The organism is Streptomyces sp. NPDC055140 (genome assembly GCF_053607285.1).
In genome coordinates, this window is sequence record NZ_JBSGTG010000009.1 from 1 (window position 1) to 56396 (window position 56396).

Here is a 56396-nt window from a genome sequence, read left to right on the forward strand (position 1 = left end):
TGGCATTCGTCGCCGCCGGAGGCGTAGTCGCCGAAGTAGTCGACCACGTCCTCGGGCCACTGGTTGGCCTCGGCCAGCAGCACCGTGTCCGGGTAGTGCGTGTCGACCTCGGCCCGTACGCGCTTGAGGAAGGCGTGGGAAGCGGGGAGGTTCTCGCAGTTGGTGCCTTCCTCGGCGTAGAGATAGGGCACCGCGTCGAGCCGGAAGCCGTCGATTCCCAAATCCAGCCAGAAGCGCAGCGCGGCGAGGATCTCCTCCTGGACGCGCGGGTTCTCGTAGTTGAGGTCCGGCTGGTGGGAGAAGAAGCGGTGCCAGTAGTACTGCTGGCGCACCGGGTCGAAGGTCCAGTTGGAGGACTCGGTGTCGACGAAGATGATCCGCGCGTCCTCGTACTGCTTGTCGTCGTCGGCCCAGACGTAGTAGTCGCCGTAGGGGCCGGTGGGGTCCTTTCGGGACTCCTGGAACCACGGGTGCTGGTCGCTGGTGTGGTTCATGACGAAGTCGATGATCAGGCGCATCCCGCGCTGGTGCGCGGCGTCGACGAACTCCACGAAGTCCGCGAGATTGCCGAACTCGGGCAGGACCGCGGTGTAGTCGGAGACGTCGTAACCACCGTCCCGCAGCGGGGACTTGAAGAACGGTGGCAGCCAGAGGCAGTCCACGCCCAGCCACTGGAGATAGTCCAGCCTGGAGGTGATGCCCTTGAGGTCGCCGACCCCGTCGCCGTTGCTGTCCTGGAAGGAGCGGACGAGGACCTCGTAGAAGACGGCACGTTTGAACCAGTCGGGATCCCGGTCCTTTGCGGGTGTGTCCTCGAAGGTGTCCGGGACGGGCTTGTTGACGATCATGTGGTGGGTGACCCTCCGGTGGGCGGTGAGGACGGTCGCAGGACGGTGAGGATGTGCGCGGGCGCGCGGCCCGGTTCCAGGCGCACATAGTTCGTCCTGCCCCATTGGAATGTGTCGCCGGTCAGCTCGTCGCGGACCGGCACGCTCGCGTGCGCGTCGAGTCCGAGCTGAGGCATGTCCAGAGAGACCGTCGCCTCCTGGGTGTGGTGGGGGTCGAGGTTGACGACCACCAGAACCGTGTCGGGGCCCGAGCGCTTGCTGTACGCGATCAATGCGTCGTTGTCGGTGTGATGGAAGTGGAGGTTCCTGAGCAGACGCAGGGCGCCGTGGTTCCGCCTGACGCGGTTCAGGGTGGTGATGAGCGGGGCGATGGAACGACCCGTCCGCTCGGCCGACTCCCAGTCACGCGGCCGAAGTTCGTACTTCTCCGAGTGCAGATACTCCTCGCTGCCCTCGCGGACCGGCGTGTTCTCGCACAGCTCGTACCCGGCGTACACCCCCCAGGTCGGGGAGAGCGTGGCCGCGAGCACGGCACGCACCTCGAAGGCGCGGCGGCCGCCCTTCCGGAGGTAGCCGGGCAGGATGTCGGGCGTGTTCACGAACAGGTTGGGACGCATGTAGGCGGCCGTGTCCCGGGAGAGCTCCGTGAGGTACTCGGTGAGCTCCTGCTTCGTGTCGCGCCACGTGAAATACGTGTACGACTGCTGGAAACCGGCCTTGGCGAGCGCCCGCATGATGGGGGGCCGGGTGAAGGCCTCGGCGAGGAACACCACGTCCGGGTCGCTGCGGTTGATGTCGGAGATCACCCGCTCCCAGAACACGACGGGCTTGGTGTGCGGGTTGTCGACGCGGAAGACGCGGACCCCGTGACGCATCCAGAAGCGCAGGACCCGGGTCGTCTCCTCGATCAGCCCCAGCATGTCCTGGTCGAAGGCGATCGGGTAGATGTCCTGGTACTTCTTCGGCGGGTTCTCCGCGTACGCGATGGTGCCGTCCGGCCGGTGGTGGAACCACTCGGGGTGCTTCTCCACCCATGGGTGGTCGGGCGAACACTGGAGCGCGAAGTCGAGGGCGATCTCCAGATCGAGTTCCGCGGCCCGGCGCACGAATGCGTCGAAGTCGTCGAGGGTGCCGAGGTCGGGGTGGATCGCGTCGTGACCGCCCTCGGGTGAGCCGACCGCCCACGGCACTCCGACATCCCACCGGTCGGCCGACAGACTGTTGTTCGGCCCCTTGCGGAAGGTGGTGCCGATGGGGTGGATCGGCGGCAGGTAGACCACGTCGAAGCCCATGGCGGCGACGGCGGGAAGGCGCTCGGCCGCCGTGCGGAAGGTGCCGCTCACCGGCCGCTCCCCGTCGCGGACCACGGCGCCCTCGGAGCGCGGGAACATCTCGTACCAGGCTCCGTACAGCGCCCGCTCGCGCTCCACGAGCAGGGGCATGGGCGCCGAGCGCGACACGTGTTCGCGCAGCGGGTGCTCCGCCAGGGCGGCGGTCACGTCCGGCGCGAGGGCCGCGGCGTGCCGGGCGGCGGGCGGCCTGCTCTCGTCGCGGAGCGCGTCCACGGCCGCGAGAACCGCGTACCGCCCAGCCTGTTCCGGGACGCCGGCGGCGGCCCGCTCGTGCAGCACGGCGCCTTCCTCCAGGATCAGCTCCGTGTCGATCCCGGCCGGGACCTTGATGCCGGCGGACCGGCGCCACGAGGACACGGGATCGCCCCACGCCTCCACCGTGTACGTCCAGTTGCCCACGCCGGTCGGGGTGACGTCGGCGCCCCAGCGGTCGCTGCCCGGGGACAGTTCGCGCATCGGGGTCCACCGGCCCGGCCGGCCGTCGGGGCCGCGCAGCACGACATTGGCGGCGACCGCGGCATGGCCCTCGCCGAAGAGCGTGGCGGAGACCTCGAACGTCTCGCCCGGGACCGCCTTCGCCGGACGCCTGCCGCAGTCGACGGCCGGGAGTACGTCCACGATCGGGACGCGGCCCGTCACCGTGCCTGGGTTCATCGGTTGCACCTCCGCCGCGCTCGAGGCAGGCCCGCTCTCGGTCGGGGGCCCGCCGGGTTCATATGCGCCACGGGACGCGCCGTCACTCGCACACCGGTTGGCCCGGCACGCGGCCGGGCACAGCAGGCTGTCATCGACGGGCTGCGTCCCTCCGGCGACACGCTACGGGAGCCGACCGGGCTCGGCCTGTCAGGAAATGTCCTGGTTCAGGCGTGTCGGCCGGCGTCCCGCTTCTGCCGGACGGTCCGGCCTCACCGCCCGCTGAGGGCGGCGACCGCGACCGCGGGTGCCGCGAGCGGCGGTGCGGCCATCGTCGGATGCTCCACGCTGGGACGGAGATAGCGCTCGGCCGCGTCGGCGGCCTCCCGCCCGCAGCGCTTCCCCATCAGCACGCACAGCGTGTAGGCCGTGTCCTCGAAGTGGGTCCGCACCTGGCGGTCGGCGGGTGCCGCGAGCCGCAGGCGTTCCCATGCGCGGTACTGCGCCAGATGACTGGCGACTTCGGTTTTGGTAGGCAGCAACATGTCGCTGTTCACTTCCCACTCTTGGAGCGCACGGTGCACCGGGTCGGTGCGCGGGGGCCGTGCACGGAGAGGTACCGAACCGTTACGCCGATCGGTACCCCGTCCCATGGTGCATTTGGCGGCACTTCCCGTCCTGTTGGAGCTTCAACGAGACCGGAAGCGGCTCCTCGTGTTGCACGAATGGAGTAGCGCTCTCATCCTGGGGCTGACTCAGGAGCGATCACTGCTCACGCTACGTGTTCGGGGTACGGCCCGTTGGGGGCGAACAACGAGCGGGAGCTTCGCCGGTGAGGAGCCGAAGACGATGAATACCGCAGTGCCCTGCTACTACCACCTCGACGTCGAGGTCAGCTCGGAGCGTGTCTCGCAGGTCAGGCGCATTCTGGCCGCCCACCTCCGGTACTGGAAGCTGGACATTCTCGTCGAGCCCGTCTGCCGCGGCGTCGAGGTGCTGCTTCACACGATCGACGAGCACGCCACGGACAAGAACACCACCGTTGAGATGTGGTGGAACGGCCAGCACCTGATCACCGCGGTGTCAGATCACGAGCGTGACCTGCCGGGCCCCCACTACGCCCCCCAGGGATGCCTCGCGGAGATCGCCGCGTTGAGCGACGGCTGGGGCGGCTGCGCCACGGCCACGGGAAAGATCATCTGGTTCTCCCGCCGTGCCCGTCTCGGCGAGCGCGCCCCGCTGGTCCCCGTCGGCCCCGCGCCACGCATCAGCGAGGCGCTCGAGATGCCGCGCGAGGTGCCGGTCCCGGCGTTCGCGGGCTCAGCGGTCACGGATCCGCTCGTGGTCGCAGCCCCGGCGGCCCGTGCACGCGGGCCCGAACTGTCCGTCCCACGCAGGGTGGTACGCCCGACGCCGGTGATGTGACATCAGCACCGCGCTCCGTCCGGAGCGCGTCGCACCGGGCCGCGGTCTGCTTCGGCAGCTGCGGCCCGGCGGCGTGTCAGGACGGCGGCACACGAGGGCCGGGCGCGCGGCAGACGAGGTGTGGGCGGCGCGGTGACGACATCGACTCCAAGATCATCCGTACGGTGGCCGGATGCTCACCTGGACCGGACGCCCCTATCCCCTCGGCGCGGCATTCGACGGCGACGGAACGAACTTCGCCCTGTTCACGGAGGTCGCCGAGCGCGTCGACCTCGTCCTCCTCCACGACGACGGCACCCACGACACGGTCACCATGACCGAGGTCGACGGCTTCGTATGGCACTGCTATCTGCCCGCCGTCGGCCCCGGCCAGCGCTACGGCTACCGGGTGCACGGCCCGTGGGACCCGGCGGCGGGCCACCGCTGCAACCCCGCGAAGCTGCTCCTCGACCCGTACGCCACCGCCGTCGACGGGCAGATGGACAACGACCCCTCACTCTTCGAGCGGACGGCCGGCGGACCGTCCCCGGCCGACAGCGCGCCGCACACCCTCGTCGCCGTGGTGACCGACAGCGCCTTCGACTGGGGCAACGACCGTCCGCCCCTGCGCCCGTACGCCGACACCGTCATCTACGAGGCCCACGTACGCGGCCTTACCCGCACCCATCCCAAGGTCCCCGCGAAACTGCGCGGCAGCTACGCGGGCCTCGCGCACCCGGCGGTCATCGAGCACCTGACCTCGCTGGGCGTGACCGCGGTGGAGCTGATGCCGGTGCACCAGTTCGCGCAGGACGGATTCCTGCGCGACCAGGGTCTGTCGAACTACTGGGGCTACAGCACGATCGGCTTCTTCGCCCCGCACAACGCGTACGCCGCCCAGGGCAGCCGCGGCGGGCAGGTCACCGAGTTCAAGTCGATGGTGAAGGCGCTGCACGCGGCCGGCCTCGAAGTGATCCTCGACGTCGTCTACAACCACACGGCGGAAGGCAACGAGAACGGCCCGACGCTCTCCTTCCGCGGCATCGACAACGCGTCCTACTACCGGCTCGTCGACGGCGATCCGGCGCACTACTACGACACCACCGGCACCGGGAACAGCCTGCTGATGCGGCACCCCAGCGTGCTCCAGCTCATCATGGACTCCCTGCGGTACTGGGTCACCGAGATGCACGTCGACGGGTTCCGGTTCGACCTCGCGGCCACACTCGCCCGGCAGTTCCACGAGGTGGACCGGCTCTCCGCCTTCTTCGACCTCATCCAGCAGGACCCGGTGATCGGCCGCGTCAAGCTCATCGCAGAGCCGTGGGACGTCGGCGAGGGCGGCTACCAGGTCGGCAAGTTCCCGCCCCAGTGGTCGGAGTGGAACGGCAAGTACCGCGACTCCGTACGGGACTTCTGGCGCTCCGGCGAGAACACCCTCGCCGAGTTCGCCTCCCGGCTCACCGGCTCCTCCGACCTCTACCAGCACGACAGCCGCCGCCCGCGCGCCAGCGTCAACTTCGTCACCGCCCACGACGGGTTCACCCTGCGCGACCTGGTCTCGTACGACGACAAGCACAACGAGGCCAACGGCGAGAACAACCGGGACGGCGAGAGCGCCAACCGGTCCTGGAACTGCGGCGACGAGGGCCCCACCGACGACGAAGGCGTGCTCGAACTGCGCGGCCGGCAGCAGCGCAACTTCCTCGCCACGCTGCTGCTCTCCCAGGGCATCCCCATGCTCGCCCACGGCGACGAACTGGGCCGCACCCAGCAGGGCAACAACAACGCCTACTGCCAGGACAACGAGATCTCCTGGACCGACTGGCGCCTGAACGAGGACCAGCGCGAGCTGATGGAGTTCACCCGGCGCACCATCGCCCTGCGAGCCGCCCACCCGGTGCTGCGCCGTCGCCGCTTCTTCCGCGGTGACACGCACACCCACGAGGGCCAGCCCCTGCCCGACCTCGTGTGGCTGCGCCCGGACGCGCGTGAGATGACGGACGAGGACTGGCAGCGCGGCGACGCCCACTCGGTGGCCGTGTTCCTCAACGGAGACGCCATCGCCGAGCCGAATCCGTACGGGCGGCCGGTGGTCGACGACTCCTTCCTGCTGCTCCTCAACAGCTACTGGAAGCCGGTCCGCTTCCGCCTCCCTGACGCCTCCTACGGCGAGCGGTGGACGACCCGGATCGACACCGCCGACCCGCAGGGCGTCGCGGACGAGACGGAACACAAGCCGGGCACCGACCTACTGGTCGAGGCGCGCAGCCTGGTCCTGCTGTCCCGGGAAGCCAGGACGGCACCCGACGTGGCGGGCTGAACGCGCCGTCCGGTGGGCCCGTTCCGTGACCGGCCCACCGGACGACACCCGCTCAGGCCCGCTTCAGACGCAGCGTCACCAGCTCGAAGGGGCGCAGCGTCAGCGTGATCCGGTCGCCGTCGCGCTCCGGGTCCGCCGTGTCGGCGAGCGGACGCTCAAGGAGGTCCGTCGCCGCCGCGGCAGCGATCTCGAAGCCCGCCGTGAGCGTGGCGCGCACCCGTCCGCCGCGGGACTCGTGGAAGCGGACCACCACATCGCCGCTGCCGTCGTCGGCCAGCTTGACCGCCGTCACCACCACCGCGTCATGGTCGACGCCCACCAGCGGAGCGACCTCGCCGGAGCCGGTCACGTGCCGCTGCGGCAGGTTGATCCGGTAGCCCTCGCGGACCGCGTCGCCGATGGCCGCGCCCGGCACCAGCGCGTGCCGGAAACGGTGCACACCCTGATCGGTCTCGGGGTCGGGGAAGCGCGGCGCGCGCAGCAGCGAGACGCGGACGGTGGTCGTCGTGCCCGAGTCGCTGTCCCGTACGGCCCGCGTCACGTCGTGGCCGTACGTCGAGTCGTTCACGAGCGAGACACCCCAGCCTGGCTCCTCGATGTGCACGAACCGGTGGTTGCACGCCTCGAACTTCGCCGCCTCCCAACTGGTGTTGGTGTGCGTGGGCCGGTAGAAGTGCCCGAACTGCGTCTCGGACGCGTACCGCTCGGCGTGGATGTCCAGCGGGAACGCCAGCTTCAGGAACTTCTCCGTCTCGTGCCAGTCGACCTCCGTGTCGATCCCGAGCCGCCGCTCACCGGCCGCCAGCGAGAGGACCTGGGTGACGCGCGAGTCGCCGAAGGTGCGCACGATCCGCACCGAGACGCCGTCGCCGGGGGCCACCTCGTCGGCGTCCACCAGATCGGTGACCGTGTTGCGGTAGAACTCGTCGACGTCCCACGCGTCCCACATGTTCGGGAAGTCCGGGTGGATCTGCAGCAGGTTCGCGGCCCGGCCCGGCGCCACGGTCTCGCGGCCCGCGACGAGGTCGTACGCGGACACGACCAGGCCCCGGGCGTCGACCTCCACCCTCAACAGCCCGTTGTCCAGGACGAATCCGCCCGCCGCGCGCGAAGCGATCGCTGCCTCGCCCTCGACGACCGGGGTGCGGGCGCCGCCCGCGGACACGCCGTCGCGGGTGTGCGGCGCCGAGTTGAAGACGAGCGTCCCCGAGCCCTCACCGGCCAGCGCGCGCTGGGCCGCGCCGATGATGCCGTTCAGCTCCTCCGCGACCCGCTCGTACGTCCTGCGCGCCTCGCGGTGCACCCAGGCGATCGACGAGCCGGGCAGGATGTCGTGGAACTGGTGCAGCAGCACCGTCTTCCAGATCCGGTCCAACTCCGCGTAGGGGTACGGGAATTCGGCCCGCACCGCCGCTGTCGCCGCCCACAGTTCGGCCTCGCGCAGGAGGTGCTCGCTGCGCCGGTTGCCCTGCTTCGTCCTGGCCTGGCTGGTGAGTGTGGCGCGGTGGAGTTCGAGGTAGAGCTCGCCGACCCAGACGGGCGGGTTCGGGTACTCCGCCTCCGCCTTCTTGAAGAACTCCTCCGGCGTCTCCCACACCACCTGCGCGGACCCTTCGAGGTCACGAAGGCGGGCCGCCTTGGCGACCATCTCGCGGGTCGTGCCGCCGCCCCCGTCACCCCAGCCGGTCGGTGCGAGCGAGTGCCGGGCGACCCCCTTGTCCTTGAAGTTCTTCGCCGCGTGGGCGATCTCGCCGCCCTTCATGGAGCAGTTGTACGTGTCCACGGGCGGGAAGTGCGTGAAGATCCGGGTGCCGTCGATGCCCTCCCACTGGAACGTGTGGTGGGGGAACTTGTTGGTCTGCGACCACGAAATCTTCTGCGTGAGCAGCCACTTGGAGCCGGCGGCCTTGATGATCTGCGGCAGCCCCGCGGCGAACCCGAAGGTGTCGGGCAGCCACGCCTCGTCGTTCTCGATGCCGAACTCGTCGAGGAAGAACCGCTTGCCGTGCACGAACTGACGGGCCATCGCCTCCGAGCCCGGCATGTTGGTGTCCGACTCCACCCACATGCCGCCTGCCGGCACGAACCGGCCGTCGGCGACCGCCTTCTTCACCCACGCCCACACCTCGGGCCGGTGTTCCTTGACCCAAGCCCACTGCTGGGCCTGCGACATCGCGAAGACGAAGTCGGGCTCGTCCTCCAGCAGCGCCGTCATGTTGGACGTGGTCCGCGCCACCTTGCGTACCGTCTCGCGCAGCGGCCACAGCCACGCCGAGTCGATGTGCGCGTGGCCGACGGCGCTGATGCGGTGCGCCGACGGGACAGCGGGCGCGGACAGGACGTCCGTCAGCTGTTCGCGGGCGGCGGCCGCCGTGCCGTTCACGTCCTGGAGGTCGACCGCGTCGAGGGCGCGTTCGACGGCGCGCAGGATGTCGTAGCGCCGCGCGGACTCCACCGACAGCTCGGCCATCAGCTCGCCGAGCACCTCGAGGTCCATGACGAGCTGCCACACGGTCTCGTCCAGGACCGCGAGATCCATCCGCGCCAGCGTGTACTGCGGCTCGCTGCCCGCGGTCTCCTTGTCGCCCAACTGCGTGGGCAGGAAGGGGTGGTAGTCGAGAATGACCGGGTTGGACGCCGCCTCGATGTGCAGGCGGACCTCCTCGCCGCCCTCCACGGGGGCGCCGATGCGCACCCACTGGTTGCGCGGGTTGAGCCCCTTCACCGGGGTGCCGTCCGGGCGGTAGACCAGGCCCTCGCACTGGAAGCCGGGCATGTTCTCGTCGAAGCCGAGGTCGAGGATCGCCTCGACGGTCCGGCCCGCCCAGGCCTCGGGCACGGTCCCGGTGACGCGGAACCAGCACGTGGCCCATGGAGCGCCCCAGCGCGCGCCCACCGCGATCGGCTCAGGCGTCGCCGCAAGCCCCTCGGTGACCGGCACCGGCTCACCCGGCGCGTTCCACACCGCGACCTCCAGCGGCACGGACTCGGGATACACGGCGGGTCGGATGCGCTCGTCGAGGACGCGCTTGAGACGAGCTTCGACCAGGGTGCGGTCGTCATGCATGAGGGGTACTCCGTAAGGTCCGAGGTGCGGGTGGTTACCAGGCGGGGGCGGTGGACGGGACGCTGTACAACTCCCCGACGCGGCGCACCTCGAATCGTGCGGTCCGCATCGGGGACGATCCATTACGGCGTCGTGCCGACGGTCCGCGTGACATCGTCCGGTGTGACCACTTCGGTGATGCCGCGCGCCGCCAGATGTTCCTTGTCGTCCGCGCGGCTCGCAAGGACCGTAGTGGGCCGGGCCCCGTCGGCGGTGAGCCGGGCGAAGGCCTCGAAGACGGCGCCGCCGGGGGCACATACCGAGCGGCGCGGGGCGGCCTCGTCGTCACCGGCGTCGACGACGAGCGCGGTGGTGCGAGGCGCGGGCGTACGGGGATGGGCGCGCCGGTCCGCGACGATGCGGGCGAGTTCCTTCGCGGCGGGTTTCGGCTGCCGCTCGCTCGTCAACAGGCCCAGGCTGTACTCGAGTTCGGGGAAGTCGGCGAGGTCACGGCTGACGTCGTGCGAGCACCACCAGGTCACGCCCCACAGGTCCGGACAGTCAAGGGCGTTCTCGACGGTCGCCTCGGTGAAGTGCGCCGCGTGCTCGGCCGGGACGAGGGGCGCGGGCGCGCCGACCTCCTGGAGCCAGACGGGCCGGTGCGGATCGCCGGCCCAGGCCTTGGACAGCTCGACGAGGTACGCGGCATGGTGCTCGGTCGCCGTCCCGGTGCGGCCGTGGCGCTGCGCCGTACCGTTGAACACCCACGAATGCACCGCGGTCAGAGCGCCGAGCCGTGCGGAGTGCGCGGGCGTGAACGGCTGGTCGTCCTGGTACCAGGCGGCGTCGTACGAGGCGTGCAGATGGATTCGCCCCGGTGCTCCCTCCTCGCACGCGGCGAGCACCCGACGCAGCCAACTCTGCGCCTGTTCCTGCGTGATGCGGTCCGGGTCGGGGTGCGGGCCCGCCGCGAACTGGTTGACCTCGTTGCCGATCGTCATGCCGATGAAATTGGGCCGGTCGGCGAGTGCCCCCGCGAGGGTGCGCAGATACGCCTCCTGGCCCTCGACCACATCAGGGTCGGTGAAGAGGTTCCGCCGGTGCCACGTCTGCGTCCATGCGGGCAGGAAGTCGAAGCTCGACAGATGCCCCTGCAGACCGTCCACGTTCACGTCGAGCCCGCGTTCGGCCGCCGCGTCGGCGAGCTGGACGAGCTGCTCGACGGCGCGCGGACGGATCAGGGTGCGGTTGGGCTGGAAGTAGGGCCACATCGGGAACACCCGGATGTGGTCGAGGCCCAGCGCGGCGATCGAGTCGAGATCGGCGCGCACGGCGTCGAGGTCGAAGTCGAGCCAGTGGTGGAACCACCCCTGGCTGGGGGTGTAGTTGACGCCGAAGCGCACGGCAGAAGTCATGCGGAGTCCTGGTTCTGTGGTACGTGGGGCCTCGGTGACGAGATGTCCGCGGTATGGGCGTCAGCCCTTGACGGCTCCTTCGCCGACCCCGCGGAAGAAGTACCGCTGGAGGCAGGCGAAGAGGATGATCAGCGGCGCGACGGCGATGATCGTGCCGGCCGCGACGATCCGCTCGTCGTTGGCGAAGGTGCCGTGCAGATAGTTCAGGCCGATGGTCAGGGTGAACTTCGCCGGGTCGCTGAGCACGATGAGAGGCCACAGGAAGTCGTCCCAGGCGCCCATGAACGCGAAGATCGCGACGACCGCCAGGGTGCCCTTCACGGACGGCAGCGCGATCCGCAGGAACCGCTGCCAGGCGTTCGCCCCGTCGACGTAGGCCGCCTCCTCGATCTCATAGGGCAGGTTGAGGAACGCGTTGCGCATCAACAGGACGTTCATGGCGGCGATGCAGCCCGGCAGGACCACGCCGACGAGCGTGTTGTTGAGGCCGAGTTCGCGCATCGTCGTGAACTGCGCGATGACGATGCTCTCGACGGGCACCAGCATCGCGAGGATGAACACGAGGGTCGCGATCTTGCGGCCGCGGTAGCGCAGCCGGGCGAGCGCGTAGCCCGCGAGCGCGGAGCCGACGCAGTTGGTGACCACGTTGGCGGTGGCGACCTTCAGGGAGTTGAACGCGTAGTCCCAGACGGGGATGGTGTCGGCGACGCGTTCGTAGTTGTGGAGCGTGGGGTCGGTCGGCAGGAACGTGGGCGGGGAGCTGAAGATGTCCTCGTGCGTCCCCTTGAGCGAGGTGGACAGTTGCCAGAGGAAGGGACCGACGGTGATCGCGAGCACGGCGAGCAGCAGCGCGTAGCGCAGCACGAGCTCCCAGACACGGATGCGCCGGCCGCTCTCGTCGGTGATGTGCGGCGCACGGCGGCGCCGAACCGGTTTGCGCGCCAGGGCTGTTGTGGCGCGGACGTCCTCGGTGACGCTCACGCGTCCTCCTTCCGGTCGGCGCGGAGCACGAGCAGCATCAGCGCGACGGTGACGACGAAGACGACGACGGAGATCGCCGAGGCGTAGCCGACGCGGCCGGTCAGGCCCGTGCCGGTGCGCTGCACGAGCATCACGAGCGTGGTGTCCTCGCCCGCGGGGCCACCGTTCGGCCCTGCCATCAGATAGACCTCGGAGAACACCTTGAAGGCGGCGACCGAGGAGAGCGCGGCGACCAGGACCATGGTGGAGCGCACGGCGGGCACGGTGACGGTGAAGAAGCGGCGCACCGCGCCCGCACCGTCCACCGAGGCGGCCTCGTGCAGCTCGCGCGGCACGTTGGCCAGTGCCGCCAGGTAAATGATCATGTAGTAGCCGAGGCCCTTCCAGACCGTGACGGCCATGGCGCTCAACAGGAGCAGCCACTGGTCGCTGAGGAAGCCGACCCTGCCGATGCCCACGGCTTCGAGCAGCGAGTTCACCAGACCGCGCTCGTCCAGCATCCACACCCAGATGAGGCCGACCACGACGATGGACGCGACCACCGGCGTGTAGAAGGCCGACCGGAAGAAGGTGATGCCCGGGATGTTCTTCTGGACGAGGAGGGCGAGCAGCAGCGGAAGGAGTACGAGGGCGGGGACGACCCCGACCATGTACAGGACGCTGTTGCGCAGCCCCGTCCAGAACATGTCGTCGTGCAGCAGCTCCCGGAAGTTGGCCAGGCCCACGAACTCGCCGGGGATCAGGGTCCGCCGGTCGGTGAAGGAGTTGACCAAGGTGGAGACGAACGGATACAGGATGAAGACGGCGACGACCAGCAGCCCGGGAGCGGCGAACAGCCAGGGGCTGGTGGGCAGATGGCGCCTGACGCGGGAGGAGGGCCGCTCGCCCGAGGCCTTCGCGGGTCGCGTCACCTCCGTGTTCGCCGAGGTATCGGCGGTGGTCTTCACGGTCGGAAGGGGACTCGTCATGATGTACGGCTCCGGGGCTCAGCCCTGCTGCTGGAGCAGCCGGTCGCAGGCCTTGACAGCGTTGTCAAGAGCGGTCTTGGGACTCTCCTTGCCCTGCAGGGCCTTGGCGACGGAGTTCCGCAGCTCGGTCTTCATCTGCTCGCTGAACAGGACCGGCGTGTAGTTGACCGCGGACTTCAGGGAGTCGGCCGCGGCGATCCGCACCCGCGTCTCGTCCGAGCCGTCCTGCTTCGTGAAGTACGGGTCGTCCAGGGAGCCGGCGGTGCTCGGGAAGATGGCGACCTGCTTGGCGAACTCCATCTGGTGCTGCGCGTCGGTGACGTAGTGCGCGAAGGCCACGGCCGCGGGCTTCTGCTTGGAGCGCGAGTTCACCATCACGCCCATCACGTACATGTTCACCTTGCCGGTGCTGGTGATCTGGTCCGTGATCCCGATGTTCTTGTAGAGGCTCGGCGCCTCCTTCTTGAACTTCGACAGGTCGAGCGCGCTGCCCGGGTTCATCGCCACGGCCCCGGTCAGGAACTTCTTGCCGGTCGACTCGGGCGTCGCGGTCAGGGCCTGCGGGTCGAGCGCCTTCGCGTCGTACAACTCCTTGTATTTCGTGAGGAGTTCGACACCCTTGGCGTCGTTGAACGCGAAGCCGGTGCCCTCCTTGTTCATGAGCGGGGCGCCGTAGCGGCCGAAGTCCTCGATGGTGGGCACGTTGGCGAGCGTGGCCACCTTGCCCTTGCTCTTCTTCGCGAGCTGGAGCGCGTCGTCGAACAGCGCGTCGTACGTCTTCGGGGGCTCGGACGCGTCGAGTCCGGCCTTCTTGAACAGGCCCTTGTTGTAGAAAAGCGGCCCGGTGTTGAGGTACCAGGGGAAGGCGTACGTGCCGTCCATGCCCGGTATCTGGTGGCTCGCCCAGGCGCCCGGCAGGTACTCCTTCTGGTACTTCGGCGCCGCCTTGTCGAGGTCGAGCGCGAGGCCGGCCTTGGCGAGCGGGGCCACGAGGTCGGGGGAGACGTTGACGACGTCGGGCAGTGTGCCGCCGGCGGCGTCCGCGCTGATCTTGTCGGCGTAGCCCTCGCCGGGCTGGTCGATCCACTTCACATGGGTGCCGGGGTACTTCTTCTCGAAGTCCTTGACCAGGCCGTCGAAGTACGGCTTGAAGTTGGCCCTGAGATTCCACGTCTGGAACGTGATGCTGCCTTGGATCTTGCCCGAGGCGTCCGTCGAGCCGCTGTCGTCACCCCCGGAGCCGCACGCGCTCAGCGGCAGGACGACAGCGATGGCGGCGGCAGCGGCTAGTGCTCTGCGAGAGATGGGCACGGTGACACGGCTCCTTTGCGGCGGCGTCGAATGTTGCCGTGCAGACCCTGCATTGCGATCACGGAAAAAGTCAATGCATTCTCGGAAACTTCTGTGAGTCGCAGAGAATAATGCCAGGTCAGGGCAGTGGAGTAGACCTTTTACAGTCCAAGACTAATGCGCTTTAGGGTCTTGAACTCAAGCGCATTAGTGCGCGGTGACATGCGCTACGCTGGTCGCGGAACCCGCCGGGGTTCCACGGGGAAAGGGGCAGCTGTGCCAGCCAAGCGGTCTCCCGCGCGTCGACCGACCATGAAGGACATCGCGCTCAGGGCGGGTGTCTCGGAGAGCGCCGTGTCCTTCGCGCTCAACGACCGGCCAGGGGTCTCCGAGGTCACCCGCGACCGGGTGCGGCGGGTTGCCGAACAGCTCGGCTGGCGGCCCAGCACGGCGGCCCGCGCCCTGTCCGGCGAAGGCGCGGCCACGGTCGGTCTGGTCGTGGCCCGCCCCGCGGACACGCTGGGCGTGGACTCGTTCTTCCTCCAGCTCATCTCGGGCATCCAGGAGGTCCTGGCTGAGCGTCACCTCGGCCTGCTGTTCCAGGTGGTGGAGGACGTCGAGGCGGAGTGTGCCGTCTACCGGCGCTGGTGGGCCGAACACCGGGTGGACGGCGTGCTCGTCGTCGACCCCCGCACCGCCGACCCGCGCCCCGCCCTCCTCGACGAACTCGGGTTGCCCGCCGTGGTGATCGGCGGAGTGCCCGACGCGGAGCACCACGGCATGTCGACGGTGTGGGCGGACGACGCCGGCGCGATGGCGTCGGTCGTCGACGAGCTGTACGCGCTCGGGCACCGCCGCATCGTCCACATCGCCGGTCTGCCGGGCCTCGCGCACACCGAGCGGCGCATCCGCACCCTGCGCGCCGAGGCCGAGCGGCGCGGACTGACCGAGGTGCGCTCCGTGACCACGGACTATTCGGACGCCGAGGGCGCCGCGGTCACGCGCCGCGTCATGGAGGGCGACACGCCCCCGACCGCGCTCGTCTACGACAACGACGTGATGGCCGTCGCCGGGGTCGCCGCCGCCGGTGAGCTGGGCTTCTCGGTCCCCGGCGACGTCTCGGTGGTGGCCTGGGAGGACTCCCCGCTGTGCCGCATGGTCAAGCCCTGGCTGTCGGCACTCTCCCGCGACACGGTCGAGTTCGGCCGCACCGCGGCCCAGGAACTGACGGCACTCCTGGACGGCGGCCCGTCGCGGACGGTGCAGGTGCCGCTGCCGGGCCTGATCGAGCGCGACAGCACGGGGGCGGCGCGGGGCGCCGAGATGGGCGCGAGCGCGGGCAACTGACCTGTGGCCGATGCCAGTTGCAGAGTTCTCGTCACGGACTCCCGCTCGCGTACCCCGCTCCCGTCAGTGGCCGTGCGGCAGCATCCGGCCGACGGCCTTCCACGCGTCGTGAACGCGGCCGTGATGAGCGGACGCTGCCACCGGCCCGGCCGCGCGCGGCGAAGGCATCGCCGGCGGCTCCCAGTCGCAGGGCGGAGCCGTACGGGCGGTGCGCGGTCCGCCGCACTCCTCCTCAGGCCCCCTGACCGCGTCGTGTTCCTTGAGCGCCACGCTGATGAGTGTCAGCAGGAGTGCCACGTCGTCGTCGCAGTCGAGCAGCACGGTGATCCACGAGGCGCCGGGGCGCACCCGGATCGCGGTGCTGTCGCGCAGCTGCGGAAGGAGGCGTTCGACCGCCGTCCGGGTGAGGTACAGATCTGCCGCATCGTTGGCATGGAAATGCACGATGTCGCACCCCGCTGTCCCGAAGGAGCGCCCTACGGCGCACCGGGGAGAGCCACTTACCAGGTTCGGCCACGACTCCAACTGGGTCATGGCGCGATGGGCCGCGGTCATGTGGACATGGTTGCGCACTCTTCACCCCGTCAACCAGCCCTATTCACGGCCTGCTTGATTAATCGGCGGTTTCGGGAACCTCACGGGGGCGGAAGGGGACGGACCGACCCGGTGTCGAGGCCCGCGAGCAGCGCTGCCCGGAACGTCTCGCGCCGGGCGCCGAGCCACGCCTGGATCCGGTCCCAGCGCTCCCAGCCGCCGCGGTCGCGCAGCGCCTGGACGTAGGCGGGGTCCCCGTCGGCCACGCGCCGGGCGACGAACGCCCGGCACACCTCGGCGGCCTGCTCGACGACCTCCGGCAGTTCGGCGCGCTCCCGCGGCGAGAGCCCGTAACCGTCCGCGAGGAGCCGCAGCCGGCCCGGGGCGTCCAACGGGTGGGAGGGGTCAGGTACCGGATAGAACGGGGCCGCGGACTCGGGGTCCCGCATCGGGACCCAGTAGCCGGCGGTCATCGCGACATCCCAGACCGGGCGCCCCGGGGCCGCCTGGTCGAAGTCGATCAGGGCCACGGCGCGGCCGTCCCGGAAGACGACGTTCTCCAGGCACACATCGTTGTGGCACAGCATCGTTCCGCCCTCGGGATCGGCCAGCTCCCCGGACCAGCCGGCGGACACGTCCACCGCGACGCGCGCACTCGCCTCGTGCAGCCGTCGCAGCAGGACCCCGACAGACCGGAGCGCGGTCTGCGACATGGCCCACGGCGGAAACGGCGGGACGGCCACGTGGCCGGGAACGAACCCCAACTGCTCACGCCCGTCGGCACGGACGCCGACCGGCACCGGAGCCGCGTCGAATCCCTGATGCCTCAGCGCCGCGAGGTAGGCGTGGAGCGCCCGGACATTCGGCGGTGCCGGCCGCTCGACCACGTCGCCCCGCCGGAAGACCGCGCCCGCGTTCATCATGCCGCCCGCCAGTTCGTGGCTGTCCGCAGGTCCCGTGTCCCCAGTCATGCCCGTCACACTAGCGGCGTGGCCCCGGCCGTGGTGCCCGAGTCGCTACGGTGCTGACGTGACCGGATCCGAGCACCTTCCGCTGCTCTTCCTCGACGTCGACGGGCCGCTGATTCCGTTCGGTGGCCCGCCGGACTGCTACCCGACGTATCCTCTGCGCCGACCGGGACGCCCCGACCCGCTGGGCGCGGACCTGAACCCCCTGCTGGCCAGGATCAACCCCGACTATGGGCCCCGGCTCGCGGCGCTCCCGTGCGAGCTCGTCTGGGCGACGACCTGGATGGACGACGCGAACGACTGCGTCGCCCCGCTGCTCGGACTGCCGCGGTTGCCGGTCGTGGACTGGCCGGATCCGCCGGTGCGGGAGGAGTGGCACGGCGCCCGCGGACTCCACTGGAAGACCCGCGCCCTGGTCGGCCTGGCGAAAGGCCGACCCTTCGCATGGGTCGACGACGAGATCACCGACATCGACCGCGCCTGGGTCCTCGCGCATCACGCGGACGGTGCCCTGCTGCATCGCGTAGACCCTCGACAGGGCCTCACCGAAGCCGACTTCGCCGTCCTGGACGAGTGGTTGCGCGCGGCCGCGGACTGACCCGGGGCGGTGCCGGCAGGACGGATGGTCAGACCGCCGCCGTCGCGGTGCCGTCGGTGAGGAGTTCCGCGATCACATGGCGGGCGATGTCGGCCATCACCGGGTTGCTCTCCCTGTAGTGCCGGAGCTCCAGAAGGGCGACCGACAGGGCCCAGCCGCGGCCCCGCGCCCAGGCGTCGTCGTCCGCGCCCGAGCCGGTCCGGAAGACCTCGCGCGCACCGGCGGGCAGCAGGTACCAGGCCGCGATGAGGTCGACCGCCGGGTCGCCCAGGCCGAGGCACCCGAAGTCGATGACGGCGCTGAGCCGTTCGTTCGCGACGAGCACGTTCCCTGGCTGCAGATCCGCGTGGATCCACACGGCGGGCCCGGCCCACCCGTGCGCCCGCAGGGCCGACTCCCAGACGGCGGTCGCCCCGTCCCCGTCCAGCTCAGCACGCAGCTCATGGATCGCCGAACGCGTCACCTCGTCCCGCTCCGCCAGCGGCTCGCTGCGGTAGGAAGCGGGCCCGCCGGTGGCGTCGACTCGCCGGAGTACGGTGACGAACTCCGCCAAGTCCTCTGCCAGCAGCGCCGGTTCGGGGGTGCGGCCCGGGGCGGGGTTGGCGCCGTCGAGCCAGCGGTAGACGGACCACGGCCACGGGTAGCCCTCGCCTGGAGTTCCCTTGCCCAGCGGCGTGGGGATGGCCACAGGGAGCGCTCCGGCGAGCAGCGGCAGCCACCGGTGCTCCTTCTCCACGTCCTGCGCGGAGCCCGCAAGCCGGGGGAGCCGCACGGCCATGTCCTCGCCGAGGCGGTACATGGCGTTGGACGTACCCGCCGAGACGACCTCGGTGAGCGCCAGCCCTGCCCACTCAGGGAACTGCGCGTCGATGAGCCGGCGCACCAACGAGGCGTCGATGTCCGCCTCTTCGGGCCGCAACTTACGAGCACACATGGAAGCCTTTCGCTTGAAGTGCTCTCCTCCCTTCGCAAGCTCGGGAAGGAGATTCCCACCTACCTTGCGGGGGCGGGCTTGGCGCCACGGGTGCGCCTGACGACTGCCCTCCCGGCAGCCGGGATCGCCACAAGTCCGATCCGGTACAGGTGCAAGATGTTCCGGGCCGCGTTCCAGTCGGCGTTGCCGGACCAGCCGCAGTCTGGGTTCTTGCACACGAACGTGGCCTGGCCTTCCCGGCTGCCGGGCGTGAGGAAGCCGCATCCGGAGCAGCGCAGGGAAGTGTTCGGGGCGGGGACCTTGACGAGGGTCCCGCCGTGGCGGGCGGCCTTGTACGTCAGCATGGTCACCGTGCGGCCCCATGCCTCCTGACTGATGGAGCGGTTCAGTCCGGACTTCTGCGCAACGTTGACTCCGGGGTTCTCACAAGTGCCCTTGGCCGACTTGACCATGTTCGTGATGTTGAGTTGTTCGACCACGAATGTGCCGTAGGTGCGGGCGAGGTTCGTGGTGGTCTGGTGCTGCCAGTCAACGACTCGGCGCGTGGCTCTTGCGCGGAGCTGCTTGATCTGGTCGTAGGTGCGGTTCAGCCGGTTGGAGCTGCGCGCCTTCGGCTTGTGGAAGGACTTGCGGTGCGCGGCCCGTTGTTCCAGGCGGAGCAGCTTGGCCTTTTCATCCGGGTTCAGCCACTTGTCCCGGTCGGCGGTGCCATCCGGGAGCCGGGCGGGTCGTCCGTGATCTTGATGGTTGCCATCGGACAGGGCAAGGGGAAGGTTGACACCGGCGTCGATGCCGATCTCAGGGCCACTGTGCGGCTCAGGCTTTGATTCCAGAGTCTGGACGCGGAAGGCGATATGCCATCCGAGTCCGTCTTTGACCAGCCGTGCCCCGGTGATCCGATTCTCCCTGTCGGCGAGCTTGCCGACAGGGAGAGCCTTGGTCCAGCAAAAGCGGACACGTCCGACCTTGGGGATGTTGACCATGCCCCATCGGCGGTGCACCCGCTTGATCTGCAGATCGCGGCCCTGTGGGATGTCGACAGACATGGCGGTGCGGAAACGGGCCTTGAAGTTCGGCTCGTCCGCCCGCCGGTCCCAGCAGTTCCGCCACGCCTGGAAGTACGTCTTCAGCACCGCCTGCGCGGCCTGAGCCGGGAGCACTCCGAGCCAGTCGATCTCCTTGCGCGCCTGGCGGATCGCAGCATCAGCGGCGACCAGGGAACGCTTGTCCTTGGGGAGCATCGTCCACCAGTCGTGGAGGCAGTTCCACATCGCTCGTGCGGCGTGCGCCTGGTCGTCCATGAGCCGGGTCTGTGCAGGCGTCAGCGCCAGCCGGGCACGGTGCCCGAACTGCCGCTTCTCCCAGACAAGTTCGCTCATCACGATCACTCTACGACGGTTGGCTTATGCTGACGCGCACTGAGGAGATCATGCGCGAGGTCTGCAGGGACTTCGAGGCCGAACTCAAGCAGTTCAACGGCGAGCAGGACAGGCCGCCGGCCCAGCTATTAACCGGCGGCGGCTCTCCGTCGGCCCTCACCCGGCTCGACGCCCGACCTGGGCGTCGAGCGCGGCGCAGAGCCAGTCGTGGGTGGCCCCCGGCGTCGGCCGCGAAGGACCGGTCAGCTCGGCGACGAGCTGCCAGTAGTGGTCGATCCGCGGATCCGCGGCCAGCACCCCACTGAGCGCACGGCGGAACGCGGGGGTGTCACGTACGCCCCGTGAGGCGGCGTAGGCGGAGACGAAGCAGTCCAGCGCCTCGCCCTCCCGGGGTGACCGCTGGTCGCACAGGTGCGGCGACGCCAGTGCGTAGGCCTCGCTGAGCCCCTCGTAGAGCACCCCGGGGCGGAACCCGTCTTCCGTACGATGTGCCGCCGGCTGGCCGCGGTCGCCGCCCTCGCAGGAGCGCGAGGTGAAGGCGTGCAGCCGGGCGAAGGTCAGGACGTGGGCCGGAGTCGGTTCCGACGGAGGCTGCGGTACGGCCTGTTCGAGGACGGCGGAGACGACATGCGCGGGCATCCGGGGCGGCAGCCACCGGCGCCAGAAGCGGGCCGGTGCGGCCGTACTGGGCGGGGCGGACATCGCGCCGACGAGCAGCAGCCGCTCGGCGCGCTCGGCGGGCGTGCAGTCCTGGAGCAGCTGAAGCGCGGCCTCCCTCCAGCGCAGCGCGGCCAGTTGAGAGCCGATGTCCCGCAACTGCCCCGCGACGACGTCCTCAAGAGTGCCGTCCAGCCCGTCCTCCTCGCGCAGGACGCGGCGCACGTCCGGCACCGGCAGGTCGAGGGCGCGCAGGGAGCGGATGACGCGGAGCCGGTCGAGCGCCTCAGGCCCGTACCGGCGGTGGCCGCCCGTACTGCGGGGGCCTTCGGGCAGCAGACCGCGGTCCGAGTAGAAGCGGACCGTCTTGACGGTGACGCCCGCGCGCTCGGCGAGTTCCCCGATGGACCACATGCTGTCGGCGGGCACGGCTTGAACCTCCCTCAGAGGGAGTTCCTACGGTACCGGCGAGCGCGGACGGCCGGTGCGGCCGGTCCGTGGACAACGGCGTGGGAGGAGACGGACATGACGGCATTCATTCTGGTGGCGGGGGCCCACACCGGCGGCTGGGTATGGCGGGAAGTGGCCACCGGGCTGCGGGACGCGGGGGCGCGGGCGTACGAAGTGACGCTCACCGGCATGGACGGCGGCGGTGGTGCGGCGGGGCCGGGCGTGGACCTGGAGGCGCACATCGAGGAGCTGGTCCGGCTGATCGACCGGGTCGAGGGGCAGGACGTGGTCCTTGTCGGCCATTGCTACGGCATCCACCCGGTGCGCGGTGCCGCGGACCGGCGCCCCGGGCGGATCTCCAGGATCGTCAACGTGGATGTCGGCATCCCCGGGAACGGCGACCCGGCCCTCAAGCTGGTGCCCGACCAGACGGACCGCGAGCGCGTGCTGAGCCTGGCCGGGGAAGACAGCGCCGGGACGCTGCCCGCGCCGGCGGTGGAGGAGTGGCAGCGCTGGGGCAGCGTCGCCGGCCTCCGGACCGAGGCGCTGGCACGGCTGACCGAACAGGCCGTTCCCCAGCCCCTGCCCACGCTCACCCAGCCGCTGCGGCTGTCCGGCGCGGTCGCCGAACTGCCGACGACCGGCGTCCTGTGCACGGCCAACGGGTCGAGCATCGCCGTGGTCGAGACCATGGTGGGCTTGGGTGATCCCGCTTTCCGGGCGCTCGCCGACCCGGGCGTCACCTTCTTCGAAATCGACACCGGGCACTGGCCGATGCTCTCCGCCCCGCGCGAGCTCGTGGACGTCCTGCTCCGGGCCGCCGCGGGGAAGGGACACCGGGTGGCCGCCGCGGTGCGCGAGCAGCCCAGGCATCTCCGGCCGTTCCTCATGGACGTCAAGGAGCGGCCTCGGGAGCGGACCGGTCGCGTCGACCTGCATCTGCCCGACGCCGACGGTCCCCGGCCGGCCGTGGTGTTCGTCCACGGTGGACCGGTACCGGCCGGTGCCCGTCCGACACCGCGCGACTGGCCCGCCTTCGTGGGCTATGCGCAGTACGTGGCGAACCTGGGAGGCGTCGGCGTGACCGTGGACCACCGGCTCCACGAGCTGACCGCGTACGGGCAGGCCGCCGACGACATCGCCGAGGCGATCGAGCTCGTACGGGCCGATCCACGGGTGGACGGTGAGCGAGTCGCGCTGTGGTTCGTCTCCGCCGGCGGGCTCCTTGCGGCCGACTGGCTCGCGGCGCCGCCGTCCTGGCTGCGGTGCGTGGCGGCCTCGTACCCGATTCTCGCGCCGCTGCCGGGCTGGGGGCTCGCCGACGGCCGGTTCCGCCCGGCGGCGGCGGTTCGTGGTGCGGGACGGCTGCCGATCGTGCTGACGCGGGTGGGGCTCGAACGCCCTGAAATCGCGGCGACGGTCGAGGAGTTCGTGTCCGCGGCCGTGGACTGCGGCGCCGCCCTCGAGGTGATCGACGTGCCGCTCGGCCACCATGGCTTCGAGACGATCGACCCCACCGACGCGTCGCGCGACGCGGTGGACCGGGCGGTGCGCTCGGTGTTCGGACACCTGGGGGCAGGGACCGACTAGGGCGTGTCCGCATCCGGGGTGAGGGTGTGGACCGCGTCGAGGAAGACCCGGCGGTCGGCCGCGGGGAGCCGGGCCAGGAGGCGGTCCTCGTGCGCGTGGATGTCGGCCTGCGCGGACCTGCGCAGGCGCCGGCCGTCGTCGGTGATGGAGAGGAGCCGGACCCGGCGGTCGTGCGGGTCCGGGGCGCGGGAGATCAGACCGGACTCCTGCAGCGTGTCCAGCGTGGAGATGATCCGGGTCTTGTCGGCGCCGATCGCCGTCGCGAGCGCGGCCTGGGTGCGGACGGGGCCGTCGTCCAGGCAGCTGAGGACGACGTATCCCCACATCGAGATCCCGTGCGCCGCGAGTACGGGCAGCTCGGCGGCGATGAGGGACCGCACCAGGGGCTGCAGCATCGCGGCGAGGTCGCGCCGTCCGCGGTTCTTGGCCATCACGCGCCGATGATAGACGTTGACATGTGATAGGCGTGGGCAGATGATAAGCGTATGCCTACGAATAAGGATCTGGTCGCCCTCGACGCGGAAGCGGTGCGTGCGAGCGTCGACGTGGTGGCGCGGGCGACGGCCGGGGACCTGGCCAGGCCGACGCCGTGCGCGGGGTGGACGCTGCGTGACCTGCTCGGCCACATGACCGCGCAGCACCATGGATTCGCCGCGGCCTCGCGCGGAGAGAAGGACATCGCCCTGTGGCGGCCGCGTCCCCTCGGGGACGACCCCGTCGAGGCGTATCGCGAGGCCGCCCAGCACGTCCTGGAGGCCTTCGCCGTCGAAGGGGTGACGGAGCGGGCGTTCCCCCTCCCGGAGATCCGCGACGGCGGAGCCTTCCCGGGAGCACAGGCCGTCAGCTTCCACTTCATCGACTACGTCGTGCACTCCTGGGACGTGGCGCGGACGCTGGGGCACGCGGTGACGTTCGACCCCGAACTCCTCGACGTGGCAATGGCCGTGGCGCGGGCGGTGCCCGCAGGGGAGGCGCGCCGCGGCCCCCATGCGGCTTTCGCGCCGGCGGTCACGGCCGCCGGCGGGTCCCGGCTGGACGAGATCGTCGCGATCCTGGGCCGCTCACCGGTATGGCGGCCGGCCCCTGCCTAGGGTCTTTCGTGCGGAGTGCTCGGCCCGACAGCGGTGGGCCGGTCACCCACTCCGTCCCGCGAGGACCCCGCGCGGGGTGAGCCGGTTGCGGAGCGCTCCGAACAGGGCGTCCGCGGCCAGCGCCAGGACCGCCACCCACAGAGCGGCGGCGATCACCCCCGACAGGCCGTACGACACCTGGTTCAGGATGATGTCGCCGAGTCCGCCGCCGCCGGCGACCGCGGCCAGGGTCGCGCTGGAGATGACGTACACCGCCGCGATCCTGATGCCGGTGAAGAGCACCGGCAGGGCCAGGGGCAGTTCGATGCGGGTGAGGATCTGCCACTCCGTCAGTCCCATGCCGCGTCCGGCGCGCACCAGATCCGGGTCCACCTGCTCGACCGAGAGGTACGCGTGTGTGAGCACCGGTGGAATCGCCATCACCACCAGTGCCGTCAGTACATTGACGAATCCGATGCCGAGCAGCCCGAGGAAGATCGCGATGAGCGCCAGCGACGGCAGCGCACGGCCGATGTTGGAGATGCTGACGGTGAGGAAGGAACCCTTGCCGCGGTGGCCGAGCCATACGCCGAGCGGGAGGGCGAGGACGAGGGCCACCGCGACGGCGGCGGCCGACAGCTTCAGATGGTCCACCGTGCGGTCGGCCAGAAGCCCGAAGTGGTCGGCCATGAAAGTGAAACTGGCGAAGAAGGTGTGCATCAGACGGTCCTCCGCGTCCGGGCCCACGGCGTGAGCAGCCGTCCCACCAGCACGATCAGTCCGTCGGCCGCCAGCGCGAGCGCAACGGCCAGCAGCCCGGCCCCGATGAACTGGGTGTTGAACGGCGACTGAAGGCCCTGGATGATCGGCGATCCCAGCCCCTGGTCGATGATGAACGCGGCGACCTCCACCACGCTGATCGTGGTCACCGTCGCCACGCGCAGCCCGCTGATCACCGCGGGCAGAGCCAGCGGGAGTTCGATGCGCCAGAGGATCTCGCGCCGCGTGAGCCCCATGCCCTCGCCCGCCCGGCGCACCTCCTCCGGCACCTCACCGAGGCCCGTCAGCGACGACTTGAACAGCACCATCAGCGTGTACGACACCAGCGCGATCTCCGCGGTGAGGACGGAGAGGCCGAACACCGGGACGAGCAGCGTGAACAGGGCCATCGGCGGGATCGTGTAGAGGAACGAGGTCAGACCGCCGAGCGGCTTCACCAGGCGGCGCCGGAAGTGCGCGAGCAGCGCCAGCGGAAACGCGATGAGGAAGCCGACACCGACCGCGATCACCGTGAGCCGCACATGCTGGACGAGCGCGGGCCCGAACATGCTGGAGAAGTTGGCGGTGAACCAGTCGACGCAGAACAGGCCGTTGTCGCGGACGCAGGAACTGACCGTTCCGAAGTCCGGGATCACCGGCTGCGGGCCGGCCGCCGCGAGCAGGGCGGAACTCACGCCGCCTCCCTGATGAGGTCCACGGTCACGCTGCCGACGGTCTTCCCCGACTCGTCCGCGACCGGCAGCCGATCGGCGCCTCCCGCGAGCAGCGCCGACAGCGCGGTCCGCAGGGTGTCGCCGGTGCGGAGCGACGCCTCGTCGTCGCCGGTCGCCGGGTCGAGCTTCAGCTCGCCGAGGCTGCGCAGCGTCAGCGCCTTGAGACCGCGGTCCGTGCCGACGAAGCGCGCCACGTAGTCGTCGGCGGGCTCGCGAAGGATGCGTTCGGGGCAGTCGTACTGGAGGAGCCTTCCGCCCTTGGCGAGGATCGCGACGCGGTCGCCCATGCGGACGGCCTCGTCGATGTCGTGGCTCACGAACAGCGTGGTCTTGCGGACCTGTTCGTGCAGCCGCAGGAACTCGTCCTGCATGTGCTCGCGCGTCACCGGGTCCAGCGCGCCGAACGGCTCGTCCATCAGCATGATCGGCGGGTCCGCGGCCAACGCCCGTGCGATGCCGACGCGTTGGCGCTGCCCGCCGGACAGCTGGGCGGGATAGCGGTCCGCGTACTCCTTGTGGGGAAGGCCGACCAGTTCGAGCAGTTCGCGGACGCGGTCGGCGGTCCGTGACCGCTTCCAGCCCAGGACCTGCGGGACCGTCGCGATGTTCTCCTCGATCGTCATGTGCGGGAAGAGCCCCGCCTGTTGGATGACGTAGCCGATGGAGCGGCGCAGTTCGATGACGTCCTGGTCGCGGATGCTGCGCCCGTCGATGCGGATGTCGCCGGACGTCAGCTCGGTGAGCCGGTTGACGAGGGTGAGTGCGGTCGTCTTGCCGCAACCGGACGCCCCGAGCAGGACGCAGATCTCCCCGGCCGGGACGGTCAGGGACAGTGCGTCCACGGCGGGTTCGGCGGAACCCGCGTAGGTCTTGGTGGCCGCGTCGAAGACGATGTCGGCAGCGCTCTGCATGATCGTGGGCTCCTCGGTCACTTCAGGTCGTTGGCGCGCAGGAATCGGTCGGCGACCTTCGCCGGGCTCAGCCGCATCATGGCGGCGGCCTCGTTCAGCGCCTGCATGGCCTTCTCGGTGAGCAGCGCGTTCACCGCGTCGAGCGGCTCGGTGAGCCGGCTGCCGTACCGCTCGACGAGCGAGCGCCGCACCACCGGCGACACGTTCTGGAAGCCGAAGATCGCCTGGTCGTCCTCCAGGACGGTGAAGTCGTAGCGCCGCAGCTGGGGGTCGGTGGTGAAGACGTCGGCGGCGTCCACGTCACCGTTCTTGAGTGCCGGGTACTGCAGGCCGATGTTGAGCGGCCTGACCTTCATGGCGGAGAGCCGGTACGCCTTGACGATGGCGTCGTAGCCGAGCGGGCCCGTGATGTTGTCGGGGTACTCGGCGTACGAGATCCGCCCCATCCGGCGCAGATCGCCGACGGTCCGCAGTCCGTACTTGCGGGCGTCGGAGGTGCGCACGGCGACGGCGTTGCGGTTCTGGAACGGGGTGGGTCTCAGCAGGGCGAGACCGCGCCCCGCCTCGAACCTCTTCGCCGCCTCAAATGTTCCGTGCGCCGTGACCGGCATCCTCTTCGGCATCGCGAACGTCTGGAGGATGACGCCCGTGTACTCGGGATAGAGGTCGATCTGGCGGCTGCGCAGCGCTCGGTCGATGATGTCGGCGCTGCCGATGTTCGACTTGAGGACGACCTGGAAGCCACGGGCCGTGAGGATCTGCGCGTACAGCTCGCCCATCACCCACGACTCGGTGAACTGCTTCGAGCCGACGGTGATCACGGGGCCGGTGCCCGCGACGGAGCCGGCCGCCGTGCTCACCCCGGCGGCGGCCGCGACGGCGAGGGAGCCGGTGAGCAGGGTGCGGCGGCGCATGCTCACACTCCCTGGCGAGGTATCACGGCATCGGTGGTGCGGTGGTACACGCGGTCGTCCCCCTCGTGGGCGGTGATGGTGTTCGTGACGGTGAACGCCGCGGTGTCCGCGCTCATATGACTGATCGTCACAATTTTCCAGTGCCAGTCGCCGCGCCCGCCCTCCTCGGTGCGTTCGCACTCGACGAGCGCGGAGTGCGGATCGCCTTCGGTGAGCGTGAAGCGGTCGACGCTGTCGGTGCGCCGCCAGGCCCCGTCCGCGAGGTCGGTGAACTCGCCGTCGTCGACGCGAAGGGTGACGACGGTCGTGCCGCTCACCGGATCGTGCTCGACGCGGCGCCCGGTGACCCCGGGGGACTGGCGCAGCGGCGCGGGCAGATCCGGCAGGGGCTCCCCGTACGGGCGCAGCTTCGCGTCGTCGGCGCTCGCCGGGCGTACGGGCAGGTGCAGCGCTGCGGACGGCGCCGGGTGGAGCGTGACCGTGACGGGCAGCGGCGAGGGCCAGGCCAGGGGCCAGTACGAGGCCGAGACTGCGACGCGGACGCGGTGACCGGGCGCGAAGGAGTGCGCGGTCGCCACCAGCGGCACGGTCACGTCGTAGACGTGCCCCGGCTCAAGAGCCTGCGGCTCCTCGTGGCCGTCGCGATGGGTGAGGTTGAGCAGGCCGCGCGTGACGAGACGTGAACTGCCGTCGGGTGCCACGTCGTTGAGACGTACGGCGAGCTGCGCGTCGGGGCCGTCGGCGCTGACCCGAAGGGTCACGGTCGGCACGCCGAGGATCTCGGCGCTCTCGTCGAGGGGCACGGTCGTGAAGGTGTGCGAGAGACCGTCGTCACCGCCCTGCGGCCCGAACTGACCGGCTGCGTCGCCGAACTGGAGCCAGCTGCCACCCGCGGTGCCGATCATCCGGGTGCTGTCGAGGTGCACGGCCCGCTCGCGCAGCGGATCGCTCCCGGCGGTTGTCCCCGCCGACTCGCCGCCCAGGGCGTACGCGCGCCGCTCGATCCGGGGCGACGGCCAGCTCTCCTCGGCGACCCAGCGCCCCGGCCGCACATCGCGGTCGCTGCCGGGCGCCGCCCACTCGGGCATCCACACCCGCAGCGCCGGATCGTCCAGGGCGCCGGTGTCCCGCCCGCGCAGAAACTGGTCGAACCAGCGCACGACCTCGGCGTGGAAGTCGATGGCCGGCCCGGGCTCGGCCTGGTGCGGATAGGTGTGGGCCCACGGCCCCACCAGCCCCCGCACCGGCACTTCGAGCCCCTCGAGCAGACGCAGTACGGCCCCGCAGTACGGGTCGTACCAGCCGCCGACGGCAAGCACCGGCGCCTGGATCGCGCCGAAGTCCTCGCACACGGACCCGTGCTTCCAGTACGCGTCGCGCGCCTGGTGCCGCAGCCACTCCTCCACGTACACGGGGGTGTCCGCCATCCGCCGCAGCCACTGCTCGCGCCAGCCGTCGCCGACGACGGCCGGATCGGCGGGGCGGGCGTTGTAGGCCAGCATGGTCGACGCCCACGGCAGCATCTCGGAGGCGATCAGCGAGCCGCCGGTGTAGTGGACGTCGTCCGCATACCGGTCGTCCGTCGAGCAGACCGTGACGACCGCCTTGAGCGCGGCCGGGCGCAGCGCGGCGATCTGGAGGCCGTTGAAACCGCCCCAGGACTTGCCGATCATGCCGACGTTCCCGTCGCACCACGGCTGCCGCGCCAGCCAGTCGATCACCTCGACGCCGTCGGCCAGTTCCTGCTGCGCGTACTCGTCGAGCATCAGCCCGTCCGAGTCGCCGCTGCCGCGCAGGTCGACGCGGACGGCGGCGTAACCGGCCTCGGCGAAGCGGGCGTGGAGGCTGTTGTCGCGGGCCGCGGTCGCGTCGTTCTTGCGGTAGGGGATGTACTCGAGGACCGCGGGGGCGGGGCGGCTCCCGGCGGCGGGCAGCCACACGCGGGCGGCGAGCCGCGTGCCGTCCGCCAGGGGGATCCAGAGGTGGCGCAGCAGATTCGACGGTGCGTCGGGCAAGGTGAAGAACTCCTCGCGAACGAAGGTCACATGCGTAGGTCCGGGCGGGACGGCAAGGCCCCGCCCACCGCTACTCAACGGCCGTTCAGTAGCGGATGACTGGGCACCCTACCCGCGGCCCCCGCGCGCCGTAACCCCGTGTTTCACCAGTTGGGATCGGGCGGGGCAGAGTGGGGACATGGACACCACGGACAGTTCCGTACAGGACACCCGGCCGTCGTACAGGCTGATTCCGGGGAGCGCGGCATCGCCCGTCCTCCTCCACGTGCCGCACGGCTCGCGTGTCGTGCCGCCGCACGTGCGGAAGGGCATCGTGCTCGACGACGCCTCCCTGGAACGGGAGTTGGACCTGATCACGGACGCTCGCACGCAGGACATCGCCGAACTCGCCGCACGCGACGCGGCGGTGACGCCCTGGCGATTCGTCAACGAGCTGTCCCGCCTCGTCGTGGACCCCGAGCGCTTTCCCGACGAGCGCGAGGAAATGAACGCGGTCGGGATGGGCGCGGTGTACACCCGCACCACACACCGCGAAGTCCTCAGGCCCGAACCACCCGCCGATGGTCCGGAGCTTCTCGACGCCTACTTCCATCCCTACGCCGCCGCGATGACGGACGCGGTCGAGGACCGGCTCGCCGCCGCCGGGCGCGTGGTGATCGTCGATGTGCACTCGTACCCGAGCCGGGCCCTGCCCTACGAGCTCCACGGCGCGGGTCCGCGCCCGCCCGTGTGCCTGGGCACCGACCCTTTCCACACCCCCGACGCGTTGCCGGCGCAGGCGCGCGCAGCCTTCGAGGGGCTCGGGGACATCGCCCTCGACACCCCGTTCGCCGGGACGTACGTGCCGTTGCGGCACTACGGCAAGGACCCGCGGGTCAGCGCACTCATGATCGAACTCCGGCGGGACGTCTACCTGGACGAACCGGTGACGCCCGCGCCGGGCCTGTCGAAGGCGGCCGCCGCGCTGGCGCGACTGGTGGACATGATCGGCGGCGCGGGCGACTGAGCCGGACGCGCCGGAACGGACCGCCCCGGGCGAGCGGATTCTTTGCCGAAGCGGCAAGAAGGGTCGGTGCCGCGCGACGGCCCGTTGCATGATCGGCGTCAGGGCCGCCACCGCCGGTTGCACCCGGCGGGGCCGCACGGTGTCTACAGGAGGTCGCATGTCGCAGCAGGCCGCGGAAGCCACACACCGACTGGTCGACGGGCCCGCGGGCCGGATCCACCTCGTGGAGCAGGGCGCCGGGCCGCTGGTCCTGCTCGTGCACGGGTTCCCCGAGACCTCGTACTCGTGGCGCCGCCAGCTGCCGGCGCTCGCGGCGGCCGGATACCGGGCCGTCGCCCTGGACGTCCGAGGCTACGGCCGCTCCTCGAAGCCCGCGGATCCGGCCGCCTACAGGATGCGCGACCTGGTGGACGACAACGTCGCCCTCGTGCACGCCCTCGGCGAGCGGTCCGCGGTGCTCGTCGGGCACGACTGGGGCGCGAACATCTCCGCCCACTCGGCGCTGCTCAGGCCGGACGTCTTCCGCGCGGTCGCGCTGCTGAGCGTCCCCTACACGCCGCCCGGCGGACCGCGGCCCAGCGACGTCTTCGCGGGCATGGGCGGGGACGAGGAGCTCTACGTCTCGTACTTCCAGGAGCCCGGAAGGGCGGAGGCGGAGATCGAGCCGGACGTGCGCGGCTGGCTCGCGGGCATCTTCGCCGCGCTGTCGGCCGACACGATGCCCGCGCCCGGCGCACCCGACCCGCACTTCGTCCCCCGGGGTGGAAGGATGCGCGACCGCTTCCCCGCCGGCCGGCTCCCCGCCTGGCTCGACGAGGCCGAACTCGACGTGTACGCGGAGGAGTTCGAACGTACGGGGCTGACCGGAGCGCTCAACCGCTACCGGAACATGGACCGGGACTGGGAGGACCTCGCGGCCCATGAAGGCGCCCCCGTCACCCAGCCGTCCCTGTTCATCGGCGGAGCCCTGGACGCGTCCACCACGTGGCTGTCCGACGCCATCGCTGCCTACCCGGCCACTCTGCCGGGCCTGCGCTCGTCGCACCTCCTCGACGGCTGCGGCCACTGGATCCAGCAGGAGCGCGGCGAAGACGTCAACCGCATCCTCATCGAGTGGCTGGCCGGGCTCCCCGACGCCTGAGGGGTCCCCTGCCAGGTGCGCGCTGCGGTGACGGGATTCCTGGAAGATATTCGGGAGGAGCTGTCGATCCGCCCCCGCTCCGTTCGACGCAAGGGTGAGAGCGGGAACGGCCCCGCTACCGTCACCACGAAGGAGACGTCATGCCGAAGCTCCGCGTACACAACATCACTGTCTCGCTCGACGGATTCGCCGCCGGTACCGACCAGCGCATGGACGCGCCCTTCGGCGACGGGATCGACGACAGCCTGCACGACTGGATGTTCGCCGCGATGAAGGACCACGCCGACGGCAAGCAGGGCACCGACGTCGACTTCGTCGCGCGCAGCGAGGACAACATCGGCGCCACGATCATGGGCCGCAACATGTTCGGCCCCTGTCGCGGACCGTGGGAGAACGAGGCGTGGACCGGCTGGTGGGGCGACAACCCACCGTTCCACCACCCGGTGTTCGTGCACACGCACCACACGCGTCCGTCGGTGTCGATGAAGGGCGGAACGGACTTCCACTTCACCGACGAGCCCGTCCAGACGGTCCTCGCCAGGGCCTACGAGGCGGCGGACGGCAAGGACGTGCGCATCGGCGGGGGCCCGGCCACGATCCAGCAGTACCTGCGCGCCGGCCTCGTCGACGAACTGCACCTGGCCATCGTGCCGCTCCTCGTCGGCAAGGGCGAGCGCCTGCTCGACAACCTCGGAGACGGCGTCGACGGCTACGAGGTCGTGGAACTCGTCAGCTCCCCGGCGGTCACGCACGCACGTCTGGTCCGCCGCTCCTGGGCCGGCGAATGACCCGGCAACCGGCGACGGTCACTTACGGGCCACGTAGTACACGTTGAGGATGTCGCCCTCGACCTGCTCCACGTCGATGTCACCGAACCCGGCGTCGGCGAGCATCTGCAGCGCCCGCTGCCGCCCCCACACCGAGCCGAGCCCCGCGCCGCCCTCGCCCAGCGACACGGTCATGCAGTAGAAGACCGAGAAGGTGTACAGGGCGGGGCCGAGGGGATGGTCGATGTTCTCCTCCAGATTGCTGGAGGCGGAGATGTCGCCCATGAGGAACACGCCGTCGTCGCGCAGCGCGGCGGCCACCGCGTCCAGGGTGCGCGCCGGGCGGGCCAGGTCGTGGATCACGTCGAACGCCGTGATGAGGTCGTACGTACCGCTCAGATCGGCGCTGTCGACCACGTCGAACCGGACGTTGTCGAGGCCGAGCCGCTCCGCCTCGGCGCGTGCGGCCGCGATGCCGTTCTGGGACATGTCGATGCCGCGGAACCGGCTGGCGGGGAACGCCTGGGCCAGCAGATTCACCGCATGGCCCTGCCCGGTCCCGACGTCCAGCGCGTCGATTCCGGCGCGCAGCCGCTCCGTCAGGCCCGGCGCCAGCGGAACGATCGTGTCGACCAGGGCCACGTCGTAGACGCGCCCAGTCTCCTCGGCCTGGAGCTCCTGGAACCGCGGATACGAGGAGTAGGGGACGCCGCCGCCCTTGCGGAACGCGTCGAGGACCTCGTCCTCGACAATGCCGAGGAGCGCGAGGTCCTGAAGGAGCGAGGCCATGTTCTCCGGCCCCGCTGCCCGGGTGAGGGAGGCGGCGTGCTCGGGAGGGAGCCAGTACGTGCCGTCGGCCGGCCGGTACTCGACGACCCCGGCGACGGTCAGGCCGCCGAGCCACTCCCGTACGTACCGCTCGTCGAGATCCGCGGCCTTGGCGATCTGGACGCTGGTCGACGGCGGAAGAGGCGCCATCGTGTCGAAGAGCCCTGTCCGATGGCCGAGGCTGCACAGATAGCCCAGACACGCGTCATTGACCACCTGGGCCATGCGCCCGGCGAACTCTTCCTTCCGCCCGGAATCGACTGCCTGCCCGGTCGTCATCGTGGACTCCTTCCGGCGGGACTGCGGCACCACCCTCCCCGAGAGCACGACGCCGACGCGGCACCGCCCACAGCGTGACCGTTCGGCACCTTTTATCCTGATTCTACGCTGGGCGTTCCGAGGCGCCCCCGGCTTCGCGGCCTATCGCCCAGCGGCTTCCGGCCAGGCCCGTGTCGCCCTACTGGGCGATGGCCGCACGAGGCCGTTCTTGCTGCAATGGGCGCAGGCCGTGATTCAGGGATGGTGCACGATGACCGACAGACTGGCCACCGAGGCCGGTGACGAGGACGGCCCGCCGAGCGGCGCCGTGCTCGGGGCCCCTTGCTGGGTGAGCCTCGCGGCGCACGACCTGGCCGTCACCAGAGCGTTCTACGAGGCCGTGCTCGGCTGGGAATTCCGTCCGGGCCGACTCGGCGACGGGTTCGCCGTCGCGATGTCGGACGGCAGACCTGTGGCGGGCATCGGCGCGGTGGCGCCCACCCTCGGCGTGGCCACGGCCTGGCTGCCGTACTTCGGCGTCGGCGACCCGGACGAGACCGCGAGCCGGGTGCGCGAACGCGGCGGCACCGTCGGCGTGGGCCCGATCCCCTTCCCCCTGGGCCGCGCCGCACTGCTCGCCGACAGCAGCGGCGCCGCCTTCGGGATCTGGTCCGGTCACCTCGTACGGGACTGGAGCGGATGGCACCCGGAGGCGCAGGTCGGGCTCCGGCTCGTGACCAGGAACGCCTTCGACGCCGCCATCTTCTACGGCGAGGTCCTGGGCTGGACCCGGCCCGGTGGCTGTGACGTCCGCTACGAGAACGAGGAGGTCATCCTGGTCTGCGACGGACTGGCCATGGCCCGGATCACCTCCGGTGCCGTAGAGGCGGCCCCGGATCCCGACGTCCGGCCGCACTGGGAGGTCCAGTTCACCGTGGACGACATCGCCGAGTGCACCCGCGCGGCGCTCAAGCACGACGGCACCGTGACGGGCGAGTGGGAGGACGAGGCCGGACACTGGGCCACCGTGCGGGACGCCCAGGGTGCGCAGTTCACGGTGTTCGCACCCCGTGCGGGCGCCTTGGCGGGGTGAGCGCCCCGGTCACCGGAGGAGCAGCTGGACGACGGCGAACGTCCCCACCGTCACGACGAGGGCGCGCAGGACGCCGGGGCTGAGGCGCCGGCCTGCCTTCGCGCCGAGCTGACCACCGACTGCGGAACCCGCCGCGATGAGCAGTACAGCCGTCCAGTCGAAGTCGGCGACGAAGACGAAGAAGAGGGCGGCGACGGCGTCGACGAGGGCGACCAGGACGTTCTTGACGGCGTTCAGGCGTTGCAGCGGTTCGTCCAGAAGCATGCCCATCAGCGCCACGTAGAGGATTCCCTGCGCGGCGGAGAAGTAGCCGCCGTAGACGCTGGCGAGCGTGAGGGAGGTGAACAGGAGTGGTCCCACGTCGCCGCGCGGGCGGGCGCCGGACCGCGCGCGCCGTCGCCGTACTCGGCCGCTGATCAGCGGCTGGAACGCGACCAGGACGACGGCGAGGCCGACGAGGACCGGCACGATCGTCTCGAACGCCGCGGCCGGAAGGGTGAGCAGAAGCGTGGCGCCCGCGAACCCGCCGAGCACGGCACCGGTGCCCAGTTTCAGGATGCGCCGCCGCTGCCCGCCGAGTTCGGCGCGGTAGCCGATGGCGCCGCTGATGGACCCCGGGATCAGGCCGAGCGCGTTCGACACCGTGGCGGTGACGGGCGGCAGACCGGTGGCGAGCAGAACGGGGAACGTGATCAGCGTTCCTGAGCCCACGGCGGTGTTGATGGCCCCGGCGCCCACCCCGGCGGCACAGACGGCGACCATCTCCCACAGCGTCACCGCGCCTCGCTCTTCACCGATTCGTCTCGCATGCCGCAGACGTTAGGCCGCGGACAGTTCGGCGCGTGTCGAAGTGTCCTCGGGGGCCGAAGCCGGGGTGCCGAACCCTCCCCGAAGCCCTCGTGAAACTAAGATCGGCGCACAGGGGAGGGGAGCCGGATGGACCGGAACATACGCAGTGTCGACGACGTACTCGCGCTCCTGGACGGGCTGTTCGCGCCGGAGGCCGACCGCTGGACCGGCGGCGCGGCCACCTGGTGGGACGGCTTCTACGCGGACCGCACCAGGCCCGTGCCGTTCTTCGCGGACAAGCCCGACGAGAACCTCGTGTCCTATCTCCGGCGCGAGCTGGTCACCCCGGGCCGCGCACTCGACCTCGGCTGCGGCCCCGGGCGCAACGCGATCCACCTCGCGTCGCACGGTTTCGAGGTGGACGCGGTCGACCTGTCACCGGAGGCCATCGCCTGGGCCGAGGAACGGGCGGTAGAAGCGGGCGCCGCCATCACCTTCCACTGCGGCGACGCCTTCGCCCTGGCCGACGCCGAACTGCGCGGCCCGTACGACCTGATCTACGACTCCGGCTGCTTCCATCATCTGCCGCCGCACCGCCGGATCAGTTACCTCGACCTCCTCGACCGCACCCTCGCCCCCGGCGGCCGACTCGCCCTCACGTGCTTCGCGTCCGGCGCGATGGGCTCGGAGGTGGCCGACGCCGACCTCTACCGCGGGTCCGGCCTGCACGGCGGACTCGCGTACACGCCGGAGTCCCTGCGCTGGATCTTCTCCGACCTGACCGAGGTCGAACAGCGCCGCATGCGCGACGAGGCTCCGGAATCGCCGAGCTTCGGCGAACCCTTCCTCTGGACGGCCCTGTTCCGGCAGGACCCCTGATCCGCCAGGGAGTTAAAGGGGCAGGGAGTTGAGGAAGTGGACCAGTGCGGTGTTGAAGTCCTCCGGCTGTTCCATGTTCGGCAGGTGTCCCGCGTGGTCGACGACGGTGAGGGTCGCGTGCGGGACCAGGCGCTGGATGCCCTGGGCGTCCTCGGGCGGGGTGTACACGTCGTCCGCGCCCACCACGACGAGGGTGGGAGTGGTCGTGGCCGCCAACGTCGTGCGGTAGTCGGCGCGTTCGGCACGCCCGCGCAGCGCCGCGGCGGCGCCGGCCGGGTCGGTGGTCCGCATCATCTCTGTGACGTGCGCGGCGACTTGCGGCATCGCGGTGACGTTGTAGGCGGCCAGCATCTTGTCGATGACCTCACCCGCGTAACCGTCCATACCCTCCGCGAGGAGCCGGTCGGCGAGGCGGTTGCGGAAGGCCTTGCCCTCGTCGGTCTCGGCCACCGGTGAGGTGTCGGCGAGCACCAGGGCGCGCACGCGGCGCGGGTGGCTGTGCTGGAACTCCATGGTGATCTGGCCGCCCATGGACACACCGCCGACAACCGCGCGGTCGAGCTCCAGGTGGTCGAGCAGAGTGGCGATGTCGTCCGCGAAGGCGGGGAACAAGGTCATCCCCGCGACCGTGTCGCTGTCTCCATAACCGCGCAGGTCAGGGGCGATGAGACGGTATCCGGCGGCGCTGAGCGCGGCGGCCTGGGGGCGCCACATGCTGCGGTTGAAGGGGTGGCCGTGGATCAGGACGACGGGCATGCCGTCCGCCGGGCCCAGGTCGTCGAAGTGGATCGTGGCACCGTTCGAAGTGATGCGGCTCATGCGGGCACTCTAGGGCCGCGATCATGACCGGCGGGCGGCGGGCGGCGGGCGGCGGGCAGCGGGCGGCGGGCGGCGGGCGGCGGGCGGGGCATCACTGAGAGACGCGGGGCCGTGACCCCGCGTCGCAGCGTGTGACGGTGTGGGCGGCCGGCCTGTTCGTCAGTTGTGGCCGAACTTCCGCGGCTGCTTGTGCGAGTGGTGCTCCGAGATCCGGCGTGCGGGCTCTTCGGACGGGTCGGTCGCCTTAGTCATCGGCTCCGGCGTCGCCCGCTTCTCGGCGGTGGAGCTGTGGTCATGGCCGTGGCCGCCCGATCGGGCGCCGCGGTTCTGGCGGCTCTGTTTCTTGCTCATGATCGTTCCTCCTGGCCGGAATGCGCCGGAGTGCCCGGCGACAGGCCGGCCACTCCCAGACTTGCACGCCGCCGCAGAAGGTGCATGTCGGGCGGGATCGGGCTCGTGACCTGGGACTCTTGCCTTCTGATCACCCGGTCGTTAAGGTTTTCTGCGTCTCTGTTGTCTCCGATTGAGGTGGACGTTGCGCATCTGAGGATCGCGATCACCGCGCCGTACGGCCTTCGCCGCCGTACGCCCGTCACGCCGTAGCGGCCGTTCCGTGCCGCCCGTGACCCCGCGTGGATGCGACCTCGGTGCATGAGCCGTCCCCGATGATCTCTCGGACAGCCGCACCCCCTTTCCGGGTTCTCGGATTTCCGCCTTCCCGGTTCGGTCGTCGCGTGGTGCTCGCATACGTAGCCCTTTCCCACCGCGCCTGCGAATGCGAGATACACCATGGCGACACCCACCGCGCCCAGCGCCTCCCTGACCTGCTCCGCCCTCTCCTTCCAGTGGCAGGACGGCACCCCCGTCCTCGACGGGCTCTCCCTCGCCATCGGCCGGGGCCGCACCGGACTCGTCGGCACGAACGGCACCGGAAAATCCACCCTGCTGCGCCTGCTCGCCGGTCAACTCACCCCCTCCCAGGGGTCGGTGACCGTCGGCGGCAGCCTCGCCCACCTTCCGCAGAACATCACCCTCGACACCGCGCTGCGCGTCGACCAGGCCCTCGGTATCGCCGAGCGGCGCGCCGCGCTGCGCGCCATCGAGAACGGTGACGTGAGTGAGGAGCACTTCGACACGGTCGGCGACGACTGGGACGTCGAGGAGCGGGCCCTCGCGACACTCGGCTCACTCGGCCTCGCGGACGTCGAACTCGACCGCACCGTGGGCCAGTTGTCCGGCGGAGAGACCACCCTCCTGCGCCTGGCCGCCCTGCTCCTGGAGCGACCCGACGTCCTCCTGCTGGACGAGCCGACCAACAACCTGGACGTCTTCGCGCGGCGCAGGCTCTACGAGGCCGTCGATTCCTGGCGCTCCGGCGTCCTCGTCGTGGTCAGCCACGACCGCGAACTCCTCGAACGGGTCGACCGCATCGCCGAACTGCGCTCCGGCTCCGTGAACTGGTACGGCGGCGGCTGGTCCGCGTACGAGGAGGCGCTCGCCACCCAGCAGGAGGCGGCCGGGCGGATGCTGCGGGCCGCCGAGGCCGACGTGCGCCGGCAGAAACGCGAACTGGAGGAGACCCAGATCAAGGTGGCCCGCCGCGCCCGGCACAGCAAGAAGATGGACGCCCAGCGCAAGGCCCCGAGAATCGTCGCGGGGGAGAAGAAGAGGTCCGCTCAGGAGTCCGGCGACAAACTGCGCGGGCTGCACGAGGACCGGCTCAGCGACGCGCACGAGCGGCGCGAGGAGGCCGCGGAGGCGATCCGCAACGACGCCGAGATCCGCGTGAGCCTGCCCCATACCGCCGTACCCACGGGCCGTACAGTCCTCAACATCGACGAACTGAGCCTCCCGCACGGCAAGTTGCGCGACGGCAGCCTCCACATCCACGGCCCGGAACGCATCGCGCTGGTGGGCCGCAACGGAGCCGGAAAGACCACGCTCCTGCGCACCCTCACCGGCGAGCTCGAACCGCTCTCCGGCCAGGCGAAGACGTTCGTACCGCTACGGTTCCTGCCCCAGCGCCTCGACGTACTGGACGAGGAGCTGAGCGTCGCGGCGAACGTGGCCCGCATGGCCCCGGGTGTCACCGACAACCACATCCGCTCCCAGCTCGCGCGGTTCCTGTTCAAGGGCGCCCGCGCGGAACAGCCGGCCGGCACCCTCTCCGGCGGCGAACGCTTCCGCGCGGCACTCGCGGCGACGATGCTCGCCGCACCGGCCCCGCAGCTCCTGATGCTCGACGAGCCGACCAACAGCCTGGACATGGCCAGCGTGCGGCAGTTGACGAGCGCACTGGAGTCGTACGAGGGCGCCCTCCTGATCGCCAGCCACGACCTGCCCTTTCTCGAGTCGATCGGCATCACCCGCTGGCTGCTGCTCGGCGAGGACCTTCAGGAGACGACCGCGGAGGAGGTGCGCGACCTGCTGGAAGCGCCCGGGGCCGGGTGAAAAGAGGAGCGTGGCCGGGGCGGGCCCCGGGACCGTCGATCGATTGGCGGGGCCGCACGGCCAGGGTCAACGTAGGTGTAGTGAACAAGAGCGTTCACTGCGGAACTGAGGTGCACCCCTTTCCCATGCCGGGTATTCAGTCGACACCCTCGAAGCCTGCCGAAGCCCCGGAGCGGGGCCACGGCAGGGGGAGATCGCACTCCGCGTCGTCTGTTCGTGCCGGCTGATGGTGGTCCTCGACATCACCATCGTGAACATCGCTCTCCCGCACATCCAGACGGCGCTCGGTTTCTCGGAGCCCTACGCGGTACGTGGCGGGAGCCCGAGGCCGGGCGGGTCCAGGAACTGGATCCGCCCGGCCGTGCCAAGTCCCTCCGGGGTACCCGGGAAGAGCCAGAGGCCGCCCTTGCCGCGCCGATAGCCGGGGGCGGTGGCCACCACGTCGGACCGGCCGTCCCCGTTGACGTCGAGCAGCGGGAACGTGGCGCTGAACTCGTCACCGCCCCACGGGTCGTGGCGGCCGGGCACACCGGGGGTGTCGAGGTCGAAGGCGGTGGCGTTCGCGCCCGTCGGGGGACCGTCGGGACCGCCCGGCAGCAGCGTGAACCGCCCGTTGCGCTGGTCCTCGCCGGGAGTACCCACGAGCAGATCCCGATGCCCGTCATCGTTCACATCGCCGGTGCCCGCGTTCCGTCCGAAACCGTCCTTGCCCTGTGAGTCGCCGGGCACACCGGGTGTCTCCTGGTCGAAGACGGCGTTCGGCCGCCCGCCTCCCACACCCGACTTCGACCCGTACGCCACGGTGAGCCGCCCCGAGGCGGGGCCCTCCGCGACACCGACCTCGCGGTAGCCGGGCGAGAGTATGTCCTCGATCCCGTCGCCGTCGACGTCACCGCTGTGCGGCACCAGGACCCCGTCGTACGTCTCGTTGTCCAGGTTCGCGGGTGGCCGGGCCGGTGCCAGTCCGCGAGGGCTGCCGCGGAAGTACGTCACGGACGGGCCGTTGGCCGGCGGCGGGTCCGCGTCCTCCTCACCCGGGTCGGGGTCGGTGAACAGGACATCGCCGTAGCCGTCGCCGTCGAAGTCCCCGCTGATCGCCTGGCTCGGACTGGCCGCGTCCTTGAGTTCGGCGGTGCGGGCGGGAGTGCCGTCCTTGCCGAAGGGGCCGTACGCCACCAGGCCCTGCCGGTCCGGCAGTTCGGTGTCGATGGGGTTGGGGTGGTGCCCCGAGCAGATCAGGTCGACGGCCCCGTCGCCGTCGACATCGGCGGCCGCGCTCGCCATGACGAGACCGGCGGCCTTGACCGGGACGGGGTCGCCGAGGCCCTTCCTGCCGCCGGGCAGGATCACGGCGGTCCCGGGGTCGTCACGGCGCGCGGGGTCCTCGGCGTGGCGGTCGGTCTGCGTCGCGACCAGGTCCGTGTAGCCGTCAATGTCGAGGTCGGCGCGGTGCAGCGGACCGTAGAAGAAGTCGCGGTAGGTCCTGCGGCGCCCGGGGTCCAGGCCCTTCGCGGAGCCGGGGAGGACGAGCAGGTGGTAGCCGGTCGGCTCCCGGAACTTGTTCCGCGTGGTCATGGACGTCACGAAGTCGTCGTAGCCGTCCCGGTCGAAGTCCCCGAGCCCGCGCTCGCCCGCACCCCGGCTCGTGGGCACCCTCGGGGCGGGGTCGGCGGTGCGGTCCTCGCGGGCGTCGCCCTCGGAACAGCCCACGAGCAGCGTCACCGCGCATCCGCAGGCGATCAGCGCCTGAGACAGCCGACGGCTTTTACGGGACGCATGGGACAAGACGTTCCTCCTGGGTCTCCTGCAGAGCTACGGATAGGACCGCTCGGGGACAGCCATGGTTGCGGTCATGAAGATCGCGGTTCCGCAACGTCGCACCGGGGCCGCCGCGGTGCCATGCTGGTAGCGAGATCTGGAGGGCCGCCATGGGGTTCTATGCCGAGCAGGTGCTGCCCCGGATCATCGATGTCGCCTGTGGCGCGAAGATGGCCGCACCGCTGCGGCGCCGGGTCTGCGAGGGGCTGCGGGGCCAGGTCGTGGAGATCGGGTTCGGCACGGGACACAACGTCCCCTACTACCCGTCGACCGTCGAGGGCGTCGTCGCGATCGAACCCTCGGACGTCGGATGGCGACTCGCCGCCGAGCGGGTCGGCGCGGCGTCCGTCCCGGTGCGCCGCGCGGGCCCGGACGGCCAGTCGCTGCCCTTCGAGGACGACAGCTTCGACACCGCGCTGTCGACGTGGACGCTGTGCACCATCCCCGATCCCGGGGCCGCGCTGCGCGAGGTGCGCCGTGTGCTGCGGCCCGGCGGGACACTGCACTTCCTGGAGCACGGGCTCGCACCGAAAGGGGACGAGAACGTACGCCGCCGGCAGCGACGCATGGAACCGGTGAACAAGCGGCTCTTCGGCGGCTGTCACCTCACGCGCCCGATCACCGACCTGCTGACGGAGGCCGGATTCACGATCACGGCACTCGACGTCTTCTACGAGAAGGGCGCACCGAAGCCCATCGGGGCCAACTCCCTGGGCGTCGCGCTTGCGCCGTAGAGAACGGCCCTAGTCGGTACGGCCCGTCGCCGCGACGGTCACACCGAGGCCGATCATCGTGAGCCCACCGACACCGCCGACCATGCCGAGCCGCCGGGGCGAGCGGGCGAACCAGCTCCGCGTCGTCGCCGCGACCAGGCCCCACACGCTGTCGGACACCACCGCGATGACGTTGAAGACCAGGCCGAGCAGAAGCATCTGAAGGGTGACGTGCCCCTGGCCGCGGTCCACGAACTGCGGCAGCACGGCGGCGAAGAACACGATCGTCTTCGGGTTGGCCACACCGACGGCGAACCCCTCCCACAACGTACGCAGACTGCCGTGCGCGACCCCGGCACCGGTGAACGCGGCGTGCAGTGAACGCCGTTGACGCACCGCCTTGACGCCGAGGTACACCAGATACGCGGCGCCCACGAGCTTCAGCGCGGTGAAGACGAGGACCGAGCGCTCCACGACGGCACCGACACCGAGCGCCACGGCCACGACGAGCACGTAGGCGCCGAGCGTGTTGCCCACGACCGTGGTCAGCGCGGCACGGCGCCCCTGCGAGAGCGCCCGCCCGATCACGAACAGCACGCTGGGGCCCGGAATCACGATCAGCAGGAACGACATGGCCGCGAAGGCCAGCAGTCGGTCGGAAGACACCATGGGGCTCATACAACACCTCAGCGCGTCCCGCCCGCACGGGATTTTCCTCCGCCCTGGGCCCCGGCGACCACAGGGACACCCCGTCCCGGTCACGCGTGGCCGCGGGCAGCGTCGGGATCACGGCGAGTGCGGCGAACCCGGTCAGGAACATCACCGCGGCGAAGCTCGCGGTGGCCGCCGCGAACTACCTGCTGAACAGCCCCTCCCCAGCGGCGACTTCGGCCGAACGCGACTTGCCCGGTCATCGCCCCACCCTCGGCGCCGTCACCGCGGAGGTGCCGGGTGTCGCGCTCGGGGGGACTACTTTCGGGGGAGAGCCGCCCCCGTTCAGAGATCGATTCACGCCCTCGGCCACTACACTCGGCGAATGGCGAAGTACTTCGACGTACACCCCGAGAACCCCCAGCGGCGCACGATCAGCGGTGTGGCCGACAGCATCCGCGCCGACGAACTCGTCGCGTATCCGACCGACTCCTGCTACGCGCTCGGGTGCCGGCTCGGCAGCCGGGACGGCATCAGCCGGATCCGGGCGATCCGCCACCTCGACGACCGGCACCACTTCACGCTCATGTGCCAGAACTTCGCCCAGCTCGGGCAGTTCGTGCAGATCGACAACGACGTGTTCCGCGCGATCAAGGCGGCGACGCCGGGCAGCTACACCTTCATCCTGCCCGCGACGAAGGAGGTGCCGCGTCAGCTGCTGCACCCGAAGAAGAAGACGGTCGGCGTCCGGATCCCCGACCACGCCGTCGTGCAGGCCCTGCTGGCCGAACTGGGCGAGCCGATCCTGTCCAGCACGCTGCTCCTGCCCGACGAGGAAGAGCCTCTGACGCAGGGCTGGGAGATCAAGGAGCGGCTCGACCACGAGGTGGACGTCGTGGTCGACTCCGGCGACTGCGGCACCGAGCCGACCACGGTCATCGACTTCTCCGGCGGCGAGACGGAGATCGTACGGCGCGGGGCGGGCGACCCTTCGCGGTTCGAGTAGCGGTCGCAGCCGCCGCTCAGCGCCGCCCGCGGAACGTGCGGCGCAGGTCGTCGACCCAGGCGTCGGGGACCTCCCACGGGATGAAGTGCCCGCCCTCGTCATGGGCGTTGACGTTGACGTGGTGGTACCAGTCGGCACGGTCGCTCGCGAGCCAGTTGTCGACGCGCTGCTGTGCCGTCGTGACGCCGGGCGGGTTCTCGTGGCCGACGAAGGTGAGTCCGGTGGGGGCCTCGACCACGGGCGTACGGGTGTGGGCGGGCGTCCACGGGTAGCGGTTGGCGTTCGCGTAGTACCGCGTCGACGTGCCGATCGTGTTGCCGGCCCAGAAGATCGTGGCGTGGGTGAGGAGGTCGTCCTTCGTGAACACGGTCTCGATGTCGCCGTGGTGGTCGCTCCAGCTGACCCAGCGCTCCAGGATCCAGGCGAGCAGGCCGACCGGGGAGTCGCTCAGGCCGTAGGCGAGCGTGCTGGGGTCGAGGACGTGGACGGCGAGGTGGGAGGCGAAGCGGCGGTCGAAGGCCAGGATCCGGGCGCGGACGTCGTCGGGCAGTCCGTCGGGGATGGGCCGGCCGCCACTGAAGTCCCATGCGCGGTCGCCGGTGAAGAAGTCGAGTCTCAGGCCCGATCCGATGTGGATGCCCAGGAGTTCGTCCGCGTACTTGTGGCCCAGCTGACCGGTGACCAGGGCGCCGATGTCGCAGCCGCCGGCGGCGTACCGGGTGTGGCCGAGGGTGTCGGTCATGAGGGTGTGCCAGAGGTCGGCGACCTTCCAGAAGTTCATGTCGGGGTGGTCGCGCAGCGGCGCCGAGAAGCCGAAGCCGGGCAGGGACGGGACGATGACGTCGAACGCGTCGGCCGGGTCCCCGCCGAACGCCGCGGGGTCGGCGAGCGGGTCGACGACCTTGGACCAGTGCCAGAACGTCCAGGGCCAGCCGTGGGTGAGGATCAGCGGGGTGGGGTTCGGGCCGGCCCCCGGCCTGCGCATGAAGTGCACCGGGACACCGTCCACGCGCACCTGGTAGTGCTCGTAGGCGTTGATCGCGGCTTCGGCCTTGCGCCAGTCGTAGCTGTGGAGCCAGTACTCGGCCAGCTCCTGGAGGTAGCCGCGGTCGACTCCGTAGAACCAGTCGCCGTTCCCGACGTCGTCGGGCCAGCGCGTCATGCCGAGGCGCCGGCGCAGGTCCTCCAGGACGGCGTCGGGCACGTGGACGGGCGTGGGATCCAGGGGGAAGCGCGGTGTTCCGGCAGCCACGGGAGAGTCCTTACCTGTAGGGGACCAGAGGTGCCGGGAGCGGCGGAAGCGGCCTGCGGCGCAGCCACGCTGTCATGAGGTCGCCGACCGGCGCCGCCGCGTACCGGGCGACGTGCGCCGTGAACGCCTCGGTGGTCACCACGCCGTGCCGGTGCGCCGAGACCCAGTCGCGCACCATGCGGAAGAACGGCTCGTCGCCCAGCGCGCAGCGGATCGCGTGCACGGTGAGCCCGCCGCGCTCGTAGACCTGGTCGTCGAACAGCGACCTGCGGCCCGGGTCGGCAAGGAGCAGGTCCTGCGGCAGCGTGGACAGCTCCCGGTGTGCGGCGGCGGCCAGTTCCTGCGTGGTGCGGCCGCCCGAGCGCTCCGACCACAGCCACTCCGCGTACTTGGCGAAGCCCTCGTTCAGCCAGATGTCCCGCCAGTCGGCGATGGTGAGGCTGTTGCCGAACCACTGGTGGGCGAGCTCGTGCGCGACGAGCCGCTCCCAGCCCCGCGCGCCGTCCACGTGGTTCGCGCCGAACAGGGAGAGCCCTTGCGCCTCGACCGGGACGTCGAAGTCCTCGTCGGCCACCACGACGGCGTACTCACCGAAGGGATAGGGCCCGAAGAGCTCCTCGAAGAGCCGCATCATCTCGGGCTGCCGGGCGAAGTCCCGCGAGAACTCCGACAGCAGACGTACGGGCACGTACGCACTCTGCGGCACACCGCCGAGCCCCGGCTCGCCCAGCAGGACCGTCTGGTACATGCCGATCGAGAGGCCCACGAGATAACTCGGCGTAGGTGCCTGCTGCTCGTACACCCAGGTCGTCGTCGACGACTTCGTCGTGCGCGTGAGCAGGCGCCCGCCGACGACCACCGTGTACGGCGAGGGGACCGTGAGGGAGATCTGGTAGGCGGCCTTGTCGTCGGGCCGGTCGTTGCACGGGAACCAGGACGGTGCTCCGACGGGCTGGCTCGCGACGAGCGCGCCGTCGGACAGCTCCTCCCAGCCGAGCCCGCCCCAGGGGCTGTTGACCGGCTTCGGATTGCCCGACCAGTGCACCTCCACGGTGAACGCGGCGCCGGCCCGCAGCGGCTTCGCGGGCCGGATCCGCAGCTTGCCGCCCCGGTGCGTGTAGCGCGGCTGCCGGCCGTCGACGAGCACCTTGCCGAGCCGGAAGGCCTCGAGGTTGAGCTGGAACTCGGTCAGCGGGGCCCGGCCCGCTATGGCGCTGATACGGGCGTTCCCCGCGAGGCGGTTGGGGCCGGGGCGGTAGTCGAGGGACAGCTCGTAGCGGTGCACCCGGTAGCGGGGGTCGCCGTGGCCGGGGAAGTACGGCTCCGAAGCCGCTGTCTGGCCGCTCACTGAAGTGTCCACTCCCTGCGCCGTACTCAACGTGTCCGTGTCGTGCCCCCCACCCCGTGCCGTACGCATCGAAGCCCTGACCGACCTTAAGGTGTGCCCGCCCTTCTAGGACCGCCAGGCCTCGATCGGATTGCCCAGCCAGCGTGTGTCCTCGGGTACGGACTCCGCGGCCATGACCAGGGACGCGGGGCCCAGAGTGGCGCGAGCGCCGACCGTACTGCCCGGCAGGACGATTCCGCCAGGGCCCACCGTCGAACCCCCGCCGAGCGTCACCTTGTCCAGCCGCAGGATCCGGTCGTGGAAGAGGTGCGTCTGCAGCACGCAGCCACGGTTCACGCTGACCGCGCTGCCGAGCGTCACGAGGTCCGTCTCCGGCAGCCAGTAACTCTCGCACCACACGCCCCGGCCGACGCGCGCGCCCAGGCCGCGCAGCCACAACGTCATGAGCGGGGTGCCCGGCACCGCGCCGATCAGCCACGGCACGGCGACCACCTCCACGAACGTGTCGGCGAGCTCGTCGCGCCAGACGAAGCCGCTCCACAGCGGGTGCTCACCGGCCCGGTGCCGGCCCACGAGAAGCCACTTCGCGACGACCGCGGACAACGCGCCCACGGCGCCCGCGCCGAGGAGCACCGCCCCGGACAGAGCGGCGGCACCCCACCGGCCCGCGCCCGCCGGCCCGGCGAGAGCACACAGCGCCCCGCCCGTCAGCACGGCGAGCGCCGCCGAGCAGAAGACGGGCACGAGCCGGAACAGTTCCACCGCGCCGCGCGCCCACAGCAGTCGCGCAGGCGGGTCGTACGTACGGGAATGGTCGCCGCCCTCGGGAGCGCGCGGCAGCTTCATCGGCGGCAGCCCCAGATACGAGGTGCCCTTCTTGGCCTTCTTCGGGGTGGCCGACAGGACACCGACCAGACCTCCGTCGGGGACGCTCCGTCCCGGCCCGGTCATGCCGGAGTTGCCGAGGAACGCCCGCCGGCCGATTGCGGCCCGCCCGATCCGGACCCAGCCGCCGCCGAGTTCGTACGGAGCCGTCAGGGTGTCGTCGGCGAGGAACGCTCCGTCGCCGACCGTGGTGAGGCTCGGCAGGGCGAGGACCGTGGAGACCTCCGCGCGACGGCCGATCTTCATGCCGAGCAGCCGCAGCCACAGCGGCGTGACGAGCCCCGCGTACAGCGGGAACAGCGTCTGCCGGGCCGCGTCCATCAGCTGCGTGATCGTCCAGGACTGCCAGCCGGTGCGGCCGTGCGTCGGATGCAGGCCCGGCCGCAGCCCGAGGCTCAGCAGCCGCACGGCGCCCACCAGCAGGAGCGCGTACGCGCATCCGAAGGCCAGCGCGGCGGGCACCACCGCGACCAGGGCGCCGCGCAGCGCCTCGCCGAGACCCGCGTCCGAGGGTACGAAGCGGAGCGCCACCGCGAGCGCGGGCACGGCCGCGAGCGCCGGCAGCGCGGAGAGGGCGAGGCCCGACGCCCCGTACATCAGCCGCCAGCCGTACGAGCGCTCGGGCCGCTGCTTCGGCCAGTCCCGCTTGGCCTTGCCCAGCTTCACGGCGGGGGAGCCGGCCCAGCGCTGGCCGGTCGGGATCTGGCCGGTCACCGCGGATCCGGGGGCCACCTCGGCCTTCTTGCCGACGCGCGCACCGGGGAAGAGCAGGCTGCGGGTGCCGACGACCGCTCCGCCGCCGACCTTGACGGCACCGATCACCAGACGGTCGCCGTCGAGCCAGTGTCCGGAGAGGTCCACGTCGGCCTCGACGGCGCAGCCACGGCCCAGCTTGAGCATGCCGGTCACCGGCGGCAGCGAGTGCAGGTCCACCTCGGTGCCGATCCGGGCGCCGAGGGCGCGCGCGTACCGCAGCAGCCACGAGCCGGTCAGCGAGGTCGCGCCGCTGTACTCGGCGAGCCGCTCAGCCGTCCACAGCCGCACATGGACGTGGCCGCCGCGTGGATACGTGCCGGGCCCGACGCCCCGCAGCAGCAGCCGCGCGCCTCCCGCGGCGAGCGCGAGCCGCCCCGCCGGGCTGAACAGCACCGCCGCCCCCGCGGCCACCCACCACCAGGACACGGCCGGAGCCCAGGCATAGGACCCGAACCAGCGCAGGACGTTGCCGAGCGCGGCCAGGGCCACGCACCAGCGCAGCCCGACGAGCGTGAACAGCGGGAGCAGAAGCAGGAGTTGAAGGACCTGGGCGCGCACCGGCACGGGCCCGACGTCTCGGTGAGCCTCCGTTCCCTGCGCGGACTCCTCCAGATGGCGTGCGAGCTTGCGCAGCGTCGGGTGCTGATAGATGTCGAGGACGGCGGCGCTGGGGTAGCGGGTGCGCAGCCGGGTGGTCAGCTGAGCGGCGGCCAGGCTGGAGCCGCCGATCGCGAAGAAGTCGTCCTTGGCGCCGGTCACGGACACCCCGAGCGTGTGCGCCCACTGTTCGGCGAGCCACGCCTCGGTGCCGTAGAGCTGCTCGGTGGGCCCGGTGGTGGTCTCCAGGTCGGGCAGCGGCCAGGGCAGGGCGGCGCGGTCGACCTTGCCGGACGTGCGGGTGGGCAGGCTCTCGACGGGGGCGAGGAGCGGCACCAGGGCGGCGGGCAGCGCGGCCCGCAGGCGCTCGACGGCCTCGGCGCGGTCCCAGCCGTCCTGCGTGACGACGTAGCCGACGAGCAACTGGTTGCCGCTGCGCGCCGCGCGTACGGCGGCGGCCGCCCCGGCGACGCCGGGCAGCGCCCGCAGAGCCGCATCGACCTCGCCGAGTTCGATGCGGCGCCCGCCGAGCTTGATCTGCTCGTCCCCGCGCCCCAGGAAGACGAGGCCTTCCGGGTCCGCCTTGACGAGGTCGCCGCTGCGGTAGGCGCGTTCCCAGCCGAGGGAGGGCAGCGTCGCGTACTTGTCGGCGTCCTTGTCGGGGTCGAGATAGCGGGCCAGGCCCACGCCGCCGATGACGAGTTCGCCGGTGGCGCCGAGCGGGACGGGGTCGCCGGCCTCGTCGACGACGGCCAACTCCCAGCCGTCCAGCGGCAGTCCGATCCTGACGGGCTCCTCGCCGGTCAACAGGCAGGCGCAGGCGACGACCGTGGCCTCCGTGGGGCCGTACGTGTTCCACACCTCGCGGCCCTCGGTGACCAGGCGCTGCGCCAGCTCGGGCGGGCACGCCTCACCGCCGAAGATCAGAAGGCGTACGTCGTCGAGGACTTGGGGCTCCCACAGTGCGGCGAGCGTGGGCACCGTGGACACGACGCTGATGTCCTGCTCGACGAGCCACGGCCCGAGGTCGGCGCCGCTGCGGACGCGGGAGCGCGGCACCGGCACCAGGCAGGCGCCGTTGCGCCAGGCCAGCCACATCTCCTCGCACGACGCGTCGAAGGCGACGGACAGGCCGGCCATCACGCGGTCGCCGGGGCCGATCGGCTCGTCGGTGAGGAACAGCGCGGCCTCGGCGTCGACGAAGGCGGCGGCGCTGCGGTGCGAGACCGCGACGCCCTTGGGCTTCCCCGTGGAGCCGGACGTGAAGATGATCCAGGCATCGTCGTCGGTACCGGGCAGGCAGTCGGCGGATCCCCGGGGAGTCCTGACGCCGCCCTCCTCCTTGCCGTCGGGCCCCCACGCGGTCAGGTCGTGGCCGGCGCCGATGACGGCGCGGACCCCGGCTTCGCCGAAGACCAACTCGGCCCGTTCGTCCGGGTCTTCGGCGTCCACGGGGACGTAGGCCGCACCGACGGCGAGCACCGACAGGATCGCGATGTAGAGATCATTGGTCCCGGACGGGACGCGGACCCCGACCCGGTCGCCCCTGCGGACCCCGGCCAGCGCGAGCCGCACCCGCAGGTTCTCCACCTCGTCGGCGAGCGCGCGGTACGTGAGCTGCTTCGACCCGTCGTCCAGGGCCACCTCGTCGCGGTGGTCGCGCACGGACGCGCCGAAGATGTTCATGAGGGTGCGGGGAGGGGCGGCCGGCCCCGCGGTGAACAGGGCCGTGCCGCTGCGTGTCGCGACGGACTCCGCGTCGGGGGTGGCGGCGGTCAGGTCCAGCGATTCGATCGGGTCCAGGGGTTCGACCGGCGGCGTCCCGCGCTCCACGACGACGCCCGCCGCGTCGTCGAGTGCCACCGTGCCGGGCAGCGGTCCGTCCAGCGGGGGGACGTCGCTGCCGTTGTCTGAGGTCGTCATGGGTTCCTTGCGTCTCGCCGCCGGAGCTGGATCAACGGTGATCCCGCATGAAAGCCGTGCTGCCGGTCCGGCCGGGCGCCGAACAACCTGACGAAGTGTAGTAACCCGCTCGATTGTTTACATGGAGGGACTTGCCTGGATCTGTGTGACAGTGACAACTCCTCCGCGGCTGTCGACGGCCGCCCCGGGGCCGCCGGTGCACCCGGGGATGAGTGGACGCGAGTTACCTATTCGGCGCACATGAATTACCTGTTCGTGTGTAGTGACTTGCCGCGCGAACGGCAGTAGAACTCGTTTCGATTCCATCGAAAGTGAGGAACGTGCCATGAGTGGTTCCACCACGCGTGCAATCGGTTCCAGGAACGTCTCGCGACGCACTTTTATCGCTGGAACCGGTTCTATTCTGAGCGTCGCGGCGCTGTCGGCCCACGCCCCCGCGGCCCATGCGGCCACCGCCCCCGTCGCCGCTCCGATCGACTCCGGCGCGCACGTCCGCGCCCTCGTCGTCGGCACGGGATACGGCGGCTCCGTGGCCGCGCTGAGACTCGCCCAGGCGGGTGTCGACGTCCACATGATCGAAATGGGGATGGCCTGGGACACCCCCGGACCGGACGGCAAGATATTCGCCAACACCACCAGTCCGGACGCCCGTTCCTACTGGCTCCGGACCAAGACCAAACAGCCCCTCAGCAACTTCCTCGGCTTCCCGCTCGACAAAGACGTCCCCCGCTACACCGGAATTCTGGACGCCGAGGAAATGGGCGGGATCGTCGTCTATCAGGGCCGCGGCGTCGGCGGCGGTTCCCTGGTCAACGGCGGCATGGCGGTCACGCCCATGCGCGAGAACTTCGGCGCCATCCTCCCGTCGGTCGACGCCGCCGAGATGTACGCGACGTACTACCCGCGCGCCAACGCGGCGTTAGGCGTCGGCACCGTCGACCCGGCCTGGTTCGAGAGCGCCGAGTGCTACCAGTTCGCGCGCGTCGGCCGTAAGCACGCCCAGCGCTCCGGCTTCCCGTTCGTCTTCGTGCCCGACGTGTACGACTGGGACTACATGAAGCAGGAAGCGGCCGGCACCGTCCCCAAGTCGGCGCTCGCCGGCGAGATCCTCTACGGCAACAACTACGGCAAGAAGTCACTCCAGAAGACCTACCTGGCCCAGGCCGCGGCCACCGGCAAGGTCTCCATCTCGCCGCTGCACAAGGTGACTTCGGTCGCGCCCGCACCCGGCGGCGGGTACACGGTCGTCATCGAGCAGATCGACACCACCGGCACGACCACGGCCACCAAGACCGTCACCGCGGACAGGGTGTTCTTCGCAGCCGGCAGCGTCGGGACCAGCAAGCTCCTGGTCAAGCTCAAGGCCACCGGCGCCCTGCCCGCCCTGAACGGTGAGGTCGGCAAGGGCTGGGGCGACAACGGCAACGTCATGTGCGGCCGCGCCAACCATCTGTGGGACCCGACCGGCAAGCTCCAGGCGTCGATCCCCTGTGGCGGCATCGACAACTGGGCCGCCGGAGGGGCGTTCGCCGAGGTCGCGCCGCTGCCGACCGGGATCGAGACCTTCGCCTCGTTCTATCTGTCGATCACGAACACCCCGCACCGCGCCGAGTTCTCGTGGAACGCCCAGGCGGGCAGGGCTGAGCTGAACTGGCAGACGGCCTGGAAGCAGACCTCCATCGACATGGCCAAGACGATCTTCGACAAGATCAACGCGAAGGAGGGCACGATCTACCGCACCGATCTCTTCGGCACGTACAAGATCTGGGGCGACCACCTCACGTACCACCCGCTCGGTGGCGCGGTCCTGAACAAGGCCACCGACAACTACGGGCGACTGCAAGGCTATTCGGGCCTCTACGTCATCGACGGCTCGCTGATCCCCGGCAACACGAGCGTCAACCCGTTCGTCACGATCACGGCGCTCGCCGAGCGGAACATCGAGAAGATCATCGCCACTGATCTGTAGCGGATACACAGCGCGGGGGCCGGCCGCGGCCCCCGCGCCTCAGGCCGTGGGCAGGACGCACACCGTGTCGAGACCCAGCACGTGGTTGAGCCGGCCGAACGCCAGCCAGGAACCGATGCTCATGCTCAGCTCCACGATCTCGACCTGGCTGTACAGCGCGGTCATCCGGGACCAGAACTCCTCGTCCAGGCCGTGGTGGTCGAGCGCGTACCGCTCGGCGTACTCGGCCGCGAGACGGGTCCGGTCGTCGAAGGCGTCGCTGGTACGCCACTCGGTCACCGAGTCCGCGAAGGACTCCTCGACCTTCGCCCCGTCCCGGTCGGTACGCCAGTCCAGGCAGAACTGACACCCGTTGATCTGCGCGATCCGCAGCCGTGCCGCCTCGAACTCCCGCAGGCCCAGCGTCGTATGGGCATACACGGAAAGCGAGAAGTTGGCGGCCGCCATGCCGATACCGGGGACCATGTCCCCCCAGACGTAGCCGATCGGTTCCTGTCCCTCGGGGATGTCGATGATCATCATTGCTTCCTTCCGTGATGACCGAGCTTTCCGACTGCGGGGCGCAGCGGGACGTCGAGCGCGTCGTAGAGGCCCGGGGCCTGGTCCACGAGCCAGTCGATGGCGTTCACCAGCCGGCCGACCGCGGTGGCGTTGCCGCCGGCTGACCGGTTCTCGCCCTCGTCCGCGGCCTCTACGGTGACCTCGATACGCGGACGGCCCTCGATGATCACCCGGTGTGCCCCGGTACCGTCGGGAGGCGTCGGCCAGTCCGGCGCGCAGGACGGGTGGATGCGGGTGACGTGCTCGATGACGATGAGGGGTTCGCCCCCGACGATGCCCTGCACCTCGAACCGTACGGCGCCCTGGGTGCCGGCCTCGAAGTCGCCCATCGTGCGCGTACTCACCGTGGCGTCGAGCGGGCGGCGGTCCAACGTCTCGCGGATCTCGTCGAGTTCGACCCCGAGCGCCCGCGCCATCAGACGTATCTGCCCGCCCCACACCATCGTCGGGACGGTGTCCCACAGCATGGGCGGGTCGTAGTCCATCGGCTGGCCCATGCCGACCAGGAGCCGTACCGAGTCGGGCTGGTCGTACGTCGAGTAGTCGAAGATCTCCTGGCAGCGGATCGTGTCGACCGTGCTGCCGAGCCCGCTGACGAGGAGCGGCAGGACGTCGTTGCCCCAGCCCGGGTCGACTCCGGAGGCGAACAGGGACCCGCCGCCTTCCGCGATGGCGGCCACCACCGGATCCCGGAACTCCGGCGGCGCGCCGCGGTGGTCGTAGAGCGGATAGAGGGCGGGGGAGACGACGACGGCACCGGACCGCAGGGCCCGGGCGATGTCGGTGAGGGCGTCGTCGGGGCGGATGTCGCCGGAGGCCGCGTACACGACGGCCCGGGGCCGGGCGGCCAGCACCGCTTCGATGTCGTCGCTCGCCCTGACCTCCAACTCGTGCTCGAGGCCCGCGAGTTCACCCGCGTCGCGGCCGACCTTCGCGGGGTCGTGGACCAGCACGGCGACGAGCTCCAGTGCCGGGTGGGCCTCGACCGCACGGATGGCCGCGCGCCCGACATTTCCGGTACCCCAGACAACGGTCGAAATCATGCGCGGAGGGTAGCGCCGGGGCCCGAACCTTCCTAGGGCCATGACAAGTCCAGGCGATGCGGACGGACAGCCTACGCACCGGGTGACCGTCCCGGACGCCCCCGTATGCTCAGCAGTTCGGCCCGGGCGAGATGTGCCAGGCCGAACTGCTGAGTTGTACGGGGATCACGGAGGAAACGTGCGCAGGACGGTAACCGGTATTGCTCTGGTCGCGGCGACAGCCGCTCTGCTGGCCGGGTGCGGCAGCGGCGGGGGAGACAGCAAGGAGGCCGGGGCGAAGCAGGACACGTCGAAGACACCTTCGCCCGCCGCCTCGAAGCCGGCCGGGGGGCAGGAGGCGACCCGCGAAGTGACCTTCGAGGTGCGGGGCCAGGGCAGTACGCAGGTCCTCTGGACGGCCGGCAACAGCAAGACGGAGCAGGTGAACCTGCCCTGGACGAAGACGACCCGACTGACCGTCAAGGGCGCGGAACTGAAGGTCGGCAGCCTGGTGTCGGTCGTCCCCGGCTCGGTGACCGGCTCAAACGGACAGCTCGAGCCGGCATCCTGCGTCATCAAGGTCGACGGCAAGCAGGTCGCGGACAACAAGGACGGCAAGTCGATCGCGGGCTGCAAGTACCTCGTCAAATGACCGTCGTCAGGTGACCGACGGAGCGCTACGCCACGGCTTTCGACGTCCGCTTGAGCTCGATCTCGACGAACGCCAGCCACGTGCCGCCCGTGTTGACGACATCGTGCTCGCCGCCCGCCGGGCGCGCGTAGGACTCGCCCGCGCGCAGCTGTGACTCGGTCACCGTGCCGTCGGGGGCGAACGCGCTGATCCGGCCGTCCACCACGGGCACGACCACGTAGTCGTGCTCGTGGACGTGGCGGCCGGTACGCGTGTCGGGCTCGAAGTCCCAGCGGGTCACCCGTACCTGCTCGTCCTCGTGCTGCACGCTCGGCTTCGCGGTCGTCGGCATCGAACCTCTCCCTGCTGTCGGTCATGGGGCGTCGGCTTCAACGCCCACGTCAGAGGCCTGATCGGCATCCGACGTCAGTGGAACACAGGCCCGGGAGCATACGAAACCGTGTGGAGGCGTGCGGCGCCGACGGTAATGATGACCGCATGATCAATCGCGTAGAGGCCCTGATCGTGGTGGACGTCCAGTCGGCGTTCGTCTCCGGCGAGGGGGCCGTTCCCGATGCGGGACGTCTCGTGGAGCGGACGACGGACCTGATCGCACGGGCCCGCAGCGGCGGAGCCCTCGTCGTGCACCTCCAGAACGACGGGCCGCCCGGGGCGGAGGACGAGCCGCACACGCCGGGCTGGGAACTCCATCACCCGGTCGAGCCGGGCCCGGCGGAGGTTGTGATCCGCAAGCCCAAGGATGACGGCTTCGACGGGACCGCGCTGGGCGGCGTGCTCGCCGGCGCGGGGGTCGAGGCGCTCGCCGTCTGCGGCGTGATGTCCGAGATGTGCGTCCAGGCGACGGCCCGGACCGCTCTCGCGCGGGGCTATCGGGTGGTCCTGCCGTACGACGCCCACGCGACCCAGAACGTCCCGGCGGCCCCCGGCATCAGCGAGGAGATCCCGGCCGCCATCGTCTCCAGGGTCGCGGCCTGGGCGCTCGGCAGCGACGCGGACACGACCACGCACTCGGCGGACGTGTCGTTCGCGGCCCCGGGGTCGGCCTGATCCGGAGCTCTTCCGCCCAGGAAACCCCGTCAGCCCAGCAACTCGGACCAGTTCGAGGGGACTCGGTCCGCGGGGCCGGGGGTCGACTGTGTCTCGGGATGGCTGACGGGGGGAGCGAGGTCCGGGCCCGTCTCGATGAGCGAGGACGTGTTGTAGTCCCAGAACCAGTTCTCGCCCGGCTCGAAGCTCTGGATCACCGGGTGGCCGCTGGTCTTGGCGTGTTCCGTCGCGTGCTTGCCCTGAGAGTCGTCGCAGCAGCCGATGTGGCCGCACTGCGCGCAGCGCCGCAGATGGAACCACCAGCCGCCGGCCGCGTCGCACTCGACGCATCCGGTGCCGTTCGGCGGGACCGAGGGGTCGATTCCGTTCAGGGTGCTCATGAAGACTCCTGTGGGGGGTCGGGTTCAGGGTTCGTGGATGTGAGGGGGAGACGCACCTGAAAGCGGGTGTCTCCGGGCTCGGAGTGCACATCGAGCTGACCGTGGTGCTTGTTGACGACGATGCGCCAGGAGATGTCCAGGCCGAGCCCGGTTCCCTCGCCCACCGGTTTGGTGGTGAAGAACGGGTCGAAGATGCGGCCACGGATGTCCGCGGGGATCCCCGGCCCCGTGTCGCGGAACTCCACGAGCAGATGGTCACGGTCGAGCGCGGTACGCACCGTCAACGTGCCCTCGCCGCCTGTGCTGTTCATCGCCGCGACCGCGTTGTCGACGAGGTTCGTCCACACCTGGTTGAGCTCGCCGGGATAGGCGGGGACCTCGGGCAGTGTGCGGTCGTAATCCTTGACGACCTTGATCCCGTTCCCGAACTTGCCGGAGAGCATCATCAACGTGCTGTCGAGCAGCTCGTGCACGTCGGCGAACCGGGAAGGGGCCCGGTCGATCTGGGAGTACTGCTTGGCCGCGTCGACGAGGTGGGAGATCCGCGCGGTGGAGTCCTCGATCTCGTTCATGAGGAGTTCGGTCTCGACCGTGTAGTTCAGCCACCGCATGGCGCCTTCGAGAGTCTCCTCGCCGACGGCCGAGGCGACCTGGTCGAGCCAGTC

General features: G+C 70.7%; 50 protein-coding genes and 1 pseudogene (1 of these 51 running past the window's edge). 18 read left to right on the forward strand and 33 right to left on the reverse strand.

Going from position 1 to position 56396, the window contains the following annotated elements:
• The 3 genes from ACWFR4_RS18660 to ACWFR4_RS18670 all read right to left on the reverse strand — a co-directional run.
• On the reverse strand, nt 1-848 hold an 848-nt coding region (locus tag ACWFR4_RS18660), incomplete at its 3' end, for an alpha-amylase family glycosyl hydrolase (protein WP_453653366.1).
• Nucleotides 845-2854 (reverse strand): alpha-1,4-glucan--maltose-1-phosphate maltosyltransferase, encoded by a 2010-nt coding sequence (locus ACWFR4_RS18665; RefSeq protein ID WP_453653368.1) that lies wholly within the window; start codon nt 2852-2854, stop codon nt 845-847. The genes ACWFR4_RS18665 and ACWFR4_RS18660, both read right to left, overlap by 4 nt.
• Nucleotides 2855-3105: 251 nt before the next feature.
• Nucleotides 3106-3378 carry a DUF5133 domain-containing protein gene (locus ACWFR4_RS18670; RefSeq protein ID WP_453653370.1) on the reverse strand — a complete coding sequence of 91 codons (273 nt, stop codon included), beginning with the start codon at nt 3376-3378 and terminating at the stop codon, nt 3106-3108.
• A 304-nt stretch (nt 3379-3682) separates the two neighbouring features.
• Here ACWFR4_RS18670 and ACWFR4_RS18675 point away from each other — a divergent pair, with 304 nt between their 5' ends.
• Both ACWFR4_RS18675 and glgX read left to right on the forward strand, forming a co-directional pair.
• Nucleotides 3683-4258 (forward strand): pep a2, encoded by a 576-nt coding sequence (locus tag ACWFR4_RS18675; RefSeq protein ID WP_453468906.1) that lies wholly within the window; start codon nt 3683-3685, stop codon nt 4256-4258.
• Nucleotides 4259-4430: 172 nt separating this feature from the next.
• On the forward strand, nt 4431-6560 hold the full coding sequence (glgX, locus tag ACWFR4_RS18680) for a glycogen debranching protein GlgX (RefSeq protein WP_453468905.1): 2130 nt from the start codon (nt 4431-4433) through the stop codon (nt 6558-6560).
• A 52-nt stretch (nt 6561-6612) separates the two neighbouring features.
• Here the strand turns inward: glgX and ACWFR4_RS18685 are convergent, their stop codons facing one another.
• The 5 genes from ACWFR4_RS18685 to ACWFR4_RS18705 all read right to left on the reverse strand — a co-directional run bounded on the left by ACWFR4_RS18685 (nt 6613) and on the right by ACWFR4_RS18705 (nt 14281).
• Nucleotides 6613-9627, reverse strand: a complete 3015-nt coding sequence (locus ACWFR4_RS18685) for an alpha-mannosidase (RefSeq protein WP_453653372.1) — start codon at nt 9625-9627, stop codon at nt 6613-6615.
• A 122-nt stretch (nt 9628-9749) separates the two neighbouring features.
• A complete protein-coding gene (locus ACWFR4_RS18690; RefSeq protein ID WP_453468884.1) occupies nt 9750-11021 on the reverse strand; it encodes a glycoside hydrolase 5 family protein in 1272 nt (423 codons plus the stop codon).
• 60 nt (nt 11022-11081) lie between these two features.
• Nucleotides 11082-11966 carry a carbohydrate ABC transporter permease gene (locus ACWFR4_RS18695; RefSeq protein WP_453468887.1) on the reverse strand — a complete coding sequence of 295 codons (885 nt, stop codon included), beginning with the start codon at nt 11964-11966 and terminating at the stop codon, nt 11082-11084.
• Nucleotides 11967-11998: 32 nt separating this feature from the next.
• Entirely contained in the window at nt 11999-12970 is a 972-nt protein-coding gene (locus ACWFR4_RS18700) for a carbohydrate ABC transporter permease (protein ID WP_453468885.1), read from the reverse strand.
• 18 nt (nt 12971-12988) lie between these two features.
• The gene (locus tag ACWFR4_RS18705; protein WP_453653374.1) at nt 12989-14281 is read right to left on the reverse strand and encodes an ABC transporter substrate-binding protein; all 1293 of its coding nucleotides are present in this window, start codon (nt 14279-14281) and stop codon (nt 12989-12991) included.
• A 255-nt stretch (nt 14282-14536) separates the two neighbouring features.
• Between ACWFR4_RS18705 and ACWFR4_RS18710 the strand changes: the two genes are divergently transcribed.
• Nucleotides 14537-15607: a LacI family DNA-binding transcriptional regulator gene (locus ACWFR4_RS18710; RefSeq protein WP_453468054.1), complete on the forward strand. Its 1071-nt coding sequence runs from the start codon at nt 14537-14539 to the stop codon at nt 15605-15607.
• A gap of 63 nt (nt 15608-15670) precedes the next feature.
• Here ACWFR4_RS18710 and ACWFR4_RS18715 read toward each other — a convergent pair whose 3' ends face one another.
• Both ACWFR4_RS18715 and ACWFR4_RS18720 read right to left on the reverse strand, forming a co-directional pair.
• On the reverse strand, nt 15671-16051 hold the full coding sequence (locus tag ACWFR4_RS18715) for a luciferase domain-containing protein (protein ID WP_453468053.1): 381 nt from the start codon (nt 16049-16051) through the stop codon (nt 15671-15673).
• A gap of 191 nt (nt 16052-16242) precedes the next feature.
• Nucleotides 16243-17112: a phosphotransferase gene (locus ACWFR4_RS18720; RefSeq protein WP_453653376.1), complete on the reverse strand. Its 870-nt coding sequence runs from the start codon at nt 17110-17112 to the stop codon at nt 16243-16245.
• Between the two features lie 58 nt (nt 17113-17170).
• On the opposite strand from ACWFR4_RS18720, the gene ACWFR4_RS18725 reads away from it, so the two are divergent.
• Complete coding sequence (locus ACWFR4_RS18725) at nt 17171-17707, forward strand: HAD domain-containing protein (RefSeq protein ID WP_453468051.1); 537 nt, start codon at nt 17171-17173, stop codon at nt 17705-17707.
• Nucleotides 17708-17735: 28 nt separating this feature from the next.
• Here ACWFR4_RS18725 and ACWFR4_RS18730 read toward each other — a convergent pair whose 3' ends face one another.
• Entirely contained in the window at nt 17736-18641 is a 906-nt protein-coding gene (locus ACWFR4_RS18730) for an aminoglycoside phosphotransferase family protein (RefSeq protein WP_453468050.1), read from the reverse strand.
• A 59-nt stretch (nt 18642-18700) separates the two neighbouring features.
• Nucleotides 18701-20020: an RNA-guided endonuclease InsQ/TnpB family protein gene (locus tag ACWFR4_RS18735; RefSeq protein ID WP_453653378.1), complete on the reverse strand. Its 1320-nt coding sequence runs from the start codon at nt 20018-20020 to the stop codon at nt 18701-18703.
• Between the two features lie 26 nt (nt 20021-20046).
• On the opposite strand from ACWFR4_RS18735, the pseudogene ACWFR4_RS18740 reads away from it, so the two are divergent.
• A pseudogene (locus tag ACWFR4_RS18740) lies at nt 20047-20130 on the forward strand (IS200/IS605 family transposase); the annotation flags it as partial.
• Nucleotides 20131-20176: 46 nt separating this feature from the next.
• Here the strand turns inward: ACWFR4_RS18740 and ACWFR4_RS18745 are convergent.
• Complete coding sequence (locus ACWFR4_RS18745) at nt 20177-21106, reverse strand: helix-turn-helix domain-containing protein (RefSeq protein ID WP_453468831.1); 930 nt, start codon at nt 21104-21106, stop codon at nt 20177-20179.
• A 96-nt stretch (nt 21107-21202) separates the two neighbouring features.
• On the opposite strand from ACWFR4_RS18745, the gene ACWFR4_RS18750 reads away from it, so the two are divergent.
• Complete coding sequence (locus tag ACWFR4_RS18750) at nt 21203-22717, forward strand: alpha/beta hydrolase (RefSeq protein WP_453468830.1); 1515 nt, start codon at nt 21203-21205, stop codon at nt 22715-22717.
• Here ACWFR4_RS18750 and ACWFR4_RS18755 read toward each other — a convergent pair.
• Nucleotides 22714-23148 (reverse strand): MarR family winged helix-turn-helix transcriptional regulator, encoded by a 435-nt coding sequence (locus ACWFR4_RS18755; protein WP_453468832.1) that lies wholly within the window; start codon nt 23146-23148, stop codon nt 22714-22716. The genes ACWFR4_RS18750 and ACWFR4_RS18755 overlap by 4 nt on opposite strands.
• A gap of 54 nt (nt 23149-23202) precedes the next feature.
• On the opposite strand from ACWFR4_RS18755, the gene ACWFR4_RS18760 reads away from it, so the two are divergent.
• Nucleotides 23203-23808, forward strand: coding sequence for a TIGR03086 family metal-binding protein (locus ACWFR4_RS18760; RefSeq protein ID WP_453468829.1), 606 nt, complete (start codon nt 23203-23205; stop codon nt 23806-23808).
• Nucleotides 23809-23850: 42 nt separating this feature from the next.
• On the opposite strand, the gene ACWFR4_RS18765 is transcribed toward ACWFR4_RS18760, so the two are convergent.
• From ACWFR4_RS18765 to ACWFR4_RS18785, 5 genes are read right to left on the reverse strand one after another with little or no spacing between them, the layout of a single operon-like run.
• Nucleotides 23851-24507: an ABC transporter permease gene (locus tag ACWFR4_RS18765; RefSeq protein WP_453468828.1), complete on the reverse strand. Its 657-nt coding sequence runs from the start codon at nt 24505-24507 to the stop codon at nt 23851-23853.
• Nucleotides 24507-25241: an ABC transporter permease gene (locus ACWFR4_RS18770; RefSeq protein WP_227299323.1), complete on the reverse strand. Its 735-nt coding sequence runs from the start codon at nt 25239-25241 to the stop codon at nt 24507-24509. Before ACWFR4_RS18770 ends, ACWFR4_RS18765 begins: the two co-directional genes overlap by 1 nt.
• The gene (locus ACWFR4_RS18775; protein ID WP_453653380.1) at nt 25238-26191 is read right to left on the reverse strand and encodes an ABC transporter ATP-binding protein; all 954 of its coding nucleotides are present in this window, start codon (nt 26189-26191) and stop codon (nt 25238-25240) included. Before ACWFR4_RS18775 ends, ACWFR4_RS18770 begins: the two co-directional genes overlap by 4 nt.
• Before the next feature lie 17 nt (nt 26192-26208).
• Nucleotides 26209-27105 carry an ABC transporter substrate-binding protein gene (locus tag ACWFR4_RS18780; protein ID WP_453467408.1) on the reverse strand — a complete coding sequence of 299 codons (897 nt, stop codon included), beginning with the start codon at nt 27103-27105 and terminating at the stop codon, nt 26209-26211.
• A 2-nt stretch (nt 27106-27107) separates the two neighbouring features.
• Nucleotides 27108-29120, reverse strand: coding sequence for a CocE/NonD family hydrolase (locus ACWFR4_RS18785; RefSeq protein ID WP_453467406.1), 2013 nt, complete (start codon nt 29118-29120; stop codon nt 27108-27110).
• A gap of 178 nt (nt 29121-29298) precedes the next feature.
• Between ACWFR4_RS18785 and ACWFR4_RS18790 the strand changes: the two genes are divergently transcribed.
• The 3 genes from ACWFR4_RS18790 (at nt 29299) to ACWFR4_RS18800 (ending at nt 32055) form a co-directional block, all read left to right on the forward strand.
• Nucleotides 29299-30126, forward strand: coding sequence for an N-formylglutamate amidohydrolase (locus tag ACWFR4_RS18790; protein WP_453467404.1), 828 nt, complete (start codon nt 29299-29301; stop codon nt 30124-30126).
• Nucleotides 30127-30283: 157 nt separating this feature from the next.
• Nucleotides 30284-31267: an alpha/beta fold hydrolase gene (locus ACWFR4_RS18795; protein WP_453467402.1), complete on the forward strand. Its 984-nt coding sequence runs from the start codon at nt 30284-30286 to the stop codon at nt 31265-31267.
• 140 nt (nt 31268-31407) lie between these two features.
• On the forward strand, nt 31408-32055 hold the full coding sequence (locus ACWFR4_RS18800) for a dihydrofolate reductase family protein (RefSeq protein WP_453467400.1): 648 nt from the start codon (nt 31408-31410) through the stop codon (nt 32053-32055).
• A gap of 18 nt (nt 32056-32073) precedes the next feature.
• Here ACWFR4_RS18800 and ACWFR4_RS18805 read toward each other — a convergent pair whose 3' ends face one another.
• Nucleotides 32074-33141, reverse strand: coding sequence for a class I SAM-dependent methyltransferase (locus tag ACWFR4_RS18805; protein ID WP_453467398.1), 1068 nt, complete (start codon nt 33139-33141; stop codon nt 32074-32076).
• Nucleotides 33142-33391: 250 nt separating this feature from the next.
• Between ACWFR4_RS18805 and ACWFR4_RS18810 the strand changes: the two genes are divergently transcribed.
• Nucleotides 33392-34213 (forward strand): VOC family protein, encoded by an 822-nt coding sequence (locus ACWFR4_RS18810; RefSeq protein ID WP_453467396.1) that lies wholly within the window; start codon nt 33392-33394, stop codon nt 34211-34213.
• 9 nt (nt 34214-34222) lie between these two features.
• Here the strand turns inward: ACWFR4_RS18810 and ACWFR4_RS18815 are convergent, their stop codons facing one another.
• Nucleotides 34223-34990 (reverse strand): sulfite exporter TauE/SafE family protein, encoded by a 768-nt coding sequence (locus ACWFR4_RS18815; protein ID WP_453653382.1) that lies wholly within the window; start codon nt 34988-34990, stop codon nt 34223-34225.
• Nucleotides 34991-35149: 159 nt separating this feature from the next.
• Between ACWFR4_RS18815 and ACWFR4_RS18820 the strand changes: the two genes are divergently transcribed.
• Entirely contained in the window at nt 35150-35881 is a 732-nt protein-coding gene (locus ACWFR4_RS18820) for a class I SAM-dependent methyltransferase (RefSeq protein ID WP_453467392.1), read from the forward strand.
• Between the two features lie 12 nt (nt 35882-35893).
• On the opposite strand, the gene ACWFR4_RS18825 is transcribed toward ACWFR4_RS18820, so the two are convergent.
• Both ACWFR4_RS18825 and ACWFR4_RS18830 read right to left on the reverse strand, forming a co-directional pair.
• Nucleotides 35894-36700, reverse strand: a complete 807-nt coding sequence (locus ACWFR4_RS18825) for an alpha/beta fold hydrolase (RefSeq protein WP_453653384.1) — start codon at nt 36698-36700, stop codon at nt 35894-35896.
• A 159-nt stretch (nt 36701-36859) separates the two neighbouring features.
• Nucleotides 36860-37051: a hypothetical protein gene (locus tag ACWFR4_RS18830; RefSeq protein ID WP_227299335.1), complete on the reverse strand. Its 192-nt coding sequence runs from the start codon at nt 37049-37051 to the stop codon at nt 36860-36862.
• Nucleotides 37052-37489: 438 nt separating this feature from the next.
• Here ACWFR4_RS18830 and ACWFR4_RS18835 point away from each other — a divergent pair, with 438 nt between their 5' ends.
• Nucleotides 37490-39151 carry an ABC-F family ATP-binding cassette domain-containing protein gene (locus ACWFR4_RS18835; protein WP_453653386.1) on the forward strand — a complete coding sequence of 554 codons (1662 nt, stop codon included), beginning with the start codon at nt 37490-37492 and terminating at the stop codon, nt 39149-39151.
• Nucleotides 39152-39451: 300 nt separating this feature from the next.
• Here ACWFR4_RS18835 and ACWFR4_RS18840 read toward each other — a convergent pair whose 3' ends face one another.
• Nucleotides 39452-40936, reverse strand: a complete 1485-nt coding sequence (locus tag ACWFR4_RS18840) for an FG-GAP repeat protein (protein ID WP_453653388.1) — start codon at nt 40934-40936, stop codon at nt 39452-39454.
• Between the two features lie 143 nt (nt 40937-41079).
• Here ACWFR4_RS18840 and ACWFR4_RS18845 point away from each other — a divergent pair, with 143 nt between their 5' ends.
• Nucleotides 41080-41703 carry a class I SAM-dependent methyltransferase gene (locus ACWFR4_RS18845; protein ID WP_453469385.1) on the forward strand — a complete coding sequence of 208 codons (624 nt, stop codon included), beginning with the start codon at nt 41080-41082 and terminating at the stop codon, nt 41701-41703.
• Nucleotides 41704-41712: 9 nt separating this feature from the next.
• Here the strand turns inward: ACWFR4_RS18845 and ACWFR4_RS18850 are convergent, their stop codons facing one another.
• Nucleotides 41713-42351 carry a LysE family translocator gene (locus ACWFR4_RS18850; RefSeq protein WP_453469384.1) on the reverse strand — a complete coding sequence of 213 codons (639 nt, stop codon included), beginning with the start codon at nt 42349-42351 and terminating at the stop codon, nt 41713-41715.
• Between the two features lie 367 nt (nt 42352-42718).
• Between ACWFR4_RS18850 and ACWFR4_RS18855 the strand changes: the two genes are divergently transcribed.
• Entirely contained in the window at nt 42719-43339 is a 621-nt protein-coding gene (locus tag ACWFR4_RS18855) for an L-threonylcarbamoyladenylate synthase (RefSeq protein WP_340456629.1), read from the forward strand.
• A 16-nt stretch (nt 43340-43355) separates the two neighbouring features.
• On the opposite strand, the gene ACWFR4_RS18860 is transcribed toward ACWFR4_RS18855, so the two are convergent.
• The 3 genes from ACWFR4_RS18860 to ACWFR4_RS18870 all read right to left on the reverse strand — a co-directional run bounded on the left by ACWFR4_RS18860 (nt 43356) and on the right by ACWFR4_RS18870 (nt 50100).
• Nucleotides 43356-44591, reverse strand: coding sequence for an epoxide hydrolase family protein (locus ACWFR4_RS18860; RefSeq protein ID WP_453468854.1), 1236 nt, complete (start codon nt 44589-44591; stop codon nt 43356-43358).
• 10 nt (nt 44592-44601) lie between these two features.
• Nucleotides 44602-45939 carry a M1 family metallopeptidase gene (locus ACWFR4_RS18865; RefSeq protein WP_453468853.1) on the reverse strand — a complete coding sequence of 446 codons (1338 nt, stop codon included), beginning with the start codon at nt 45937-45939 and terminating at the stop codon, nt 44602-44604.
• A gap of 105 nt (nt 45940-46044) precedes the next feature.
• On the reverse strand, nt 46045-50100 hold the full coding sequence (locus ACWFR4_RS18870; protein WP_453653390.1) for a Pls/PosA family non-ribosomal peptide synthetase: 4056 nt from the start codon (nt 50098-50100) through the stop codon (nt 46045-46047).
• 325 nt (nt 50101-50425) lie between these two features.
• Here ACWFR4_RS18870 and ACWFR4_RS18875 point away from each other — a divergent pair, with 325 nt between their 5' ends.
• Nucleotides 50426-52069, forward strand: a complete 1644-nt coding sequence (locus ACWFR4_RS18875; RefSeq protein ID WP_453653392.1) for a GMC oxidoreductase — start codon at nt 50426-50428, stop codon at nt 52067-52069.
• Between the two features lie 39 nt (nt 52070-52108).
• On the opposite strand, the gene ACWFR4_RS18880 is transcribed toward ACWFR4_RS18875, so the two are convergent.
• On the reverse strand, nt 52109-52588 hold the full coding sequence (locus tag ACWFR4_RS18880; protein WP_453653733.1) for a carboxymuconolactone decarboxylase family protein: 480 nt from the start codon (nt 52586-52588) through the stop codon (nt 52109-52111).
• Complete coding sequence (locus tag ACWFR4_RS18885) at nt 52588-53673, reverse strand: NAD(P)H-dependent amine dehydrogenase family protein (RefSeq protein WP_453653394.1); 1086 nt, start codon at nt 53671-53673, stop codon at nt 52588-52590. The genes ACWFR4_RS18880 and ACWFR4_RS18885 overlap by 1 nt, the downstream gene beginning before the upstream one ends.
• A gap of 178 nt (nt 53674-53851) precedes the next feature.
• Between ACWFR4_RS18885 and ACWFR4_RS18890 the strand changes: the two genes are divergently transcribed.
• A complete protein-coding gene (locus ACWFR4_RS18890) occupies nt 53852-54304 on the forward strand; it encodes a hypothetical protein (RefSeq protein WP_453653396.1) in 453 nt (150 codons plus the stop codon).
• A gap of 25 nt (nt 54305-54329) precedes the next feature.
• Here ACWFR4_RS18890 and ACWFR4_RS18895 read toward each other — a convergent pair whose 3' ends face one another.
• Entirely contained in the window at nt 54330-54635 is a 306-nt protein-coding gene (locus tag ACWFR4_RS18895) for a cupin domain-containing protein (protein ID WP_453653398.1), read from the reverse strand.
• Nucleotides 54636-54781: 146 nt separating this feature from the next.
• On the opposite strand from ACWFR4_RS18895, the gene ACWFR4_RS18900 reads away from it, so the two are divergent.
• Nucleotides 54782-55351 carry an isochorismatase family protein gene (locus tag ACWFR4_RS18900; RefSeq protein ID WP_453469262.1) on the forward strand — a complete coding sequence of 190 codons (570 nt, stop codon included), beginning with the start codon at nt 54782-54784 and terminating at the stop codon, nt 55349-55351.
• 29 nt (nt 55352-55380) lie between these two features.
• Here ACWFR4_RS18900 and ACWFR4_RS18905 read toward each other — a convergent pair whose 3' ends face one another.
• Complete coding sequence (locus tag ACWFR4_RS18905) at nt 55381-55731, reverse strand: UBP-type zinc finger domain-containing protein (protein ID WP_453653400.1); 351 nt, start codon at nt 55729-55731, stop codon at nt 55381-55383.
• Nucleotides 55728-56396, reverse strand: partial view of an ATP-binding protein gene (locus ACWFR4_RS18910; RefSeq protein WP_453469264.1) — the 3' end only. The gene runs 795 nt beyond the window's last position; only the last 669 of its 1464 coding nucleotides appear in the window; its start codon lies off the right edge, out of view — the gene reads right to left on this strand; its stop codon occupies nt 55728-55730. Before ACWFR4_RS18910 ends, ACWFR4_RS18905 begins: the two co-directional genes overlap by 4 nt.

What these genes read in the sequence shown, in the direction of transcription:
- ACWFR4_RS18665 (WP_453653368.1), bottom strand. Translation starts at nt 2,854, where the DNA reads ATGAACCCAGGCACGGTGACGGGCCGCGTCCCGATCGTGGACGTACTC.
- ACWFR4_RS18670 (WP_453653370.1), bottom strand. Translation starts at nt 3,378, where the DNA reads ATGTTGCTGCCTACCAAAACCGAAGTCGCCAGTCATCTGGCGCAGTAC.
- ACWFR4_RS18675 (WP_453468906.1), top strand. Translation starts at nt 3,683, where the DNA reads ATGAATACCGCAGTGCCCTGCTACTACCACCTCGACGTCGAGGTCAGC.
- glgX (WP_453468905.1), top strand. Translation starts at nt 4,431, where the DNA reads ATGCTCACCTGGACCGGACGCCCCTATCCCCTCGGCGCGGCATTCGAC.
- ACWFR4_RS18685 (WP_453653372.1), bottom strand. Translation starts at nt 9,627, where the DNA reads ATGCATGACGACCGCACCCTGGTCGAAGCTCGTCTCAAGCGCGTCCTC.
- ACWFR4_RS18690 (WP_453468884.1), bottom strand. Translation starts at nt 11,021, where the DNA reads ATGACTTCTGCCGTGCGCTTCGGCGTCAACTACACCCCCAGCCAGGGG.
- ACWFR4_RS18700 (WP_453468885.1), bottom strand. Translation starts at nt 12,970, where the DNA reads ATGACGAGTCCCCTTCCGACCGTGAAGACCACCGCCGATACCTCGGCG.
- ACWFR4_RS18720 (WP_453653376.1), bottom strand. Translation starts at nt 17,112, where the DNA reads ATGACTGGGGACACGGGACCTGCGGACAGCCACGAACTGGCGGGCGGC.
- ACWFR4_RS18730 (WP_453468050.1), bottom strand. Translation starts at nt 18,641, where the DNA reads ATGTGTGCTCGTAAGTTGCGGCCCGAAGAGGCGGACATCGACGCCTCG.
- ACWFR4_RS18735 (WP_453653378.1), bottom strand. Translation starts at nt 20,020, where the DNA reads ATGAGCGAACTTGTCTGGGAGAAGCGGCAGTTCGGGCACCGTGCCCGG.
- ACWFR4_RS18750 (WP_453468830.1), top strand. Translation starts at nt 21,203, where the DNA reads ATGACGGCATTCATTCTGGTGGCGGGGGCCCACACCGGCGGCTGGGTA.
- ACWFR4_RS18755 (WP_453468832.1), bottom strand. Translation starts at nt 23,148, where the DNA reads ATGGCCAAGAACCGCGGACGGCGCGACCTCGCCGCGATGCTGCAGCCC.
- ACWFR4_RS18760 (WP_453468829.1), top strand. Translation starts at nt 23,203, where the DNA reads ATGCCTACGAATAAGGATCTGGTCGCCCTCGACGCGGAAGCGGTGCGT.
- ACWFR4_RS18765 (WP_453468828.1), bottom strand. Translation starts at nt 24,507, where the DNA reads ATGCACACCTTCTTCGCCAGTTTCACTTTCATGGCCGACCACTTCGGG.
- ACWFR4_RS18775 (WP_453653380.1), bottom strand. Translation starts at nt 26,191, where the DNA reads ATGCAGAGCGCTGCCGACATCGTCTTCGACGCGGCCACCAAGACCTAC.
- ACWFR4_RS18780 (WP_453467408.1), bottom strand. Translation starts at nt 27,105, where the DNA reads ATGCGCCGCCGCACCCTGCTCACCGGCTCCCTCGCCGTCGCGGCCGCC.
- ACWFR4_RS18790 (WP_453467404.1), top strand. Translation starts at nt 29,299, where the DNA reads ATGGACACCACGGACAGTTCCGTACAGGACACCCGGCCGTCGTACAGG.
- ACWFR4_RS18795 (WP_453467402.1), top strand. Translation starts at nt 30,284, where the DNA reads ATGTCGCAGCAGGCCGCGGAAGCCACACACCGACTGGTCGACGGGCCC.
- ACWFR4_RS18800 (WP_453467400.1), top strand. Translation starts at nt 31,408, where the DNA reads ATGCCGAAGCTCCGCGTACACAACATCACTGTCTCGCTCGACGGATTC.
- ACWFR4_RS18805 (WP_453467398.1), bottom strand. Translation starts at nt 33,141, where the DNA reads ATGACGACCGGGCAGGCAGTCGATTCCGGGCGGAAGGAAGAGTTCGCC.
- ACWFR4_RS18810 (WP_453467396.1), top strand. Translation starts at nt 33,392, where the DNA reads ATGACCGACAGACTGGCCACCGAGGCCGGTGACGAGGACGGCCCGCCG.
- ACWFR4_RS18820 (WP_453467392.1), top strand. Translation starts at nt 35,150, where the DNA reads ATGGACCGGAACATACGCAGTGTCGACGACGTACTCGCGCTCCTGGAC.
- ACWFR4_RS18825 (WP_453653384.1), bottom strand. Translation starts at nt 36,700, where the DNA reads ATGAGCCGCATCACTTCGAACGGTGCCACGATCCACTTCGACGACCTG.
- ACWFR4_RS18830 (WP_227299335.1), bottom strand. Translation starts at nt 37,051, where the DNA reads ATGAGCAAGAAACAGAGCCGCCAGAACCGCGGCGCCCGATCGGGCGGC.
- ACWFR4_RS18835 (WP_453653386.1), top strand. Translation starts at nt 37,490, where the DNA reads ATGGCGACACCCACCGCGCCCAGCGCCTCCCTGACCTGCTCCGCCCTC.
- ACWFR4_RS18845 (WP_453469385.1), top strand. Translation starts at nt 41,080, where the DNA reads ATGGGGTTCTATGCCGAGCAGGTGCTGCCCCGGATCATCGATGTCGCC.
- ACWFR4_RS18850 (WP_453469384.1), bottom strand. Translation starts at nt 42,351, where the DNA reads ATGGTGTCTTCCGACCGACTGCTGGCCTTCGCGGCCATGTCGTTCCTG.
- ACWFR4_RS18855 (WP_340456629.1), top strand. Translation starts at nt 42,719, where the DNA reads ATGGCGAAGTACTTCGACGTACACCCCGAGAACCCCCAGCGGCGCACG.
- ACWFR4_RS18870 (WP_453653390.1), bottom strand. Translation starts at nt 50,100, where the DNA reads ATGACGACCTCAGACAACGGCAGCGACGTCCCCCCGCTGGACGGACCG.
- ACWFR4_RS18875 (WP_453653392.1), top strand. Translation starts at nt 50,426, where the DNA reads ATGAGTGGTTCCACCACGCGTGCAATCGGTTCCAGGAACGTCTCGCGA.
- ACWFR4_RS18880 (WP_453653733.1), bottom strand. Translation starts at nt 52,588, where the DNA reads ATGATCATCGACATCCCCGAGGGACAGGAACCGATCGGCTACGTCTGG.
- ACWFR4_RS18885 (WP_453653394.1), bottom strand. Translation starts at nt 53,673, where the DNA reads ATGATTTCGACCGTTGTCTGGGGTACCGGAAATGTCGGGCGCGCGGCC.
- ACWFR4_RS18895 (WP_453653398.1), bottom strand. Translation starts at nt 54,635, where the DNA reads ATGCCGACGACCGCGAAGCCGAGCGTGCAGCACGAGGACGAGCAGGTA.
- ACWFR4_RS18900 (WP_453469262.1), top strand. Translation starts at nt 54,782, where the DNA reads ATGATCAATCGCGTAGAGGCCCTGATCGTGGTGGACGTCCAGTCGGCG.
- ACWFR4_RS18905 (WP_453653400.1), bottom strand. Translation starts at nt 55,731, where the DNA reads ATGAGCACCCTGAACGGAATCGACCCCTCGGTCCCGCCGAACGGCACC.